Origin of the sequence: Acidovorax sp., assembly GCF_027492855.1 — a bacterium.
Lineage (GTDB): Bacteria > Pseudomonadota > Gammaproteobacteria > Burkholderiales > Burkholderiaceae_C > Acidovorax.
In genome coordinates this window covers 1-41,725 of the sequence record NZ_JAPUDY010000096.1, presented here as the reverse complement: position 1 = coordinate 41,725, position 41,725 = coordinate 1, and the positions used below count along the sequence as shown (strand labels likewise).

Here is a 41,725-nt window from a genome sequence, read left to right as displayed (position 1 = left end):
GGCCGATGGTGGGCTCGTCGAGCACGTAACACACGCCCTGCAGGTTGCTGCCCAGTTGCGCGGCCAGGCGGATGCGCTGCGCCTCGCCCCCGCTGAGCGTGGGTGCACCCCGGTCCAGCGTGAGGTAGCCCAGGCCCACTTCTTCGAGGAATTCAAGGCGGCTCTGGATTTCGGGCACCAGGTCGCGGGCAATGTCCGCCTCGCGCTGGGTCATGCCGCCTTCGATGCGCAGGGTCTCCACCCAGCGGCGCACGTCCGTCACCGACAGCGCTGCAATGTCGGTGATGCCCACGCCTGCAAACCGCACGGCGCGGGCCGTGGCGTTCAGGCGCGTGCCGCTGCAACTCGGGCAGGCGGTGTCGGCCAGGTCTTCCACCTCGGGCTCGGCAAAGGTCTGCTCGCGGCCTTTTTCCTTGTCGTCCTGCACCGAGTCGTCAAACACCTTGCGCTGGTCTTTGGTGAGCTTGACGCCCGTGCCCACGCAGTCGAGGCACCAGCCATGTTTGCTGTTGTACGAGAACAGGCGCGGGTCCAGCTCGGCATAGCTGGTGGCGCACACGGGGCAGGCACGTTTGGTGGAAAACGCCTGCAGCGTGCCGATGTTTGCCGTGGGCTGCCCGCTTTCCATCGCGGCGCGCAGGCTGGCAATGTCGCTCAGCACATGCACCACGCCCTTGCCGTGCGTGAGCGCGTCGGCCAGTGCTGTGCGCAACGCGGCCTCGTTCTCGGGCGACACATCGAGGCTGGCCACGGGCAGCTCGATGGTGTGCTCCTTGAAGCGGTCGATGCGCGGGAAGCCCGTGGTGGGCAAGAAGTTGCCGTCCACACGCAGGTGTGTGTAGCCACGCGGGCGGGCCCAGTCGGCCAGCTCGGTGTAGACGCCCTTGCGGTTCATCACCAGCGGCGCGAGCAGGCCGATGTGCTGGCCCCGGAAGTTCTTCAGCAGTTGCGCTGCGATGCTGTCGGGCGTTTGCGGCCGCACGGCGGCGCCGTCTTTGGTGCAGTGCTGCGTGCCGAGCTTGACGTACAGCAGGCGCAGAAAGTGCCACACCTCGGTGGTTGTGCCCACGGTGGACTTGCGCCCGCCGCGCGACAGGCGCTGCTCGATGGCGACGGTGGGCGGAATGCCATACACCGCATCCACCTCGGGCCGGCCTGCGGGCTGCACGATGGAACGTGCATAGGCGTTGAGCGATTCAAGGTAGCGGCGCTGGCCCTCGTTGAACAAGATGTCGAACGCCAGCGTGGATTTGCCCGAGCCGCTCACGCCCGTCACCACGTTGAATTGGCCACGCGGAATGTCCACGCTCAGGTTTTTTAGGTTGTGCTCCTTGGCGTTGACGATTTCAATGGCGTTTTTGGCCACTGGCGCTCGTCCCTCTTGCCCAAGCAGCTCCTTTTTTCGTAGCGCCGCAGCTTTTTCGTGCACCGAGTGGCCGCCCACGCCCAGCGCCAGCTCGTAGTCGCGCAGCGCTTGGCCGGTGTGCGAGGTGGCATGGGCGCGCACATCCTCGGGCGTGCCTTCGGCCACGATGAGCCCGCCTGCATAGCCGCCTTCGGGGCCCAGGTCGATGAGCCAGTCGCTCGCGCGGATCACGTCCAGGTTGTGCTCGATGACGATGAGCGAGTGCCCCGCATCAATGAGCTTGCGCAGCGCGCGCATGAGCTTGGCGATGTCGTCGAAGTGCAGGCCGGTGGTGGGCTCGTCGAACAAAAACAGCGTGCCCTTGCGCGCCACGGCCTGGCGCGACTTGCTTTGCACGCGCGCGGCCTCGGCCAGGAAGCCCGCGAGCTTGAGGCGCTGCGCCTCGCCGCCGGACAAGGTCGGCACGGGCTGGCCCAGCGCCACGTATTCGAGCCCCACATCCACGATGGGTTGCAGTGCGCGGATCACGTCGCGGTCGCCCGCAAACAGGTCGGCCGCCTCGGCCACCGTGAGAGCCAACACGTCGGCCACGTTGAGGCTGCGGCCGCCGCGTTCGATGGTGATCTCCAGAATCTCGGGCCGGTAGCGCTTGCCATCGCAATCCGGGCAGCGCAGGTACACGTCGCTCAGGAACTGCATCTCCACATGCTCGAAGCCCGAGCCCCCGCAGGTCGGGCAGCGCCCGTCGCCGCTGTTGAAGCTGAACTTGCTGGCGGTGTAGCTGCGCTGCCTGGACAGCGGGGCCACCGCATACAGCTCGCGGATGCTGTCCCACGCGCCCACATAGCTCACGGGGTTGGAACGCGCCGTCTTGCCAATCGGTGACTGGTCCACAAACACCACGTCCGACAGGTGGTCGGCGCCCAGCATGCGGTCGTGCGCGCCCGGCGTGTCGGTGGCCTTGCCGAAGTGGCGCAGCAGCGCGGGCGCCAGCACGTCCTGGATCAGACTCGACTTGCCCGAGCCGCTCACGCCCGTCACGGTGACCAGACGCTGCAGCGGGAACTCGACCGACACGTTCTGCAGGTTGTGCTCGCGCGCGCCTTCGAGGATGAGGCGCGGTGTCGATTCCGTCACCATGCGCTTGAAGCCAAAGCCCACCTGCTTGCGCCCGCCCAGGTAGGCGCCGGTGAGGGTGTCGGCGTTGCGCAAATCCGCCGTGGTGCCGTCGAACACGATCTGCCCGCCCAGGCGCCCCGGGCCGGGGCCCATGTCGATCATGCGGTCGGCCGCGAGCATCACGGCCGGGTCATGCTCGACCACCACCAGCGTGTTGCCCGCATCGCGCAGGCGCAGCATGGCCTCGGTGATGCGGTGCATGTCGCGCGGGTGCAGGCCGATGCTGGGCTCGTCCAGCACGAACAAGGTGTTGACCAGGCTGGTGCCCAGCGCGGTGGTGAGGTTGATGCGCTGCACCTCGCCACCACTCAGCGTGCGGCTTTGGCGGTCTAACGTGAGGTAGCCAATGCCCACGTCGCACAGGTATTTGAGGCGGGTGGTGATTTCTTCGTGCAGCAGCTTGAGCGCCTGGGCGTCGCCGCCCTTGGCATCGTCGCCCACGGGCAGCTGCATGCGGTCGAAGAAACGGCGCAGCCGGTCGATGGGCAGCAGCATCAGGTCGTGCAGGCACAGGCCGGGCAACGCTTCGAGCTGCTCGCGCGACCACAACACGCCCTCGGGCATGAAGCGTTTGCCGGGCTCCAGCACCGCGTCGGCGTCTTCCTTGCGGCCGATGCGCCAAAGCAGGCTTTCAGTCTTGAGGCGTGCGCCCGCGCAGGTGGGGCATGGTGTGTAGCTGCGGTATTTGGACAAGAGCACGCGGATGTGCATCTTGTAGGCTTTGCTTTCGAGGTACTCGAAGAAGCGCTTGATGCCGTACCACTGCTTGCTCCACTGCCCGTCCTTGTAACCTGGTGTGCCCCCGATCACCCATTTTTTCTGGTCGTCGGTGAGCTTGTACCAGGGCGTGTCGCGCGGGATGCCCGCCGTCTCGGCGTGGCGCATGAGGTCGTCCTGCGCCTCCTTCCATGCGGGGGTCTGGATGGTCTTGATGGCGCCAGCGCGCAGCGTGAGCTTGTCGTTGGGGATGACGAGGCCATAGTCCACCCCGATCACGCGGCCAAAGCCCCGGCAGCTCTCGCACGCGCCCACGGCGGAGTTGAACGAGAAAGCCGATGGAACGGGATCGCTGTAGCGCAGGTCGCTGTCGGGGCAATGCAGGCCGGTGGAGAAGCGCCACAGTTCGGGCGCATCCGTCGTTCGCGTTGAGCTTGGCGTGTCCTGAGCTTGTCGAAGGGTCGAAACAGTGTCCCGGCCTTCGACAAGCTCAGGCTGAACGGATGGGAGGACATACACATTGAGTCGCCCCGTGCCGCGCTTGAGCGCGACCTCAATGGCCTCGATCACCCGCGCTTTCTCGGCATTGCCCAGACGGAACCGGTCTGCCACCACATCGAGCACCTTGCGCGGCCCCGTGGGCGTGGCCACTTCACGCTCGGCCTGCACCTTGGTGAAACCGCTGGCGGACAGCCATTGCTCGACCTGTTCAGCCGACGTGTTGGCAGGCAGCTCCACCGGAAAGGTCAGCACGATGCGCGGATCACCGGCTGCGGCACAACGCGCGGCCAGCTCGGCGTAGATGGTTTCGGGCGAGTCGTGCCGCACCGGCTGCGCCGTCTGTTTGTCGAACAATTGGCCCGCGCGCGCGAACAAGAGCTTCAGGTGGTCGTTCAGCTCCGTCATCGTGCCCACGGTGGAACGGCTGGAGCGCACGGGGTTGGTCTGGTCAATGGCAATGGCCGGGGGCACGCCTTCGACCTTGTCCACGGCAGGTTTGTCCATGCGATCGAGGAACTGGCGCGCGTAGGCGCTGAAAGTCTCCACATACCGCCGCTGGCCCTCGGCATACAGGGTGTCGAACACCAGGCTGGATTTTCCCGAGCCGCTGGGGCCCGTGACCACCGTCAATTCACCGGTGCGGATGTCCAGATCCAGGTTCTTGAGGTTGTGCTGGCGTGCGCCGCGGATTCGGATCAGTCCCTGGGTCATGAAAGCGGTCTTTCGGGTGTGAGGCAGAACATTCTAGAGACGCGGAGACCGCCCCGCCCGGCGCTGCCGATTGCCCTTGGAATGCGGTGTGCTGCTTCAAATGAGGCGCAAAGAGTCATCCCTCGGAAAAACCCCTTGGAGTGGCGTGGAAGCATAGGTTTAGACTGCCTCTTTCATAAGACAACGAGGAGACAGCCATGAAACAATGGCAGACACTGTGGGCGGGCGCCGTCCTGGCCCTTTCCCTGGGCACTGCCAGCCATGCCCAGATCCTGATCGGCCAGACGGCGGGGTTCTCCGGCCAGGTGGCGGCGGGGGTGAAGGAAACCACCGACGGCGCGTTGCTGTACATCGACTCCATCAACGCCAAGGGGGGCGTGAACGGCCAGAAAATCGAGCTCACCTCGCTGGACGACAAGTTCGAACCCAAGCTGGCCGCCGAAAACGCACGCAAGCTGATCGAGGAGCAGAACGTGGTCGCCATGTTCCTCACGCGCGGCACGCCCCATACCGAGGCCATGATTCCCTTACTCGAAAAGCATGGGGTGCCGCTGGTGGCGCCCTCCACCGGGGCCATGGTGCTGCACCAGCCGGTACGCAAGCAGATTTTTAATGTGCGGGCCACCTACCAGCGAGAAGCCGAAAAGGCGATCACCCACCTGGCCTCGATGGGCATCACCCGCATCGCGCTGGTGTATGCAGACGACAGCTTTGGCAGGGATGGCGTATTGGGGGCAGAAAAGGGGCTCGCAGGCGCCAAGCTCACCGCAACGGTGTCCGAAAAGTTCAACCGCACCAAGCCTGATTTCGCGCCCATTGCAGAGAAGATCGCCAAGGGCAATGTGCAAGCGGTGTTGATGGTGGCATCTGGCACCGCCGTGGTGGATGGCGGCGATGCGTTCCGCGCGGCGGGCTCGACAGCGCAGATCGTCACGCTGTCCAACAACGCGTCTGGGGGGTTCATCAAGAGCCTGGGCAAAAACGCGCGTGGCGTGATCGTGACCCAGGTCTATCCCAATGAACGCGCCGTGACCTACCCCATGGTCAAAGAAGCCCAGGAGCTGGCCAAGGCCAAGGGCCTGAAAGAGATCAGCCCGGCCATGCTGGAGGGCTTTGCCGCCGCCAAGGTGCTGGTCGAGGGCCTCAGACGGGCTGGCCCCAAGCCCACCCGCAGCAGCATCCAGGCGGCCCTGGAAGGCATTCGCAAGTTCGATCTTGGCGGACTGGAAGTGAGCTACAGCCCGGACGACCACACCGGATTGGATTTTGCGGACCTGTCCATCATTGGCCCGGCTGGCCGCTTCCGGCGCTGAAAGGCGGGCGGCCACACACCAACAAGCCGCCACACGCAAATAAATAAAAAGCCCGGTGCCAACATGGCACCGGGCTTTGTTTTTTTGTTTCTGACTCCGCTGAACGCCGTGTGTGCCGAAACCGGCTTCACGGCGTCATCGCGCCGCCACTCACTGGGCGCTGGCGGCGGATGCGGGGGCCGCTGCAGCGGCAGGGGCGGCAGCTGGCGGGGCACTGGCCGCAGCGGGCTCAGGCGCATGCACGGCATCTGCACCATGCTTTTCACCGCCCATGTCGGCCTTGTCACCCGCCTTGATGATCACGTACATCGACAGGGCTGCGAACAAAACGAAGCCAACAGCAATCTTCCACATAAATATCTCCTTGAATGGGTTTGTTCAATCAAAGGGCCTGGAGCGCGGCGTTATAGGTTGTGCTGTGCGGCACAAGCCCCTTGATGGAACACAGGGCCCGCCCCTCGCGGGTCGGGCCCTGCACACCGGTCAATACCGATCAGTGGTTACGTACTGATCAATCAATCGTTGGCGTAGATGTCCACGTCCTTGGTTTCCTTGATGAACAGGCCACCAATCACCACGGTAGCACCCGCGATGATGATGGGGTACCACAGGCCGTTGTACATATTGCCGGTCTGGGCCACGATGGCGAACGCCGTGGTGGGCAGCAGGCCGCCGAACCAGCCGTTACCGATGTGGTAAGGCAGCGACATCGATGTGTAGCGGATACGGGTGGGGAACATTTCCACCAGCATGGCGGCAATAGGGCCGTACACCATGGTCACCAGCAGCACCAGATAGACCAGGATCGCGATGACCATGACCCTGTCGATACGGGCAGGGTCTGCCTTGGTGGGATAGCCAGCCGCCTTGAGCGTATCAGCCACAGCCTTCTTGAACTCGCCGTCCTTCTTCTTAGCTTCGTCAGCGGGCAGGCCCTTGCTGGAGTACGAGGTGATGACCGTTTCACCGATCTTGATCGATGCGGGCGTACCAGCGGCAGCCACAGCGTTCTCATAGCTCACCGAAGCGCCAGCCAGCACCTGCTTGGCGATGTCGCACGAGCTGGTGAACTTGGTCGTACCCGTGGGGTTGAACTGGAACGAGCATTCCTTGGGGTCGGCCGTGACGATAACCTGGTTCTTGGCTTGGGCTTCGGCCAGGGCGGGGTTGGCCGCCTTGGTCAGCGCGCCGAACACGGGGAAGTACGTCAGCGCGGCCAGCAGGCAGCCTGCCAGGATGATGGGCTTGCGGCCGATCTTGTCGGACAGCGAACCGAACACGATGAAGAACGGCGTACCGATCAGCAGCGAGATGGCCACAAAAATGTTGGCAGTGGCGCCATCGACCTTGAGCGTTTGCGTAAGGAAGAACAGTGCATAGAACTGGCCCGAGTACCACACCACGGCCTGGCCGGCGGTCAAGCCTACCAGCGCCAGGATCACGATCTTGAGGTTCTTCCACTCACCGAAGGATTCCTTCAGCGGGGCCTTGGAGGTCTTGCCCTCGGCCTTCATCTTCTGGAAGGCGGGGGATTCGTTCATCGACAGGCGGATCCAGACCGAGATGGCCAGCAGCAGGATCGACACGATGAACGGAATGCGCCAGCCCCAGTCAGCAAAGGCTTCTTCGCCCAACGTGGTGCGGGTGCCCAGAATCACCATCAGCGACAGGAACAGGCCCAGCGTCGCGGTGGTCTGAATCCAGGCCGTGTAGGCGCCGCGCTTGCCGTGCGGAGCGTGCTCGGCCACGTAGGTGGCGGCACCGCCGTACTCACCGCCCAGTGCCAGGCCTTGCAGCAGGCGCAGCACGATCAGGATGACGGGAGCGGCCACACCAATGGAGGCGTAGGTGGGCAGGATACCCACGATGAAGGTAGACAGGCCCATGATCAGGATGGTGACCAGGAACGTGTATTTGCGTCCGATCATGTCGCCCAGGCGGCCAAAGAAGATGGCGCCGAACGGACGAACAATGAAGCCCGCCGCAAACGCCAGCAGCGCGAAGATGAAGGCAGAGCCCGCATCCAGACCGCTGAAGAACTGCTTGGCGATGATGGCCGCGAGCGAGCCGTACAAGTAAAAATCGTACCACTCGAAAACGGTGCCGAGCGAAGAAGCGAAGATGACCTTTCGCTCCTCGGGCGTCATCGGCCGCGGTGCGGGATGGACTGTTGCCATGGTGTGTGTCTCCTATTGGTTATTCAGACCGCGCAGCGGCGCGGCTGTACGCATTCTTGGAGATGGCACTGACCACGCTCTGACGCGAAACCAACAAGAGCTTGCACCAAACTGACCGCTCTCTGACAACTTAGGGTGAAACCCGCAGAGGCGCTTTCAGCATGCGAGAACAGCTCAGTTTTTGGGTGGCAAGCCCGATGGAACCTGACGCACGGCCTCCCACTCGGGCCCCTCGAACCAGGGGTCGGCATCGAGGTAGGCGCGCAGCATGGGCAGGCCGTCGAGCCCCCAAAACAGCTTGCCATCGACCGCGAACGCGGGCACGCCAAACACCCCCGCTGCCTGCGCAGCTTCGGTGTTGGCGCGCAGCAAGGCCTTGGGGCCCTCGCTGTTCACATCCTGCCCCGGCTTGATCTGGTCGGCCAGCTCCGCCGCCAGCGCGGCCAGGCGCTCAGCGTCCAGCGCATCGTGCCCGCCCTGCCACACATGGCGCAGCACCGCGCCCGCCACAAAGCGGTTGATGAAACCGTCGTCGCTGCAGGCCAGCGCCTGGCGCAGCAGGGGCAGCGGGTTGAACGGGTGGCGCGCAGGCATTGAGAGCGGCGTGCCCTGCGCATGGCCCAGCCAGGTCACATGGCGGTAGGTCCAGTCGCGCTTGGGGGCAATGCCCGCCGGGCCGGGGTTGCCGTGCTGCTGCAGCAAGGCACCCAGCAGCACGGGCTGATAGGCCACGCTGTAGTTCAGCCCCTCCAGCACTTCGGGCAGGCGCTCGAACGCGAGCCAGGCGTAGGGCGACACAAAGTCGAGATAGAAGGTGATGTGCTTCATGGCTGCGTCTCCTGCGCTACCAACGGAATACCCGCGCGCTCCAACAATTGCATCCAGATGCCACGGCGCAGGCTGCCATCGGCACGCGACCAGATCCGGATCTCGTCCAACGTGCGAAAGCAGCCCTCGCAGTGGCTGCGGTCGGGCGACATGCGGCACACCGAGATGCAGGGTGACGGCACAGGCTCTGCACTATTTGCATCAAAATGGCCGTTAGCGCTTGATTGACAAGCGCGAGCAGCTAGCAAATCGATAGCACTCACAAAACCCCCTTCGCGGGCGTATCCGCCGGGCCTTGCACCACGTCCACCACGGGCGCGCCGGTCAGGCGCTGCAAATCGGCCGGGTGCAACGGGAAAACGCCGTGTGGGTGGCCCGCAGCGGCCCACACCACGTCGAACCGCAGCAGGTCCTGGTCGATCAGCGTGACCGGCGGCGTGGCATGGGCCAGTGGCGACACGCCGCCAATCGAAAACCCGGTGCGCGCCTTCACAAACTCGGCATCGGCCCGGCCGATCTTGCCCACCAGCGCCTCCACCTTTTTCTCGTCCACACGCCGGTCGCCCGAGGTGACCACCAGCACCGCCACATCGTCGCTTTTGCGCCGAAAGATGATGCTCTTGGCAATCTGCCCCACGCCAATGCCCAGCGCGTCAGCCGCCTGCTGGGCCGTGCGCGCGGCATCGTCCAGCATCTGGGGCATGTGGGGGTGGTTGAGCGATTGCAGGGCAGCGGCCACGCGCTGCACGCCTTCGGGAAGATTTTTCAGTTCAGCTCCACACACGGTATTCGTCTCCTGCACCGGGCCTTACCCGGCGCGCTTGGTCAGCAGCGCATTGGCTGCACGGGAGTTGGGTTTGCGCCCCAGAAAATCACTGATGTACGCACCCGCATCGATGAGCTTATCAAGGTCGATGCCCGTCTCGATGCCCATGCCCTGCAGCATGTACACCACGTCTTCGGTGGCCACATTGCCCGTGGCGCCCTTGGCGTAGGGGCAGCCGCCCAGCCCGGCCACGGACGACTGGTAGTTCCACACCCCCATCTCCAGCGCGGCCAGCGTGTTGGACAGCGCCTGGCCGTAGGTGTCATGAAAATGGCCCGACACCTCGTCGATGCCGAAGTGCTGCAGCGTGGCCTCGATGGCGCGCTGCACCTTGCGCGGCGTGCCCACGCCGATGGTGTCGGCCACGTCCACGCGCTGCACGCCAATGCCCTTGAGCAAACCCGCGAGATACGCCACGCGCTCGGGGGCGATCTCGCCTTCATATGGGCAGCCCACGGTGCAGCTCATCGCGCCGCGCACGCGGATGCCCGCCGCCAGAGCGGCCTCCACCACGGGCGCAAAGCGTTCGATGCTCTCGGCAATGCTGCAGTTGATGTTGCGCTGGCTGAAGGCTTCGCTGGCCGATCCGAACACCACGATCTCGCCCGGTTGGTCGATGACGGCGGCTTCAAAACCTTTGAGGTTGGGCGTGAGCACCGAGTACGCCACGCCCTGCTGGCGGGCGATACCCTCCATCACTTCGTGGTTGTCGGCCATCTGTGGCACCCACTTGGGGCTGACATAGCTGGTGACCTCGATCTCCTGCAAACCCGCAGCCTGCAGGCGGTGCACCAATTCGATCTTGACGGCGGCGGGCACGGGTGTTTTTTCGTTTTGCAGGCCGTCACGCGGACCTACGTCGATGAGCCGTACGCGGGAGGGGATGGATGAGGTCATGGCGGGTCCTGAAGAAGGAAAAGGCGCGAGGAGGTTCAATACCCGCGCGCCGGATTGACGATGCCCGCCACCGCCTCGCCCCGCTGCAGCGCGGCAATCTTGCGTGCGATCTGGGCAATGCTCTCGTCGCGCAACGTGCGCGCCGAGGTGTGGGGGGTGAGGGTGATGCGCGGGTGGTTCCAGAAAACATGGCCCGCGGGCAAGGGCTCGGTGCGAAACACGTCGAGTGTGGCGCCCGCCACATGGCCGCTGTCGATAAGGGCCAGCAGGTCTTCGTCCACCAAATGCGCGCCGCGCGCCACGTTGATGACGTAGGCGCCGGGCTGCAGTCGGCCCAGCGTGTCCTTGTTCATCACGTTGGCCGTGTCAGGCGTGAGCGGCAGCAGGTTGACCAGCACGCGGCTCGCCGCCAGAAAATCGTTGAACTGCGCTGCACCACTGAAGGCGCGCACGCCATCGATGGCCTTGGGGCTGCGGCTCCAGCCGTTGACGGGAAATTCAAACTGCGCAAGCGCCCGGGCCACACGCTCGCCCAGCACGCCCAGGCCCATCACGCCGATGGGGAAGTCGCTGCGCAGCCGTGGCTTGCGGTAGCCCCAGCGCCCGGCCGCCATGTCGGCCTCGTAGCCGTCGAATTCCCGAAAGTGGCGAATGACCGCGTGGCACACGTACTCAGCCATCTGTACAGCCATGCCTGCATCATCGAGCCGCACCACCAGCGCGTTGGGCGGCAGGCGCAGCTTGAGCAATGCGTCCACGCCCGCGCCGATATTGAACAGGGCTTTGAGGCCCGGTTGATCATCCATGAACTGCTGGGGCGGCGCCCAGACCACGGCGCAGTCGGCCTGCGGAGCGCCAGGTTGCCACGCGGAAATTTCTGCCCCCGGCAGCGCAGTGGCCAGCCCTTGCAGCCAAGGCTCGGCCTTGGTGTCGGTACAGCAAAAGGTGATCTTCATGGCACCCAAGGGTAACGGCATTGCACCCTGCGCGCTGTCACGCGCGGGGTGCCCCCGCAACGCTCATGCCTTCTCGGCAGCCACGAGTTTCAGCAACTCGGCCCCTTCGGTGACCTGGTCGCCGGGCGCGTACAGCAGTTCCTGCACCACGCCGTCGGCCGGGGCGGCAATGGTGTGCTCCATCTTCATGGCCTCCATCACCGCCAACGGCTGGCCCTTGGTCACGGCGTCGCCCGCCTTCACGGCAAACGACACTACCTTGCCTGGCATGGGCGCCGTGAGGCGCCCGCCCTCGGCGGCGGATTCGCCCGAGTGGGCCAGCAAGTCAATGGCGGTGATCTGCGTCGCGCCCGTGGGGGTGAACACATGGTCCACCTCGCCCTGCGCGTACACGGCGGCGCGTGTGCGCTGGCCCGCAAACTGCAGCTCAATGCCTTGTGCCCCCGCGCTGAACACCAGCGGACCCGCCACCTGCGCGGCACCTTCGCCCACAGACAGGTGCAGGCTGCCGCTGCGCTCATAGGTGAGCCAAGCCTTGGCATGCTCGCCGCAAAACTCAAATTCGAAACGGCGCTGCACCACACCGTGCGTGTGAAAGCCGTCGCGGCGGCTGAACGGGTCCACGCCCTCGCTGGCGCGCTCGCGCAGCAGGGTTTGCGCCACGGCAGCAGCAGCGGCCAGCGGCAGACCCACGCTTTCCTGATGGAACAACACGGCCTGCTCACGCGGGATGAGCGCGGTGTCGAGGTTGGCCTTGGCAAACGATTCGGTGCGCGCCACACGGCGCAGAAACTGCACATTGGTCGCCAGGCCCACGATGTGGGTCTGGGCCAGCGCTTCATCCAGCCGGGCCAGCGCTTGTTCGCGCGTGTCGCCATGCACGATGAGCTTGGCCACCATCGAGTCATAGAACGGGCTGATCGCGTCGCCCTGGCGCACGCCGGAATCGACGCGCACGGAGCCCCGTTCAAACGTCACGCACTCGGGCAGGCCATAAACATTGAGCGAGCCTGTGGCAGGCAGAAAGTTGTTGTCGGGGTTTTCGGCGCAGATACGCGCTTCGATGGCGTGGCCGGTGATGCGCAGTTCGTCCTGCTGCAGAGGCAACGGTTCGCCCGAGGCCACACGCAGTTGCCACTCCACCAGGTCCTGGCCGGTAATGGCTTCGGTCACCGGGTGCTCCACCTGCAGGCGGGTGTTCATCTCCATGAAGAAGAAGTTCATGGAACCATCGGCGCGCTGCTCGACGATGAACTCCACCGTGCCCGCGCCCACATAGTTCACCGCCCGCGCGGCAGCCACTGCGGCATTGCCCATCTGCTGGCGCATGGCCTCGGTCATGCCGGGTGCGGGGGCTTCTTCCAGCACCTTCTGGTGGCGGCGTTGCACCGAGCAATCACGCTCGAACAGGTACACGTAATTGCCCAACGTGTCGCCAAACACCTGGATCTCGATGTGGCGCGGGCGCTGCACGTATTTTTCGATCAGCACCGCATCGTCGCCAAAGCTGTTGATGGCCTCGCGTTTGCACGAGTCGAGCGCGGCGGCAAAGTCCTCGGCCTTGTCCACCGCGCGCATGCCTTTGCCACCACCACCGGCGCTGGCCTTGATGAGCACGGGGTAGCCAATGCGGTCGGCTTCGGCCTGCAACAGGGCGCGGTCCTGGTTGGCGCCGTGGTAGCCGGGCACCAGGGGCACACCCGCCTTTTCCATGAGCTGCTTGGACTCGGCCTTGAGCCCCATGTCCTTGATGGCCGAAGGAGGCGGGCCGATGAAAACCAGGCCCGCGTCGGCACAGGCCTGCGCAAACTCTTCGTTCTCGCTCAGGAAACCGTAACCGGGGTGGATGGCTTGTGCGCCCGTGGCCTTGGCTGCCTCGATGATGCGCTCCCAGCGCAGGTAGCTCTCCTTGGGCGCACTGCCGCCGATGTGCACGGCCTCGTCGCACACGGCCACATGTTTGGCACTGGCGTCGGCATCGGAGTACACGGCGACGGTTTTTACACCCAGCCGCTTGGCGGTCGCAGCAACGCGGCAGGCAATCTCGCCACGATTGGCAATCAGGATTTTTGTAAACATTTAAGCCACTCCAGGGGAGCCAGAAAAGAAACGAGACGCACGGCGCAGCACCGCACGCAGGAATTTGAAAAGCACCCAGGTCACCACCCACATGCACACCACGACGATGCACAGCAGCACACCAAAGAGCACCGGGTGCGTGGCGGCCAGCCATACGGCCACAACCACAACGCCATCCTCAAACAGACTCGCCAGGATGTTGCTGAAGGGTTCTGGCGAGGTGTTGATGGCCGCGCGTGTGGTCATCTTGGCGGCCTGGCTGGTGGCGGCCAGGCTACCGCCCAAGAGCGCTGCGGCCAGGCCCATGGTGGCGCTGTCGGCGCCCAGCGCGCCCGCAGCCAACGCCGCGCCTGCGGGAATGCGGATCACGCTTTGCAGCATGTCCCACAACGAATCGAGGCCCGGAATCTTGTCGGCGAAAAACTCGACGAACAGCATGAAACCGCTGGCCGACAACATGGCCGGATGCGCCAGCACCGACAGGCCTGGCGGCAGTGCAATCCAGCCCACCATGCCCGCCAACCCGGTGATGAACACCACGGCATACAACCGAAAGCCACTGGCCCAGCCCAGCGCGGCGGCCAGCGCCAGCAAGCTGGGCATGTCGAGCTGGGCCGTGACATTGGCCGCCGCATCGCCCACGGCGCGCGCGGTGCCGCCATCCACATGCAGCCCCAGCGTGTGGAGCCACTGCACGATGTTGTTCCAGATGGTGTTCATGGCAGATGTCTTTCCGTGCAGGTCGGTCAGCCCACCAGCCAGTTGGGCTTGCGCTTGTTCAGGAAGGATTGCACGCCCTCCTTGCCTTCGTCGCTGGCGCGGATGTCGGCAATGCCCTCCACCGTGGCCGCTATCAGGCCCGCGTTGATCTCACGCTCTGCCACATCAAGCACCAGCTTCTTGCAGGCACGCACGGCGTTGGGGCTGGCGCTGGTCAGGGCCTTGAGCAGTTCATCGACCTTGGCGTCGAGCTGGTCCGCCGCAACCACCTCATGCACGAAGCCGATGCGCAGTGCTTCTGCTGCGCCAAACCGCTCGGCCGTGAGGAAGTAACGGTGCGCAGCGCGCGCGCCCATGGCACGGATCACATAAGGGCTGATGGTGGCGGGGATGAGGCCGAGCTTGACCTCGCTGAGGCAAAAACCCGCTGTGTCCACCGCCACGGCCATGTCGCAGGCCGCCACCAGGCCCATGCCGCCGGCGTACACATCGCCCTGCACACGGGCGATCGTGGGTTTAGGGCATTCATAGATCACGCGCAGCATCTCGGCCAGCTTGCCCGCGTCGGCCAAATTCTCGGCGCGCGTGTAGTCGGCCATGCGGCGCATCCAGTTGAGGTTGGCGCCCGCGCAGAAGGCCGGGCCCTTGGCCGCCAGCACCACGGCGCGCACATCCGCACGCCCTCCCACATCGGTGAAGGCGGCGGTCAGCTCGGCGATGACTTCATCGCTGAAGGCGTTGCGGATCTCGGGCTGGGTGAGCGTGATGTACGCCACGGCGCCGATTTGGGTGATGGAGAGATTGGTGCTCATGGCGTAGTTGCGGCCAGTTCGGCTCGCGGAGATGGAACAAGAGATGGCTCGCGGGCGACCAGCACCCGGCTCCAGAATTCATCGAGCGCGGCCAGTGATTTGGCCCGTGCCTCGGGGTTGCCACCCTGGTGCACGCCCTGAGCCGAGGTGCCGTTGGGCACATCGGTGCGCAGGCGGACGGGGGCCGTGCCGTCAAAGCCGTGGTAGCTGCCCTCATACACCCGCACGGAGACATCGCTGCCGCTCTGCACCTGCAGGCTGCGCGCAAAGTCCACGCACGGCTGAGCAGGGGTCCAGTCATCCAGGGCACCCAACTGCATCAGCAGCGGGGCGGTCTCCAACGCGGCCTGGCGCTTGGCCAGCGGGGCGCAGCCGGGGTAGAACACGGCCGCACCGGCGATGGCGGGCTCGCCCGGCTCGGGATGGATGCGGCGCTGCTCCAGCAAGTTCAAAGTGGTGGTCGCACCGTTGGACCAGCCGAGCACGCCGATGCGCCGTGCATCCACCTGCGGCTGGGCCGCCAGCCAGGCCAGCGCGGCACGCGCATCCAACACCCGCTGGGCCACGTCCACGCTGCGCTCACGATAGCGGGTCTGGCAGATCTCGCGCAGGCCGCGCGAGCCGAAGCTGTCGAGCATCAGCACCGCGTAGCCTGCGGCGTGCAGGCGGTCAGCCGTCTCGCGGTAACGCTCGGCCAGGCCGCCGCCCTTGGCGTACAGCCCGCCGCAGCCATGCAGCGCGAGCACGGCGGGGCTACGCCCTTCGCTCTGCGCAGGCAACCAGTGCGCGCGCAGCACCACGCCGGAGGGCAGCGGTGGCATGTCCACGCGCTGCAAGACAGGCGCAGCGCCAGCGCAAGCAGCGGCCAGCCCGAGGACGGCGGCGGGCAGCAAGCAGCGAAGGAGGACAACAGGCATGGCGGTGCGGTGGAGCAATCGGTGGGTCTACATCCGGAACAGGCCGAACTTCGTGTCCTCAATCGGTGCGTTGCGCGTGGCCGCCAGGCCCAACGCCAGCACGCGGCGCGTGTCGGCGGGGTCGATCACGCCGTCATCCCACAGGCGCGCGGTGGCGTAGTAGGGGTGGCCCTGGTCTTCGTACTGGCGGCGGATGGGGGCCTTGAAGGCTTCTTCTTCCTCCGTGCTCCACTGGCCGCCCTTGGCTTCGATGCCGTCGCGCTTGACAGTGGCGAGCACCCCAGCCGCCTGATCGCCGCCCATGACGCTGATGCGTGCGTTGGGCCACATCCACAAAAAACGGGGACTGTACGCACGGCCACACATGCCGTAGTTGCCCGCGCCAAAGCTGCCACCGATGATGATGGTGAACTTGGGCACACTGGCTGTGGCCACGGCCGTGACCATCTTGGCGCCGTTGCGCGCGATGCCTTCGTTTTCGTACTTGCGGCCGACCATGAAGCCGGTGATGTTCTGCAAAAACACCAGCGGAATCTTGCGCTGGCAGCACAGCTCGATGAAGTGCGCGCCCTTCAAGGCCGACTCGCTGAACAGAATGCCGTTGTTGGCGATGATGCCGACCATCATGCCTTCGATGCGCGCAAAGCCCGTGACCAGCGTGGTGCCGTAGCGTGCCTTGAACTCGTCGAACTCGCTGCCATCCACGATGCGGGCGATGATCTCGCGCACGTCGAAGGGCTTGCGCGTATCCACGGGGATCACGCCATACAGCTCTTCTGCTACAAACTTAGGAGCTATTGGCGCTTGATCAGCGGGCGCTAGAGCCTTGTTTTTATTCAAATTGCGTACTGCGTTGCGTGCCAACTGCAGCGCATGCATGTCGTTTTGCGCCAGGTGGTCGGCCACGCCCGACAGGCGCGTGTGTACATCGCCACCGCCTAGGTCCTCGGCCGTGACGACCTCGCCCGTGGCAGCCTTCACCAGCGGCGGACCGCCCAAAAAGATGGTGCCCTGGTTCTTGACGATGATGGACTCGTCACTCATGGCGGGCACGTAAGCGCCGCCTGCTGTGCACGAGCCCATGACCACGGCGATCTGCGAGATACCCTGGGCACTCATGTTGGCCTGGTTGAAGAAGATGCGGCCGAAGTGGTCGCGGTCGGGGAAAACCTCGTCCTGGTTGGGCAGGTTGGCGCCGCCCGAGTCCACCAAATAGATGCAAGGCAGGTGGTTCTGCTGCGCCACTTCCTGCGCGCGCAGGTGCTTCTTGACGGTGAGCGGGTAGTAGGTGCCGCCCTTCACCGTGGCGTCATTGCACACGACCATGCAGTCCACACCGCTCACACGGCCGATGCCCGCGATGAGCCCGGCGCTGGGCGCATCGTTGTTGTACATGTTGAGCGCGGCCAGGGGCGCAAGCTCCAAGAAGGGCGTTCCGGGGTCCAGCAGCATCTGCACACGCTCGCGCGGCAGCAGCTTGCCACGGGCGGTGTGCTTGGCGCGGGCTGCTTCGCCGCCGCCCTGGGCCACCTTGTCGAGCTGGGCGCGCAGATCATCCACCAGCGTGCGCATGGCGGCCGCATTGGCCAGAAAGTCCGCCGAGCGGGCGTTGAGTTGGGTATCGAGAATGGTCATACGGATTCGTGCTTTCTCAAGCGGTTTTTGCTTCGACCAGGCCCAGCTGGTCCTTCATCTCGTCGCGGATCCTGAACTTCTGGATCTTGCCCGTCACCGTCATCGGAAAGCTGGTGACGAAGCGGATGTAGCGCGGCACCTTGTAGTGCGCGATCTGGCCCTTGCAGAAGGCGCGGATGTCGTCCTCGGTGGGCTTCGTTCCGGGCTTGGCGATGATCCAGGCGCACAGTTCCTCGCCGTATTTCTGGTCGGGCACGCCCACCACCTGCACATCCTGCACCTGGGGATGGCGGTACAAAAACTCTTCGATCTCGCGCGGGTAGATGTTCTCGCCGCCCCGGATCACCATGTCCTTGATGCGGCCCACGATGTTCACGTAGCCCTCGGCATCCATGGTGGCGAGATCGCCGGTGTGCATCCAGCCATCCGCATCGATGGCCTCGCGCGTCTTGGCCTCGTCGCCCCAGTAGCCGTGCATCACCGAATAGCCCTTGGTGCAAAACTCGCCGCGCTGGCCAATGGGCACCACGGCGCCAGTGTCGGGGTCCACGATTTTGACCTCCAGGTGCGGCTGCACCTGGCCCACGGTAGAGACACGCTTGTCCAGCGGGGTGTTGGTGCTGCTTTGGCAGCTCACGGGGCTGGTTTCGGTCATGCCGTAGGCAATGGTGATCTCGCGCAGGTTCATCGCGCCCACCACGCGCTTCATCACCTCGGTGGGGCACGGCGATCCAGCCATGATGCCGGTGCGCAGCGTGCTGAGGTTGAACTCCGCAAAACGCGGGTGGTCCAGCTCGGCGATGAACATCGTGGGCACGCCGTGCAGGCCGGTGCAGCGCTCGTCCTGCACCGCCTGCAGCACCGTGAGCGGGTCGAACCCGTCGTTGGGGTAGACGATGGTGGCGCCATGCGTGAAGCAGGCCAGGTTGCCCAGCACCATGCCAAAGCAGTGGTACAGCGGCACGGGGATGCACAGGCGGTCCTCGGGCGTGAGCTTCATGCATTCGCCGATGAAGAAGCCGTTGTTGAGGATGTTGCGGTGCGTGAGCGTGGCACCCTTGGGGAAACCCGTGGTACCGCTGGTGAACTGGATGTTGATGGGGTCGGTGGCCTTCAAGGTGGCGGCCACCTCAGCCAAGCGCGGGTCGGCCGCGTCGCCGCGCGCGATCAGGTCGGAAAAACGCAGCAGGCCCGGCTCGTTGGCACCCTGTCCGGCCTCGTCGATCCACACCACCGTGTTCAGCAGCGGCAGTTGCTGGGCCTCCAACTGGCCCGGCGTGCCGTGTGCCCACTCGGGCGCCAGCTCGCGCAGCATGCCCAGGTAGTCGCTGGTCTTGAAGCGCGCCATGCTCACCAAGAGCTTGCAGCCCACTTTGTTGAGCGCGTACTCCACCTCGGCAGTGCGGTAGGCGGGGTTGATGTTGACGAGCACCAGGCCGACTTGCGCGGTGGCCAGTTGCATCAGCACCCACTCGGCATTGTTGTGCGACCAGATGCCCACGCGGTCGCCAGGCACCAGGCCCTGGCCCAGCAGCGCACTGGCCAGGCGCTGCGCTTCGGTCTGCAGTTGGGCATAGGTGTAGCGGAGCCCCTGGTGCACGCTCACCAGCGCTTCACGGTCGGGCTGACGGGCCGCCATGTCGGCAAAAAAGGCTCCGATGGTCTGCTCGATCAGGGGAACATCGGTGGCGCCTTGGGCGTAGCTGCCTGTCAGCGGCGCGGGGTTCACGGAAGCTGCACTCGTCATTCGTTGGGTCTCCTGGGTCGCCCGGCCCTGCGCACGGAGGGCCGCGACCCATAAGCATAGAAGCGTGCCCCCCCAATGGGTTGCCACAATGGTTGCAAATCGTGCCACGACTAGGGCACACTCGGGACGGTGAAATCCCTTGCATCCCCACCAGCCGCTACACCCATGGCGTTCGTGCGCGCCATTGCGCTGGCCTACGAACGACGCGGCCTGAACCCCGAGCGCGCCCTGGCCCAGGCACAGATTGCGCCGCAGCTTTTGCAAGACGACGAGGCCCGCATCACGGCCTGGCAGATGGAGCAAGTCTCGGACGCGGCGATGCAGGAGCTGGATGACGAGGCGCTGGGCTGGTTCAGCCGCCGCCTGCCCTGGGGCAGCTACGGCATGCTGGCGCGCGCGTCCATCAGCTCGCCCCACCTGGGCGTGGCGCTGGCGCGGTGGTGCCGCCACCACGGGCTGCTGGCGGACGACATCGCGCTGCACCTGACCACGCAGGACGGTATAGCCACCTTGGCCATCACCGAGGCACGCGACCTGGGTGCCTTGCGCGAATTCTGTCTGGTGTCCATGCTGCGCAACCCGCTGGGCCTGTCATGCTGGATGGTGGATTCGCGCATCCCGCTGCTGTCGGCGCAGTTTGCGTTCGCGGCGCCCGCGCATGCCCAGGCGTATGGCGTGCTGTTTCGCGCACCGGTCACCTTTGGCACAACGCACACCGCCGTCACGTTCGATGCACGCTACCTGGCCCTGCCCCTGCGGCGCGACGAGGCCGCCCTGCGCCAAATGCTGCAGCACGCCCTGCCGCTCACGGTGCTGCAATACCGGCGCGATCGCCTGCTGGTGCAGCGCGTGCGGCAGTTGCTGGGGGCGCCGCAGGCGGGCCACGGCGGGTATGCCGCAGCCGCCCTGCCGTTGCACAGCGCCGACACTCTGGCCCATCTGCTGCATGTGTCGCCCCGCACCTTGCACCGCCAGCTCAAGGAGGAAGGCGCCACACTGCAGGGACTGAAGGATGAGGTGCGCCAGAGCCGTGCCATGGATTTGCTGCACCGCACCGACCGCCCCATCAAACAGGTGGCCGAGGCGGCTGGGTTTGTGAATGAGAAGAGTTTCATTCGCGCGTTTCGCGGTTGGACGGGACAGTCACCCGCCGAATTCCGCCGCAGCGCACGCAACTCGGCCTAACCCGCCCCCTGCGTCCTCACGTTGCGGCCAGACAACACCCGCCGCCGGAGAACCCTGCCCCCGCCCCGCCCGTCCTGGTGGCGGGCAGCGCGCTCCCTTTCATCTCCGATTCGACTTGTGACACAAACCCATCTTGTGCCACCATGGCGCCGCGCATCTTGAATGAAATTACAAATTACTACATATTCGTGCGACCCCCACAGGATGAATCCGCGCTGAGCCGCAGGCCCGCCCTCTTGCAGAACTTGCGTCTGCGGACATGCATCCAAGCTGTGACCTCTGCGCTCCCACATTGATGAAAGCTCCTCTTCGCTCGTATCTCTTGTTGCTGGTGGTTGCGCTGGTCATCCCGCTGATCGGGGCGCTTGGCTTCAACGTGCTGCGCAACGCAGAAAACGCCCTGGACGACGCCCGGGCAGCCCAGCGCTCGCTGTCGGCCAGCATCGCCGCCGATCTTTCGAGCAAGATCGCATCGGCACACGAGATTCTGCGGCTCATCGCCGATCGGCCCCAGGTCCAGGCCATGGACCCTGCGCGGTGCGACGACATGCTGGTGGACCTGAACGCGCTTTTGCCCGAGTTCGCCAACATCGCCTACTCCGACCGCGCGGGCAACATCCTGTGCTCGGCGATACCCCTGCCCGACAACCGGCCGGTGAACGTGGGCGCCACCGACTGGTTTCAGACCACCATGTCCGAGCAGCGCTTCAATGTCGGCGGCCTCCACTTGGGCGCGATCACGGGCAAATGGATCTCGATGCTGAGTGTGCCCGTGCGTGACCTGGACGGAGAGATCGTAGGCGCAGTGCACCTGCCTCTCGATCTGCGGGTATTCCGGCCCCGCCTCGATGCGTGGGAGCTCCCGCCGAACAGCCTCTTCGGTGTCATCGCGACCAACGGCACGCTGATCTGGCACAACAACAACGCCAACCTGCTCATCGGCTCTCGCCCGGACTGGGCCACCGACAGCAAGATCGCAGAGATCCGCACAGGGGATTTCGAACTCACCAGTGCCGACGGCATCGCGCGCCACTACGCATCCGCTGCCGTCCCCGAAACCAACTGGGTCGCTTTTTTTGGCGTACCCAGTGCCGCGGTCACCCGCCACGCACAGCGCGAGGCCATGACAAGTGCCGCCGTGGGCCTGTTCATCGTCCTGGCCCTGGCTCTGTTTGCCTTGGCGCTGGCACGGCGCATCGAACGTCCCCTCGACTCGTTGACGCAGGCGATCTACCGTTTCAGCCAAGGCCAACCGGCCGCTCTGGCCGAGCCCTCCGGCCCCAGGGAGCTGGTCGATCTGGCCACGGGCTTCAACACCATGGTGGAGGATCGCCTGCGGATCGAATCCGAGCTCCACGCGCAGAGCAGCCAACTACAGACCGCCAAGGACCGCCTTGGCCTGGCCATGCAGATTGCGCAGATGGGCATGTGGAGCTGGGACCTGCAGACCCAGATGGTGCAGAGCGACGACATCCTGGCGCAGATATTCGGCCACGCCCCGGAGAAGCTGGCCCGCATGCCAATAGCCACCTGGCGGCTCTGGACCCACCCCGATGACTTGCCGATGCTGGACCGGACCCTGCGCGCCAGCCTGAAGGGCGAGACGGAACAATTCGAGGCCATCCAGCGCATTCGCCACAGCGACGGGCACTGGATCTCGGGCCTGTGGCGCGGCCGCGTGACCCAGCGGGACGCGCAGGGGCAAACCCTGACCATGATGGGCTCGTTCCACGACATCACAGAGCGCATGCAGGCGCACGAAAAACTGCAGCTCGCAGCCAGCGTGTTCACCCATGCGCGCGAAGGCATCATCATCACGGACCCGCGCGGGACCATCATCGACGTGAACGACATGTTCACGCAGATCACCGGCTACACACGCGAGGAAGCGATCGGCAACAACCCCAGCATGCTCCAGTCCGGCCGGCAAGGTCCGGAGTTCTATGCCAACCTCTGGCAGAAGCTCATCGTCCACGGCCATTGGAGCGGCGAGATGTGGAACCGCTGCAAGGATGGGTCGCTGTACGCCGAGATGGTCACTATCAGCGCCGTACATGGCGCCAACGGCGAAGTGCAGCACTACGTGGCGCTGTTCACCGACATCACCCAGCTCAAGGAACACGAGAGCCAGCTGGAGAAGGTGGCCCATTTCGACGCCCTGACCGGCCTGCCCAACCGGGTTCTGCTGGCCGACCGCCTGCAGCAGTCCATGCTGCGCTGCCAGCGTGCAGGCCAGTCGCTGGCGGTGGCCCTTCTCGACCTGGACGGGTTCAAGGCCATCAACGACCACCACGGCCACGAACGCGGCGATGAGTTGCTGGTGGCATTGGCCCACCGCCTGAAAGCGGCCCTGCGTGAGGGCGACACGCTTTCTCGCACTGGCGGCGATGAGTTCGTGGCTGTGCTCGTCGATCTGGAGCATGCGCAGAACTGCGAGCCGGTGCTTGCACAAATGCTGCGCGCGGCGTCCGATCCGATACAGATCAGCGATGCCCTGCTGCAGGTCTCCGCCAGCATCGGCGTGACGCTGTACCCAGCCGACGGCGTTGACCCCGATCTCTTGATTCGCCACGCCGACCAGGCCATGTACCTGGCCAAGCAGGCAGGCAAAAACCGATACCACCTGTTCGACGTAGCCCACGACTCGGCAATAAAGGCCCAGCGCGAGGAGATCGACCGCCTGCGCAAGGCCCTGGCGCGCGGCGAGTTCGTGCTGTACTTCCAGCCCAAGGTGAACATGCGCACCGGCCAGGTCCTCGGGGCCGAGGCGCTGATCCGCTGGAACCACCCCGAACGCGGGCTGCTTCCGCCCGCCGCCTTCCTGCCCGCCATGGCGGGCCATGCCATCAGCATCGAGGTAGGGGAATGGGTTCTCGCCACGGCACTGCGCCAGATGGCGCAATGGCGGAAAGAGGGGATCGAACTGGCAGTGAGCGTGAACATCGACGCACTGCAACTGCAGAGCGAAGGCTTTGTGCCTCGGCTGGCGGAGCTCCTGGCCGCACAGCCCGACGTGCCGCCGAACCACCTGGAGCTTGAAATCCTCGAAACCAGCGCGCTGGAAGACATCGCCCAGGTCGCCGACATCATGCAGCGCTGCCAGACCTTGGGGGTGCGCTTCGCGCTCGACGATTTCGGTACCGGCTACTCCTCGCTCACCTACCTCAAGCGCCTGAATGCAGAAGTCATCAAGATCGACCAAAGCTTCATCCGCGACATGCAGAGCGACCCCGACGACCTGGCCATCGTCAAAGGCGTGATCGGCCTGGCCCAGGCCTTCCACCGCGAGGTCATCGCCGAGGGGGTGGAAACCATCGCCCATGGCGCCCTGCTGCTCCCCCTGGGCTGTGAGCGCGCACAGGGCTACGGCATCGCTCCGCCCATGCCTGCCAGCGAGTTGCCCGGCTGGGTGCTCCACTGGAAGCCCGACAGCACCTGGAAAGCCCACTCAGAAACTCCGCGTTGACCCGTGGCCCCTCCATTCACAGCAGCGCCCCGGCTTGCGTCAACGCTGCATCTTTCCCGCACGCCATGATCCACCTGTACCACTGCGTCAGCGCCCGCTCGTTCCGCCCCTTGTGGATGCTGGAAGAGCTGCAATTGCCCTACACCCTGCATATGCTGCCCTTCCCGCCCCGCGTCCTGGCGCGCAGCTTTCTGGAGCTGAACCCGCTGGGCACAGTGCCGCTGATGGTGCAGGGCGACGTGCGCATGACCGAGTCTGCAGGCATCTGCCAGTACCTGGCCGCTGCGCATCCCGATGCGGGCCTGGACGTGCGCCCAATCGACCCCGCTTTTGGTGCCTACCTCAACTGGCTGCACATGAGCGATGCCACTCTCACCTTCCCGCAAACTCTGGTACTGCGCTACAGCCGCTTCGAGCCCCCCGCACGCCGACAGCCCCAAGTGGTAGAGGACTACAGCCGCTGGTTCCTGGCCCGGCTGCGTGCCGTCGAAGCCGCGCTGGCACATGGTGAGCACCTGTGCGCGGGCCGCTTCACAGCGGCCGATGTGTCGGTGGGGTATGCGCTATTGCTGGCAGAGCACCTGGGGCTGGCTGCGCAGTTTGGCCCAGCCACACAAGGCTATTGGCAGCGCCTGCAAGAGCGCCCCGGCTACCAGCGGGCGATGGCCGCGCAGATCGAGGCAGCCCAGGCGCAGGGTGTGCCCACCACCCCTGCACCCGACACGCAGCCCTGAGCGGCCGCGCAACCCACAGCCCTCAGTCGCTGGCCTGCAGCGACCGTTTGGCTGGCTGCGCGGGCAACAGCGACTGCACCAGCGCCCGAAACTCAGGCGAGTGGCGCAGCACGCTGCCACCCGCCTCGATGAGGTCTGTCACCTCTTCGGGGCTGATCGAGAACGCCGTGGGCACCTGAAGCAGGCGACGGCGCGCAATATCGTCCGGCGCGTCGCGCAGATTCACGGGGATGACATGGATCTCGGCATCGGGCGCAAATACGTCAGCGCTACCAGCAGGGTTAGAAGCCAGCGACTGCCGCCATTGCCGGGTGACGTCGCGCAGAAACTCCTGCGTCTCGCGCGTGGCGCGCGCGCCCGTGCCGAACAGCAGGGCATCCACCACATGCGCCATGTTGGGCACCTTGTCGCTCATGTCGACGTTGACAGAAGGGTCGCGCTCGGCATTCACCGTGATCAGCACCAGCTTGCGGATGGTGCCGGGCGCAATACCCGCGTCGCTGAAGGTCTCCCGTAGCCCCCCGCCTGCAAGAGCCCGGTCAAGCAGCCGCTGCACGCCCAGGTTATCGGCCAAGCCACCATCCAGCAGGTGAATGTATGGTTTGCGCTGCGCATCGGCGTAGCTCAGTTCGTTCGCGCGGAACAGCCGCGCCCGGTAGTCGCCCATGCCTGCCTGCGAACGGATGCCTCCGGGGGCCTGGCGCGCGGGGCACTGGTCGGCGTAGTTTTTGAGTGTCATCGGGCTGAGCAACAGCGGCACCGCCGACGAAGAAGCCACGGCAAACGACAGCGGCACCTTGCGCAGGTCCGAGCAGATCAACGAGAACTGCTCTCTGGTGAACTCAAAACCCGCGCCCAGCGACATGTCGGTGGCCATGATGAGCAACTGCGGGCGCCGCGGACGGTGCTCGATGTCGCCAAAGGTGAGGCCGCCGTACAGTTCGTCAAGCCGCCGCGCCAGCAGGTGGGTGCGCCCCAGCCAGGGTGAGGTCAGGTCCACCAGGTTGGCCGGACGCAGCACCTGCGTGATCAGGCTGTTCTGGAAGTTCTGGCGCAGAAACTCGTGCTCGAAGCGGGGTAGCTCGTCGATACCGTGTGCCGCAAGGTACGCGGCAACGATGCTGCCGCCCGAGACGCCACTGACCACGTCGGTGACGTCAAGCAAGGTGGTGTCATGGCCGTTCCATTCAAAACGCGTGGCCTGCATCTCGGTCAACACGCCAAAACTGAAGGCGGCCGCCCGCGCGCCGCCGCCAGAAAGCGTCACGACGACGAGGATGGAGGGATCGTGCTCGATCTTGCGCTCGGGGACGGCCTGGTCCTCGGGTTGCAGAGGCTCATTGATCCAGGGCCGCACCGACGAGCAGCCCGCCAGCACAGCCAGGGCGGCTACCACCGCAGACCGCCACAACCACTGCTTCGCGCGCTGTATCGGCATCGTGCTCTCCCAAGGTTTTTGGTTTTTCCCCGTGTCAGCAGCCCAGCAGCGCGGGCAGCTCGGCCATGCTGCAAAACAACTGCGATGCGCCTGCACTGCGCAGGGCCTCTCCACCACCCTGCGGTGCATAGCCAAACACCGTGGCGCCCGCGGCAACGCCTGCGCGCACGCCAATGGCCGAATCCTCCACCACGGCGCAGCGTGCCGGGTCAGCCTGCAGCGCGGTAGCGGCGGCCAGATACACGTCTGGTGCAGGTTTGGTCTGGGGCACTTCGTGGCCGCTGAAGATGCGGCCCTCAAAAAAAGGCATCAGCCCGACCTTGGTCAATTGCATCTCCACCTTGAAGCGGTCGGCCCCCGAGGCACAGGCAATGCGCCCGCCCTGGTGGGCATATACGCGCTCAATGGCGGGATGGATGTGCTCGATGGCAACCAGTCGCCTGTCCAGTTCGGCATTGCGCCGCGCATAAAAGCTGGCCATCCACTCGTCGGTGAGCGGCCGGCCCGTCTCGGCCTCGATGCGGGCGGTAGCGCTGCGCACGGTCCGGCCGATGAAATAGTCCATGCACTCTTCGTGCGTGATGGCCCAGCCCGACTCGTTGAGCATGTCGCGCAGCACGCCGTTGGTGATGGGCTCGCTGTCCACCAGAACACCGTCGCAGTCAAACAAAATTGCTTCAAATTTCATAGCATTTAGCGCTTATCAATCAAGCGCTAGAGGTCATTTTCACTCAAATATCAACCACGAAAATCGCCATCCACATAGAACCAGCGTCCGCCTTCACGCACGAAGCGGCTGGTTTCGTGCAGGCGCACGGCGCGGCCGCCCAGGCGGTAACGCGCCACGAACTCCACCTCGGCGCTGTCTGCGCCCGTGGTGCGGTGGCTGCGCACTTCCAGCCCCAGCCACTGGGCGCCCGCGTCGAAGTCCAGCGCGGCAGGTCGGGTGCTGGGGTGCCAGGTGGCTTGCAGGTAGTCGGCCTGCTCGTACACAAAGGCGGTGTAGCGCGAGCGCATGAGGCTTTCGGCATCGGGCGCCGGGGCGCTGCTGCCGCCACTGGTCGAATCGAGATAACGGCCACAGCAGTCGGCATAGCGCAGTGCGGCCGCCGCTTTGCCGGGCTTTCCCCCGGGGGCGCGCCCGCAGGGGCACAGGTCGCTTGCTTTGGGTGCCACGGTGCTCAGCGCAGGGTGCCAAACACCTTCCGGGCGATGGCGCTGCCCGCGCCCGCGGGGTTCTGACGGATACGGCGCTCTTCTTCGCCAATCATGGTGTACAGGCCATCCAGCGTCTTGCCGGTCACGTACTGGGCCAGGTTTGCGTCCTCGGCCTTGAGCAGGCCGAAGCTGGCGGCCTTGCCCGCAACGGCGTTGTACTTTTGTGTCAGGCCCACCTTTTCCGTGGCCTCGTTCACCACGGGCAAAAAGCGCTGACCCAACGGCGTGCGGGTCTTGTCGGCAAAGAAGGCGGTGACCGAGTTGTCGCCCCCGGTGAGGATGTTCTTGGCGTCGGTCACCGACATGCTCTTTACCGCGCCCACCAGCAGGTCCTGCCCCATGGGCACGGCGGCCTCTGCAGCGCGGTTGATGGAGACGATGAGTTCATCAATGCGCCGGCCCTGGCCCAGGGACTTCATCACCTTGGCGGCGTCGTCCAGATAGCCGGGCAGGCCTATGTGCACCTTGGGATTCTTTAGAAAGCCGTCCGGTTGGCCCAGCAGCGACACCGCCGCCTGCGCCCCCTGCGTCAGCGCGGCCTTGAGCCCGCTGGAGGCGTCGGCATTGGTCAGGTCGCCCAGCGACAGGGCCAAAGCCCGCTGGTGCGCAGCCAGCAAAAGGAGCCCGCCCAGAGCGCCTGCGGTGGCATGGTGAAACTGGCGACGCAGCATGAGGTTTCTGTCCTTCCCGGTGTGGTGTGAATACATGTCCTGCGCGGCGGTCCTGATTCCGCTGGCGCAGATGCTGATTTTCACCCACACGCACCGGGCGCAAGCCCTTACGATCTGCAACCCAATGCAACCGGGAGTCGAAATATGTGGACAACAAGCGTGCCGTGGTGGGAGTTTGTGCTGCGCGGCGTGGTGGTGTATGTGTTTTTGCTGATCTTCCTGCGCCTCACGGGCAAGCGGCAGACGGGGCAGTTCGCGCCGTTCGATCTGGTGCTGCTGCTCATCCTGTCGAATGCCGTGCAGAACTCGATGAACGCGGGCGACAACTCGCTGGTGGGCGGCCTGATCTCGGCCGTCACACTCCTCACCTGCCATGTGGCGCTGGCGCAGCTCACGTTTCACTTTTCGAAGCTGGAACGGCTCATCGACGGAACGCCGCAGGTGCTGGTGCGCGATGGGCAGGTGGACACGGCGCTCATGCGCCAGGAGCTGCTCTCGCACGACGACCTGGAGGCCGCGCTGCGCGCCGGGGGCTGCCTGCACCTGCACGAGGTGGAGCGGGCCACTATCGAGACCAACGGGCAGATCACGGTGGTGCTGAGGCGGCGCGGCGACAGCGGCTGATCCTGAGAGCAGCCACGCTTTTCATCTGCGCGTAACCCTTCTTCCGTCGGGTTGCGGCCACCGGGGGCAGCGCAAAAGATCAGGGCCTTTTGTTCTGGCGTTTTTCGCGCCACCACTTCACTGGCCTATGACCACAACCATTACCCGCCACAAAAACCCCTCTCTTTCCAGCACCCGGTTTGGCAGCACCCCATCGCGGCTGCCTGCGATCAGCGCAGCTCTTGTGGCCGCGCTGCTGCTTGCTGGCTGCGAAACCACCAATATGCGCATGGGCAGCGCCGATGCCAAGACAGTGGCCACGGGCAGCGCTGCGGGTGCTGCCACCTCCGGAACCAGCAGCGAACTCGAACGCTGCGAGTCTTCCCTGGGCACCGTGTCGCTCATCGAAAACCAGCAGGCTGGCTGGTACACCATTCTTCGGGACGAATACCGGCTGCCGCCCACTGCCAATCTGCTGCGCTTACTGGTGCAGCAGTCCAACTGCTTCATCGTTGTGGAACGCGGCGCGGCGGGCATGAACGCCATGACCCGCGAGCGCGCGCTCATGCAGTCGGGCGAAATGCGCCAGGGCAGCAACTTTGGCCAGGGGCAAATGGTGGCCTCCGACTACGGGCTGTCGCCCGAGATCATCTTCCAGAACCGCAATGCCGGTGGTGCTTCGGCTTCGCTGGGCGGGCTGGTCGGAGGGCGCGGGGGCGGACTGATCGCGGCCCTGGGGAGCAACATGAACACCAAGGAGGCCAGCACGCTGCTCACCCTCATCGACAACCGCTCGGGCGTGCAGGTGGCGGCATCAGAGGGCAGCGCCTCCAAGACCGACTTCGGAGCCATGGGCCAGTTGCTGGGCGGCTCGGGTGGCGCGCGGCTGGGGGGTTACTCCAACACCGCAGAGGGCAAGGTGATCGTCGCCGCCTTCATGGATGCGTTCAACCAGATGGTGCGTTCACTGCGCAACTACAAGGCGCAGACGGTGCGCGGGCAAGGGCTGGGCGGTGGCGGGCGCCTGGGGGTGGATGGCTCTGCCCCTCCGTCGCAGACGTCTGCACCACGTTCTTCTTCCGCTGGCGGCGCAGCGGGCCTTTCGGTACGTGACGCCCAAGCCAAGCTCAATGAACTGGGGTACAACGCAGGCGCACCCGACGGTGCCATGGGCGGCAAGACGACGGCGGCGCTGCGCGCCTTCCAGAAAGACCGGGGCATCGCGCAATCGGGCAGGCTGGACACCGCCACGATGGCAGAGTTGTCGAAGTAGCCACGGCCGAGGCATTGAAAAAGCCGCCATTGCTTCCAATGGCGGCTTTTTTTGCTTGTTGGGGCGGCAGATCAGCGACGCTGCACCGTGCAATTTCTGGCGGACACCCGCCCGCCAGAAAGCCCCATGCCCATCAGTTTTGCGTGTAGCAGAACTTGTTGGGGATGACGGTGTTGGCGTACGCCTCCACGCTGGCCGCCGTGGGGAACGCGGTGGGCGTCTGGTCTCCCAACAAGCACAGGTGCGCGCCCTTGCGTCCCCAAACGGCCCTGGAGGTAAAGCCCGAGGGCAGAGTCCACAACCCCCAGAACGCCGTAAGCGTTGCGGTGCTTGCATTGCGGTCGAACACCAGGTTGCCCACGTTGGTCATCGGCCCTGCACTGGAGCCCGTACCCGAGCAGTTGGCATTTCCATAGACGGTCACGCCAGTCTCCGCGCTCACCCTGTTGTCTGCCTGCCGCGTGATGCGCCACGTCGAACGGCCCCACTCGCCGGGGCGCACGACCACGCAGAGCTCCTGCTTCCAGTCGCCCTCCGGCAACCCCAGGGCCGCCGCGCCGCAGCTCACCTGGACCGAGCCCACATTGGCAGCAGCCACCGTGCCCGATCCGTTGCTCACCGTGCAGCTCAGGCCCGCAGGCTGGGTCTTGACGGTGACGGCATAGGCGCCGCCGCCCGCCAGGGCCGTCGCAAAGGTGAACCCGCCGTTGCTACCCAGCGACAGATCGTCGCGCCCATTGTTCTGCAGCACCACCGAGCCCCCCGTCAGCCCCGATACCGACCCGCCCACGGTGTAGGTGGCGGCTGCCAGGTTCTCGCACTGCACCTGCACATTGGCCACGTTCGCGGTGGCGTTACCCGTGCCCTGCGACACAGTGCAGCGCTGCCCGGCAGGCTGCGCCTTAACGGTGACGGCATAAGCCGCGCCACTGCTCAGCCGGGTGACAAACACGAAGCTGCCATTGGCGGTCAGGGCCAAGTCGTCTGCCCCGGCGTTCTGCAACGTCAGCGTCTTGCCCGTGCCCAGGCCGCTCACGGAGCCGCCAACCGTAAATGTCCCTGCCGCGGGTGGGGGCGTGGTGCCACCGTCGTCGTCGCCTCCGCCGCAGCCTACCAACAGCACAGCCGCCAGTCCGAGGGGGGCCCAGCGGAATGCGGGGCGTGTGTGGTGCCAGGTGCGCTGTGCGCTTGTCGTGGTCATGAGCGGAAACCTCCTTGGTCGTGAATGAAGGGCGGATTCTGCGCAGCGCAGCGCGCGGCGCGAAACCCTACCCACGTAGGGTTTGCGCGCCACCATTTCCGGGCCACACTTGGCAGAATTTGCCCCTTTCAACCCTGGCTGAACCGGGCCACGGCCCCCCTGAAATGTCCCTCACCCCCTACGCACTCATACTGGACGACCATCCGCTGGTGGCGCACGGCATGGCCGAATTCCTGCGCGCGCGCCTGCCGCAGATGGAGGTCGTGGTGGCTGGTGATGCGAACGATCTTCTCCGCTGGGTGGAGAGGCGGGGCACACCGACCATCACGCTCATCGACTTCTGGCTGGCGGAAGGCGCTGCAGTGGGCCTGATCGCCCGGGTGCGCAGCCACTGCCCCGGCATGCCCATCGCCGTGATCAGCGGCGACGATGACCCAGCAGTGATGGACCAGGCCCGGCAGGCAGGCGCGCAGGGCTTCATCCACAAGCAGGCGGCGCCCGAAACCTTTGGCCTGGCGGTAGAAGCCTTGCTAGCCGGGCTGAAATGGTTTGAGCCGAGCCTGCCGGGCAGCCAGCCGCCGCGCAGTCGCGACCTTCCGGTGACCCCGGCCGAGCTGGGGCTTTCCGCACGCCAGGGCCAGATTCTTGCGCTGGTGCTGCAGGGGCTGCCCAACAAGCGCATCGCGTCGCAACTGGAGATTGCAGAGAGCACCGTGAAGGAGCACGTGACGGGCATCCTGGAGCGGCTGCGCGTGCGCACACGGGTCGAGGCCATCACCCTGTTGCGCGGGCGGCGGCTGGAGCTGTCTTGATACGCCTTTTCCAGTCTGTCCGGTCTGCAGTGCTGGCCGCAGCCCTGTGCGTGATGGGTGCCCTGCCCGCCGTGGCACAAGCACCAAGCAATTCGGACATGGCCGAGCTGAACCGGCTGCAAACCCTGTCGCAGCGCAACAGCGCCGAGGCCGTGCAGGCGCTGCAGGCGGCGGCTCCGCGCTTTGCCAATGCGGCCGATGCCGATGCCCGCCGCACCTACCTGGCAGCGCTGACAGACGCAGCCTTTGAGACCGGGCAGACTGCGGTAGTGACCCAGGGCATTGCGCAACTGAAGGCGCTCGCGGCCGCGCAGAACGATGCCTCATCGCAGGTGCTGGCCGCCTGCTTCGAAGCCCGGCGGCTGGCCGTCGCGGGAAAGACGCGCGCGGGGCTGGATGCACTGGCGCGCGAAGCGGCCTCAGCCGATCAGGTCCCAGACCCCTGGGTGCGTTGGATGTACTACCTGACGCTGGGCGCCTTGCACAGCAGCAACGGCCAGTTCGAGGAGGCGATGACCCACCTGCTGCGCAGTCTGGAGCTCTCGCGCACGCTGCCAGGTCAGGCGGCCACGTCCGAGCTGCGGTCACACACCCACCTGGTGCTGCTTCACTTCGACATGAAGAACCCGGACCGGGCGCTGCAGACCATCCGCGAGACGCTGCCCCTGGCCACAAAGCTGGACGCCCAGCAGGCGCTGGGCTGGCTGCACCTGCACCGCGGCAACGTGGAAAACGTGCGGGGCAACCTCGACACCGCCATGGCCGCGTACCGCCAGTCCCTGCAGATCGCTCGGGCCGGCGGACTCAGCGGGCTCAGGGCCACGGCACTGAACAACCTGGGCGACCTCCTCCTGCAGCGCAAGGCCTATGCCGAGGCCGAACCCGTGATGCGCGAGGCCATGGTCGCCTACCGCGAAGCGCAGGAATTGAATGGGGCGGCACTGGCGCAGGCCAACCTGGGTTTTGCGCTGATGGGCCAGGGCCGCATCGCGGCCGGCGTGCTCGAGGTGGAAGCCGGTATCCGGTTCGTGCACGAGGCAGGATCTCAGCCCATGGAAGAGCTGCTGCTGGGTGAGTTGTCGCGCATGTACGAGCAGGCTGGCCTGTACCGCGAAGCCATCGACACCACCCGCAAGCAGCAGGCACTGACCAAGGTGCTGTTCCACACCGAGCGCGATCAGGCCGTGACCGCGCTGCAGGAGCGCTTTGACAGCGTCGAGCGGCAACGCCAGATCGAGCAGCTTGCGCAGGCCAACCAGGTCCAGGATGCCGAGCTGCGCGTGCGGCGCATGCAGCAGATCGGGCTGGCGGGCACGGTGGCGCTGGCCTTGCTGGCAGCCGGTGCCAGTTTCAGGCGGTACCGGCGCACCCGCACGGCCAACGAAGCCCTGGCCGCAGCCCGGCGCCAGGCCGAGGATGCGCTGGCCGAGAAGAACCTGTTCCTCGCGACCGCCAGCCACGACCTGCGCCAACCTGTGCATGCCATGTCGCTGATGGTCGAGGCGATCAGCCTGCGCAATTCCGACCCCATCCTTCGGCCCCTGGTGGCCGACCTGCGCAACAGCATGCAGGCCATGAACCAGCTTTTCAACGCGCTGCTGGACCTTGCACGGTTGGAATCGGGCCAGCCGCTGGGAGCGAAGAGCACGGTGAACCTGAACACGCTGCTCGCGGACGTGGTGCGCCTGTTCCGTGAGCAAGCCAGCCTCGGCGGCCTGGCGCTGCGGCTGCGGCTGCCGCGTGGTGGCGCCACCGTGTGGGCCGAGCCGATGCTGCTGCGCCAGGCGCTGGCCAACCTGGTGCAGAACGCGATCCGCTACACACCACAGGGCAAGGTGCTGGTGAGCGTGCGGGCGCGCGGCGGCGACTGGCTGGTGGAGGTGCGGGACACGGGCATCGGCATCGCCGTGGCCGACCAAGACCGGGTGTTCAGCCCGTATTACCGGGGCGAACGGGCTGACCACATGGACGACGCCGGGCACGGCCTGGGGCTGGCCGTGGTGGCGCGTTGCGCCGAACAGATAGGCGCCACCTACGGCGTGCAGTCGCGGGCAGGCCGGGGCTCGTGCTTTTGGCTGCGGTTGCCGGCCCAGGCCGCCGCAGCGGCCAGACCACCCGAGCCCACCACCCTGCGCAGCGACGCGACCACAGTCCGCCCGCTGCGGGGTCGCTGCCTGGTGCTGGACGACGACCGGCAGGTGCTCAAGGCCTGGCGCGCCATGTTCGACGCCTGGGGCGTCACAGCAGCCTACGCTTTCACGGGGGCAGAGGCGCATGCTCAGCTCGACGACGGGTTCGAGCCCGACGTCATCTTCTGCGACCAGCGCCTGCGCTCGGGGGAGAACGGCTTTGACATCTTGCAGGCCCTGCTGGCGCGCTGCCCCCAGGCGCGGGGCGCCATGGTGAGTGGCGAGTTCGATGCCCCGCAATTGCATCTTGCCGAAGAGGAGGGCTACCTCGTGCTGAGAAAACCCGTGGACGTGGCCGAGTTGCATGCGCTGCTGAGCCGCTGGCTGGCCCTGGCCGACCACGCATGACACCCTCCACAGCCGACACATCCGGCACGCCCAGCCCCGACGGTTGGCTGCGGTTGCTCGACACCTCTTTCGCACGGCTGCGGCTGGGCATGTCGGTCATGCCCCTCATGGGGCTGCTGTTTGGCCTGCTGCTGGGTTGGCAAGGTGGCCGGGCGGCACCCCTGATCGCCTGGGGGTGCGCGTATGTGCCAGTGCTTCTGTTCGTGCACTGGGGCCACCGGCGATACCTGCGCGATCGCGCGCAGCGCGCCCCCGACGCGCTGCTGGCCATCTGGGGCCGCCGCGTGCGCTGGTTGGCACTGGGCCACGGCATGGGTTTGTCGCTGTCGGTGGTGTTGTCGCTATTGCTGGGCCATGCGCGCTACGAATTCATGCTGCTGCTGCACATCACGCTGGCAGGCATCTTGGCGGTCAACTCGGCGCAGATGACAGCCACGCTGTCGGTGTACTGCGCGTTCTTCGTGGGCGCCACGAGCGGGCTGGTGATGATTCCCTGGACGTTTCCTGAGCAGTGGCCGTTTGTGCTGCCCATGACGCTGGTGATGGCCACCGTGATCTACCGCAGCGCCATCAGCTCCAACCGGTTCTTCGTGCGCCAGGTGGTACTGGAAGAGCGCAGCCGCGACCTGGCCGAGCGCTACCGCGAGGCCAGCCATGCCGCCGAGGCCGCCCTGGCCGAGAAGAACCGCTTTTTGAGCACCGCCGCCCACGACCTGCGCCAGCCGGTGCACGCCATGGCGCTGTTGGCCGAGGCCATTGCGCTTCAGGGGCAAGACCATCCGCGCATCGGGCCGCTGCTGGGCCAGTGGCGGCTGAGCATGCACTCTCTGAGCCAGATGTTCAACGCCTTGCTCGACCTGTCGCGCATCGAGTCGGGCACGGTGGAACTGCGGCCTGCACCCGTGCCGCTGGCTGGTTTGTTCGCCGAACTGCAGAATCAGTTCGGCACCGAGGCCGCCGCGCGTGGCCTGACCTTGCGCATGCGTCCGCCCCCTGCGCACGCCACGGTGCTGGCCGATTCCGCACTGATGCGGCAGTCGGTGGCCAACCTGGTGCAAAACGCCTTGCACTACACGCAGCGCGGTGGCGTGCTGGTGGGTGTACGACGGCGTGGCAGCCACTGGCGGCTGGAGGTGTGGGACACCGGCGAGGGCGTAGCACCTCAAGAGCAAACGGCGATCTACGAGGCCTTCTATCGCCCCCAGCGAACAGGGCACATCCACCGCGAAGGACATGGCCTGGGGCTGGCCGTGGTGGCGCGCTGCGTGGCGCTGATGGGCGCGCGCCAAGGCCTCGCCTCCCGGCCCGGCCAGGGGTCTTGCTTCTGGATCGAGCTGCCCGCCACGGCCCCATCCACACTAGCGGCCGCCGTGCGCGATGCACAGCACACCGCGCCGCACGCCTGGCCGCGCCTGCGAGGCCGATGCCTGGTGCTGGACGATGACCCCCACGTGCTGCGCGCCTGGACGGCGCTGCTGAACGGCTGGGGGGTGGAACTGCGCACGGCCCGCCACCCCGGCGAAGCCCACGCCCATCTGGACAGCGGATTTACCCCCCAGGTCATCCTGTGCGACCAACATCTCGCATCGGGCGACAGCGGCTTTGACGTGCTGCGCGCCCTGCTGGAGCGTTGCCCCACGGCACGCGGCGCCATGGTAAGTGGCGAGTTCGACGCACCTGCGTTGCAGGCTGCCGAAGAGGACGGCTACCTCGTGCTGAGAAAACCCGTGGACGTGGGCGACCTGCACGCACTGCTCAGCCGCTGGCTCGTGGCGCCGGGCGAGGCTGCCGTTGGTGTGGGAGGGCCTCAGCCGTGAAGGTGGTGGCACTGTGGCGGCGGTGGTTCCCCCGCCCGCTGGAAACCGGCGACCTGGCCGAACGCGGCCAGGTGCGCATGCTGGAACTGACCCACCAGCGCCTGGCCCAGGGCATTTTTGCGATGCCGCTGCTGGGAGTTTTGTTCACGATGTGGTTTCAGGGGCTGGGCCGCAACCCCCTGGGCATGCTGGCCTGGACCGTGCTGTACGCGCTGGCGGCGGTGGCCGTGTTTGTGCAATCGCGCCAACTGCGGGCCAGTCGCAACGGCACGGCAACCCCCGACGACGACGACGCCGCCTGGCTGCGGCGCTGGCGGCCCCGGGTGCGCAACACCAGCCTGGGGCAGGCCCTGGGCCTGGCTTCGCTAGGCGCCATCGTGGTGCTGACGCCGGGGCGCTCCAGCTTCGACTTTGTGCTGTTGCTGCATGTGAGCCTGGCGGTGGTGATTGTGGGCACCGCCACCTTTCAGCTCCCCTCGCTGGGCACGTTTCTGCGCTTTTATGGTTTTGGCTGGGGGGTGATCTCCGTGCTGGTGCCACTGTCGCTATCGCAATGGCCCAACCTGTTCGGCAACCCGACCATGCCGGGTGGATCGCCCGCATCGCCCTGGCGCTTCATCATCCCCATGTCGCTGTTGCTGATGGCGGCGCTGTACAGGCATGCCGTAGTGGCGCACAACTTCTTCCTGCAACAGGTGCGGCTTGAAGAGGAAAGCCTGCGACTGGCCCAGGAGGCCCAGCAGGCCCACGCCGAAGCCGAGCAGGCGCTGCGCGCCAAGAACCTCTTCCTCAGCACTGCCAGCCACGACCTGCGCCAGCCCATCCACGCCATGGGGTTCCAGATCGAGGCACTGGCGCGGCGCAACCACGACACGGCCCTGCTTCCCGCGCTGGACGACGTGCGCCGCAGTCTGCGCTCGGTGAGCCTGATGTTCAACGCGCTGCTGGACCTCTCTCGCATCGAGAGTGGCTCCCTTCAGGCACGCCGCCAGCCCGTGGCCCTGCGGCCGCTGCTGCACGACGTGGCCCTGCTGTTCCGCGCCGAAGCGCGCGACCTGGGCCTGGCGCTGCGCGAGCACCTTCCACCGGAGGATGCCACCGTGCTGGCCGACCCCGTGCTGCTGCGCCAGTGCGTGATCAACCTGGTGCACAACGCACTGCGCTACACCCGCCAGGGCGGCGTGCTGCTGGCCGCGCGCCGCCGGGGCGGGCAGTGGCGCATCGCCGTGTGGGACACCGGCGTGGGCGTGGCCGAGCAGGACCGCCACCGCATCTACCAACCCTACGAACGCCTGCAGCGCGGCACCACGCCGATGGATGCAGGCCACGGGCTGGGGCTGGCCGTAGTGGCCCGCTGTGCTGAACTGATGGCAGCCGAACACGACCTGCGCTCGCGGCTGGGGCGGGGATCGTGCTTCTGGCTGCAACTGGCCGCCACGACCGCCGTGTTGCCCCCCGAAGGCAAGACTGCGCCCGCTGGCATGGGCGCAGCCCCACCGCCCTTGCCCCCCGCCCTGCACGGCACTTGCCTCGTGCTGGACGACGACCCGCAGGTACAACAGGCTTGGTGCAACTTGCTGCACAGTTGGGGCCTGAAAGTGCGCTTGGCCGCCAACGCACAAGAGGCGCTGGCGGCAGCAGCCAGCGGCCCGGCCCCCGACGTGGTGCTGTGCGACCAGCGCCTGCGCTCGGGGGAAAGCGGCTTCGACATCCTGCAAGACCTGCTGGCGCGCTACCCCCAGGCGCGTGGCGCCATGGTGAGCGGCGAGTTCGACGCCCCGCAATTGGGCATCGCCGAGGAGGAAGGCTACCTCGTGCTGAAAAAACCCGTGGACGTGGCTGAGCTACACGCGCTGCTGTCGCAATGGATAGCGCAAAAATAGTGATTAAAAGAGGCTCTACCGCCTATTCAACAAGCGCAAACAGCTATCAAATACATAGCAACCTCTACGCTACTCCATCAAGCCAGCGCCCGCTGAATGATGATCTTCTGCACGTCGCTCGTGCCTTCGTAGATTTGGCACACGCGCACGTCGCGGTAGATGCGCTCCACCGGGAAGTCGTTCACCACGCCGTAGCCGCCCAGCGTCTGGATGGCGGCGCTGCACACGCGCTCGGCCATCTCGCTGGCGAACAGCTTGGCCATGGCGGCCTCTTTCAGGCACGGCTTGCCCGCATCGCGCAGCGCGGCGGCATGCCAGATGAGCTGGCGCGCGGCCTCGATCTGGGTGGCGCAGTCGGCCAGGCGAAAGCCCACGGCCTGGTGGTTGAAGATGGCGGTGCCGAAGCTTTCGCGCTCTTTTGAATACGCCAGCGCCGCATCAAACGCGCTGCGCGCCATGCCCACGCTTTGTGCGGCGATGCCGATGCGACCGCCTTCGAGCGCACCGAGGGCGATCTTGTAGCCCTCGCCTTCCGCACCGATCAGGTTCTCGGCCGGGATGCGGCAGTTGTCGAAGTTGATCTGCGCGGTGTCGCTGCTGTGTTGGCCCAGCTTGTCTTCGAGCCGCGCCACCACATAGCCGGGGTTGCTGGTGGGCACCAGGAAGGCGCTCATGCCCTTTTTGCCCGCGCCTTTGTCGGTGACGGCAATGACGATGGCCACGTCGCCATTTTTGCCACTGGTGATGAATTGCTTGACGCCGTTGATGACGTACTCATCGCCCTGTTTGGCGGCCGTGGTGCGCAGTGCCGAGGCGTCAGAGCCCACATGTGGCTCGGTCAGGCAGAAAGCGCCCAGCATCTGGCCCTGGGCCAGTGGGGTGAGCCAGTCGCGCTTTTGCTGCGCATTGCCGTAGCGCATGAGGATGGCGTTGACGGGGCAGTTGGTCACGCTGATGGCCGTGCTGGTGCCGCCGTCACCGGCCGCGATTTCTTCGAGCACCAGCGCAAGCGTGAGGTAGTCAAGGTGGGCACCGCCAAACTCTTCGGGCACGCAGATGCCATAGGCGCCCAGGGCGGCCAGGCCCTGGTGGGCATCTTTGGGGAAGTGGTGTTCCTTGTCCCAGCGCGCGGCGTGGGGCCACAGCTCGGTTTGGGCAAAGTCGCGCACCGCGTCGCGGATCATTTCCTGGTCTTGGGTCAGCAGCATGGGGTGTCTCCGAAAGTCGTTGTTCGTTGAAAAATGAATTACCAATGCGCGGCGCGGCGGCCATCGTGGTGCAGCAGGCGGCCCTTGTCGGCGGGCGTGAGGCCCGCCACCGTGCTGCGCATGCCACGCACGCTCTCTTCCACCGTGAGCGGGGCGCCTTCACCGCCCATGTCGGTCTGCACCCAGCCGGGGTCGATGGTGACGAGCGTGGCGCCGGGGTAGTCGTGCTGCGCCGCCGCCACCGCCATGTTGAGCGCGGCCTTGCTGGTGCGGTAGAGCCAGGAGCTACCGTTTGGCACGCTGCCGATCTGCGCCATGGACGACGAGATGAATACAAACACCCCGCCCGCATCGGCCACCAGCGGCGCTACCTGCGGGATGGTTTGCATCGCGCCCAGCACATTGGTGTGCATGACGGTATCAAAGTCTTGTTGCGTGGGCGGCGTGAGCGCGTTGGGGCGGCGGATCACGCCCGCCACGTACCACGCGGCATCGATCTTCTCGCCATCGAGCTGCCAGGCCAGGCCGCTCACGCTAGCGGGGTTGGCCACATCGACGGTGAGCGCATCGGCACCCAGGGCCTGCACGCGCGCGCGGCCTGCGTCATCGCGCACGGTGGCGATCACGTGGCAGCCCGCCTCGGCGTACTGGCGCACCAACTCCAAGCCAATGCCCCGCGATGCACCCAAAATCAATACCGTGGTCATGAAAAATCCGATGAAATTGGCCAGTAGCGCTTATTGAATAAGCGCGAACAGCTATTAAAACAATAGCAAATCAATCTCAGGCATCGCCCAATTGCTGCTCTTGCGCCAGTTGCGCGCGGTAGCGCTGCAGCATGGCGACCTGCGACTCGGGCTCGGTGGCCAGCCCCATCTGGTCGTGGATCATCTGGCCCAGCGTGGGCAGCATGGCGCGTTCCACCTGCGCATCGGCGCTCCACAGGCGCGAGCGCATCAGGGCCTTGGGGCAGTGCAGGTAGGCCTCAGCCACGCGCACCTCGATGACGAGTTTGGGGCGCTGGCGCTCGGCGGTGAAGAAATCGGTATAGATCGCCTCGTCGCGCAGGCGGGCCGTGCCGTTCACCCGCAGGGTTTCGTCCACGCCCGGAATCAGAAACAGCAAACCGATGCGCGGGTCTTCGAGCAGGTTGGCCAGGGTGTCGAGCCGGTTGTTGCCGCTGGCGTCGGGCAGCAGCAGCGTGTGCACGTCGGGCGACTTCACAAAGCCTGGCGCGCCCCCGCGCGGCGAGGCATCGAGCAAGGCGCCTGCCCCACCGCCACTGGCCAACACGCAGAAAGGCGACAGCGCGATGAAGCGCTGGCAGTGCGCATCAAGCTGCGCCTGCTGTTTGCGCACGGCCCGCTCGCCAGGGGCCGCGTAGAGGGCGCGCAGTTGTTCATGGTTGGTGATCATGGGCGCCCTCCGTGCCGTGTCAGACCAGTTCCAGCGCCACGGCCGTGGCTTCGCCGCCGCCGATGCACAGCGTGGCCAGGCCCTTCTTGAGGCCTCGCGCCTTGAGGGCGTACATCAGCGTGACCATGATGCGCGCGCCGCTGGCGCCAATGGGGTGGCCCAGGGCGCAAGCGCCGCCGTTGACGTTGACCTTGTCGTGGGGCAGATCCAGCTCCTTCATGAGCGCCATGGGCACCACTGCAAAGGCTTCGTTGATCTCCCACAGTTGCACGTCGCCCACGGCCCAGCCTGCCTTGGCCAGCGCCTTCTGCGTGGCGCCCAGGGGCGCGGTGGCGAACCATTCGGGCTCTTGCGCATGCGTGGCGTGGCTCACGATGCGGGCCAGGGGCTTGGCACCGAGCTTCTTTGCGGTGGATTCGCGCATCATCACCAGCGCGGCGGCGCCGTCGTTGATGCTGGAGCTGGAGGCGGCGGTGATGGTGCCGTCTTTCTTGAACGCGGGCTTGAGCGTAGGAATCTTTTCGAGCTTGACCTTGCCGGGGCCTTCGTCCACCGACACCACGGTTTCGCCCGCACGGGTCTTGACGGTGACGGGCACGATCTCGGCCGCGAACGCACCAGACTCGGTGGCGGCCTTGGCGCGCTGCACGCTGGCGGTGGCGAAGGCGTCCTGCTGTTCGCGCGTGAAGCTGTATTTGGCGGCGCAGTCTTCACCAAAGGTGCCCATGCTGCGGCCCGCTTCGTAGGCGTCTTCCAGGCCGTCGAGCATCATGTGGTCGAAGATGCGGTCATGGCCCAGGCGGTAGCCGCCGCGGCCTTTTTGCAGCAGGTAGGGGGCGTTGGTCATGCTCTCCATGCCGCCCGCCACCATCACGTCGTGCG

At 65.9% G+C, this 41,725-nt stretch carries 33 protein-coding genes; 10 read left to right on the top strand and 23 right to left on the bottom strand.

Annotated elements, in window-relative coordinates; all coding sequences use genetic code 11:
- Positions 1-4,474 (bottom strand): excinuclease ABC subunit UvrA (uvrA, locus tag Q0105_RS18245; protein WP_298213707.1); only part of this gene is annotated, 4,474 nt, incomplete at its 3' end.
- A 197-nt stretch (positions 4,475-4,671) separates the two neighbouring features.
- Between uvrA and Q0105_RS18240 the strand changes: the two genes are divergently transcribed.
- Positions 4,672-5,787: an ABC transporter substrate-binding protein gene (locus tag Q0105_RS18240; protein WP_298213705.1), complete on the top strand. Its 1,116-nt coding sequence runs from the start codon at positions 4,672-4,674 to the stop codon at positions 5,785-5,787.
- Between the two features lie 150 nt (positions 5,788-5,937).
- On the opposite strand, the gene Q0105_RS18235 is transcribed toward Q0105_RS18240, so the two are convergent.
- The 13 genes from Q0105_RS18235 to Q0105_RS18175 form a co-directional block, all read right to left on the bottom strand.
- Positions 5,938-6,141 (bottom strand): hypothetical protein, encoded by a 204-nt coding sequence (locus Q0105_RS18235; RefSeq protein ID WP_298213703.1) that lies wholly within the window; start codon positions 6,139-6,141, stop codon positions 5,938-5,940.
- Positions 6,142-6,302: 161 nt separating this feature from the next.
- Positions 6,303-7,964 carry an MFS transporter gene (locus Q0105_RS18230; protein ID WP_298213701.1) on the bottom strand — a complete coding sequence of 554 codons (1,662 nt, stop codon included), beginning with the start codon at positions 7,962-7,964 and terminating at the stop codon, positions 6,303-6,305.
- Positions 7,965-8,138: 174 nt separating this feature from the next.
- Complete coding sequence (locus tag Q0105_RS18225) at positions 8,139-8,792, bottom strand: 2-hydroxychromene-2-carboxylate isomerase (protein WP_298213699.1); 654 nt, start codon at positions 8,790-8,792, stop codon at positions 8,139-8,141.
- The gene (locus tag Q0105_RS18220) at positions 8,789-9,055 is read right to left on the bottom strand and encodes a DUF1289 domain-containing protein (protein WP_298213697.1); all 267 of its coding nucleotides are present in this window, start codon (positions 9,053-9,055) and stop codon (positions 8,789-8,791) included. The genes Q0105_RS18225 and Q0105_RS18220 overlap by 4 nt, the downstream gene beginning before the upstream one ends.
- A complete protein-coding gene (locus tag Q0105_RS18215) occupies positions 9,052-9,576 on the bottom strand; it encodes a YbaK/EbsC family protein (RefSeq protein ID WP_298213695.1) in 525 nt (174 codons plus the stop codon). Before Q0105_RS18215 ends, Q0105_RS18220 begins: the two co-directional genes overlap by 4 nt.
- A 24-nt stretch (positions 9,577-9,600) precedes the next feature.
- Positions 9,601-10,515, bottom strand: coding sequence for a hydroxymethylglutaryl-CoA lyase (locus Q0105_RS18210; RefSeq protein ID WP_298213694.1), 915 nt, complete (start codon positions 10,513-10,515; stop codon positions 9,601-9,603).
- Positions 10,516-10,550: 35 nt separating this feature from the next.
- The gene (locus tag Q0105_RS18205) at positions 10,551-11,471 is read right to left on the bottom strand and encodes a glyoxylate/hydroxypyruvate reductase A (protein ID WP_298213692.1); all 921 of its coding nucleotides are present in this window, start codon (positions 11,469-11,471) and stop codon (positions 10,551-10,553) included.
- Between the two features lie 63 nt (positions 11,472-11,534).
- Positions 11,535-13,550 carry an acetyl/propionyl/methylcrotonyl-CoA carboxylase subunit alpha gene (locus Q0105_RS18200; protein WP_298213690.1) on the bottom strand — a complete coding sequence of 672 codons (2,016 nt, stop codon included), beginning with the start codon at positions 13,548-13,550 and terminating at the stop codon, positions 11,535-11,537.
- Positions 13,551-14,270, bottom strand: coding sequence for a DUF4126 domain-containing protein (locus Q0105_RS18195; protein WP_298213688.1), 720 nt, complete (start codon positions 14,268-14,270; stop codon positions 13,551-13,553).
- Between the two features lie 26 nt (positions 14,271-14,296).
- Entirely contained in the window at positions 14,297-15,082 is a 786-nt protein-coding gene (locus Q0105_RS18190; protein ID WP_298213686.1) for an enoyl-CoA hydratase/isomerase family protein, read from the bottom strand.
- Entirely contained in the window at positions 15,079-15,999 is a 921-nt protein-coding gene (locus tag Q0105_RS18185) for a dienelactone hydrolase family protein (protein WP_298213684.1), read from the bottom strand. The genes Q0105_RS18190 and Q0105_RS18185 overlap by 4 nt, the downstream gene beginning before the upstream one ends.
- Positions 16,000-16,026: 27 nt before the next feature.
- Positions 16,027-17,634 carry a carboxyl transferase domain-containing protein gene (locus Q0105_RS18180; protein WP_298213682.1) on the bottom strand — a complete coding sequence of 536 codons (1,608 nt, stop codon included), beginning with the start codon at positions 17,632-17,634 and terminating at the stop codon, positions 16,027-16,029.
- 16 nt (positions 17,635-17,650) lie between these two features.
- Positions 17,651-19,381, bottom strand: coding sequence for an AMP-binding protein (locus Q0105_RS18175; RefSeq protein ID WP_298213680.1), 1,731 nt, complete (start codon positions 19,379-19,381; stop codon positions 17,651-17,653).
- Positions 19,382-19,546: 165 nt separating this feature from the next.
- Between Q0105_RS18175 and Q0105_RS18170 the strand changes: the two genes are divergently transcribed.
- The 3 genes from Q0105_RS18170 (at position 19,547) to Q0105_RS18160 (ending at position 24,766) form a co-directional block, all read left to right on the top strand.
- Complete coding sequence (locus Q0105_RS18170) at positions 19,547-20,566, top strand: AraC family transcriptional regulator (RefSeq protein WP_298213678.1); 1,020 nt, start codon at positions 19,547-19,549, stop codon at positions 20,564-20,566.
- Between the two features lie 295 nt (positions 20,567-20,861).
- Entirely contained in the window at positions 20,862-24,032 is a 3,171-nt protein-coding gene (locus tag Q0105_RS18165; RefSeq protein ID WP_298213676.1) for an EAL domain-containing protein, read from the top strand.
- 65 nt (positions 24,033-24,097) lie between these two features.
- Positions 24,098-24,766: a glutathione S-transferase family protein gene (locus Q0105_RS18160; RefSeq protein ID WP_298213674.1), complete on the top strand. Its 669-nt coding sequence runs from the start codon at positions 24,098-24,100 to the stop codon at positions 24,764-24,766.
- Positions 24,767-24,788: 22 nt separating this feature from the next.
- On the opposite strand, the gene Q0105_RS18155 is transcribed toward Q0105_RS18160, so the two are convergent.
- The 4 genes from Q0105_RS18155 to Q0105_RS18140 are packed head-to-tail and all read right to left on the bottom strand — an operon-like array spanning position 24,789 to position 28,093.
- Positions 24,789-26,204, bottom strand: a complete 1,416-nt coding sequence (locus Q0105_RS18155; RefSeq protein ID WP_298213672.1) for a patatin-like phospholipase family protein — start codon at positions 26,202-26,204, stop codon at positions 24,789-24,791.
- Between the two features lie 34 nt (positions 26,205-26,238).
- Positions 26,239-26,892, bottom strand: a complete 654-nt coding sequence (locus Q0105_RS18150) for an HAD family phosphatase (protein ID WP_298213670.1) — start codon at positions 26,890-26,892, stop codon at positions 26,239-26,241.
- 50 nt (positions 26,893-26,942) lie between these two features.
- Positions 26,943-27,359, bottom strand: coding sequence for a YchJ family metal-binding protein (locus Q0105_RS18145; RefSeq protein ID WP_298213710.1), 417 nt, complete (start codon positions 27,357-27,359; stop codon positions 26,943-26,945).
- 26 nt (positions 27,360-27,385) lie between these two features.
- Entirely contained in the window at positions 27,386-28,093 is a 708-nt protein-coding gene (locus Q0105_RS18140) for a DUF4197 domain-containing protein (protein WP_298213669.1), read from the bottom strand.
- A gap of 144 nt (positions 28,094-28,237) precedes the next feature.
- Here Q0105_RS18140 and Q0105_RS18135 point away from each other — a divergent pair, with 144 nt between their 5' ends.
- Both Q0105_RS18135 and Q0105_RS18130 read left to right on the top strand, forming a co-directional pair.
- Positions 28,238-28,717, top strand: coding sequence for a YetF domain-containing protein (locus Q0105_RS18135; protein ID WP_298213667.1), 480 nt, complete (start codon positions 28,238-28,240; stop codon positions 28,715-28,717).
- Positions 28,718-28,844: 127 nt separating this feature from the next.
- Positions 28,845-29,969 carry a peptidoglycan-binding domain-containing protein gene (locus Q0105_RS18130; protein WP_298213665.1) on the top strand — a complete coding sequence of 375 codons (1,125 nt, stop codon included), beginning with the start codon at positions 28,845-28,847 and terminating at the stop codon, positions 29,967-29,969.
- Between the two features lie 133 nt (positions 29,970-30,102).
- On the opposite strand, the gene Q0105_RS18125 is transcribed toward Q0105_RS18130, so the two are convergent.
- Positions 30,103-31,170: a hypothetical protein gene (locus Q0105_RS18125; RefSeq protein WP_298213664.1), complete on the bottom strand. Its 1,068-nt coding sequence runs from the start codon at positions 31,168-31,170 to the stop codon at positions 30,103-30,105.
- Positions 31,171-31,334: 164 nt separating this feature from the next.
- Between Q0105_RS18125 and Q0105_RS18120 the strand changes: the two genes are divergently transcribed.
- The 4 genes from Q0105_RS18120 to Q0105_RS18105 are packed head-to-tail and all read left to right on the top strand — an operon-like array spanning position 31,335 to position 38,219.
- Positions 31,335-31,982, top strand: a complete 648-nt coding sequence (locus Q0105_RS18120; protein ID WP_298213662.1) for a response regulator transcription factor — start codon at positions 31,335-31,337, stop codon at positions 31,980-31,982.
- On the top strand, positions 31,979-34,519 hold the full coding sequence (locus Q0105_RS18115) for an ATP-binding protein (protein WP_298213659.1): 2,541 nt from the start codon (positions 31,979-31,981) through the stop codon (positions 34,517-34,519). The genes Q0105_RS18120 and Q0105_RS18115 overlap by 4 nt, the downstream gene beginning before the upstream one ends.
- Entirely contained in the window at positions 34,516-36,336 is a 1,821-nt protein-coding gene (locus Q0105_RS18110) for a hybrid sensor histidine kinase/response regulator (protein WP_298213657.1), read from the top strand. The genes Q0105_RS18115 and Q0105_RS18110 overlap by 4 nt, the downstream gene beginning before the upstream one ends.
- Positions 36,333-38,219, top strand: coding sequence for a hybrid sensor histidine kinase/response regulator (locus tag Q0105_RS18105; protein ID WP_298213654.1), 1,887 nt, complete (start codon positions 36,333-36,335; stop codon positions 38,217-38,219). The genes Q0105_RS18110 and Q0105_RS18105 overlap by 4 nt, the downstream gene beginning before the upstream one ends.
- Positions 38,220-38,296: 77 nt before the next feature.
- Here the strand turns inward: Q0105_RS18105 and Q0105_RS18100 are convergent, their stop codons facing one another.
- The 4 genes from Q0105_RS18100 to Q0105_RS18085 form a co-directional block, all read right to left on the bottom strand.
- Entirely contained in the window at positions 38,297-39,427 is a 1,131-nt protein-coding gene (locus Q0105_RS18100) for an acyl-CoA dehydrogenase family protein (RefSeq protein WP_298213652.1), read from the bottom strand.
- Positions 39,428-39,465: 38 nt separating this feature from the next.
- Positions 39,466-40,134: an SDR family oxidoreductase gene (locus tag Q0105_RS18095; RefSeq protein ID WP_298213650.1), complete on the bottom strand. Its 669-nt coding sequence runs from the start codon at positions 40,132-40,134 to the stop codon at positions 39,466-39,468.
- 76 nt (positions 40,135-40,210) lie between these two features.
- Positions 40,211-40,843 (bottom strand): pyridoxamine 5'-phosphate oxidase family protein, encoded by a 633-nt coding sequence (locus Q0105_RS18090; RefSeq protein ID WP_298213649.1) that lies wholly within the window; start codon positions 40,841-40,843, stop codon positions 40,211-40,213.
- 19 nt (positions 40,844-40,862) lie between these two features.
- On the bottom strand, positions 40,863-41,725 hold an 863-nt coding region (locus Q0105_RS18085), incomplete at its 5' end, for an acetyl-CoA C-acyltransferase (protein WP_298213647.1).

Coding starts and splice junctions, on each gene's coding strand:
- Q0105_RS18240 (WP_298213705.1), top strand. CDS start 4,672: ATGAAACAATGGCAGACACTGTGGGCGGGCGCCGTCCTGGCCCTTTCC.
- Q0105_RS18235 (WP_298213703.1), bottom strand. CDS start 6,141: ATGTGGAAGATTGCTGTTGGCTTCGTTTTGTTCGCAGCCCTGTCGATG.
- Q0105_RS18230 (WP_298213701.1), bottom strand. CDS start 7,964: ATGGCAACAGTCCATCCCGCACCGCGGCCGATGACGCCCGAGGAGCGA.
- Q0105_RS18225 (WP_298213699.1), bottom strand. CDS start 8,792: ATGAAGCACATCACCTTCTATCTCGACTTTGTGTCGCCCTACGCCTGG.
- Q0105_RS18210 (WP_298213694.1), bottom strand. CDS start 10,515: ATGACCTCATCCATCCCCTCCCGCGTACGGCTCATCGACGTAGGTCCG.
- Q0105_RS18205 (WP_298213692.1), bottom strand. CDS start 11,471: ATGAAGATCACCTTTTGCTGTACCGACACCAAGGCCGAGCCTTGGCTG.
- Q0105_RS18200 (WP_298213690.1), bottom strand. CDS start 13,550: ATGTTTACAAAAATCCTGATTGCCAATCGTGGCGAGATTGCCTGCCGC.
- Q0105_RS18195 (WP_298213688.1), bottom strand. CDS start 14,270: ATGAACACCATCTGGAACAACATCGTGCAGTGGCTCCACACGCTGGGG.
- Q0105_RS18190 (WP_298213686.1), bottom strand. CDS start 15,082: ATGAGCACCAATCTCTCCATCACCCAAATCGGCGCCGTGGCGTACATC.
- Q0105_RS18185 (WP_298213684.1), bottom strand. CDS start 15,999: ATGCCTGTTGTCCTCCTTCGCTGCTTGCTGCCCGCCGCCGTCCTCGGG.
- Q0105_RS18180 (WP_298213682.1), bottom strand. CDS start 17,634: ATGACCATTCTCGATACCCAACTCAACGCCCGCTCGGCGGACTTTCTG.
- Q0105_RS18175 (WP_298213680.1), bottom strand. CDS start 19,381: ATGACGAGTGCAGCTTCCGTGAACCCCGCGCCGCTGACAGGCAGCTAC.
- Q0105_RS18170 (WP_298213678.1), top strand. CDS start 19,547: ATGGCGTTCGTGCGCGCCATTGCGCTGGCCTACGAACGACGCGGCCTG.
- Q0105_RS18165 (WP_298213676.1), top strand. CDS start 20,862: ATGAAAGCTCCTCTTCGCTCGTATCTCTTGTTGCTGGTGGTTGCGCTG.
- Q0105_RS18160 (WP_298213674.1), top strand. CDS start 24,098: ATGATCCACCTGTACCACTGCGTCAGCGCCCGCTCGTTCCGCCCCTTG.
- Q0105_RS18155 (WP_298213672.1), bottom strand. CDS start 26,204: ATGCCGATACAGCGCGCGAAGCAGTGGTTGTGGCGGTCTGCGGTGGTA.
- Q0105_RS18150 (WP_298213670.1), bottom strand. CDS start 26,892: ATGAAATTTGAAGCAATTTTGTTTGACTGCGACGGTGTTCTGGTGGAC.
- Q0105_RS18140 (WP_298213669.1), bottom strand. CDS start 28,093: ATGCTGCGTCGCCAGTTTCACCATGCCACCGCAGGCGCTCTGGGCGGG.
- Q0105_RS18135 (WP_298213667.1), top strand. CDS start 28,238: ATGTGGACAACAAGCGTGCCGTGGTGGGAGTTTGTGCTGCGCGGCGTG.
- Q0105_RS18130 (WP_298213665.1), top strand. CDS start 28,845: ATGACCACAACCATTACCCGCCACAAAAACCCCTCTCTTTCCAGCACC.
- Q0105_RS18125 (WP_298213664.1), bottom strand. CDS start 31,170: ATGACCACGACAAGCGCACAGCGCACCTGGCACCACACACGCCCCGCA.
- Q0105_RS18120 (WP_298213662.1), top strand. CDS start 31,335: ATGTCCCTCACCCCCTACGCACTCATACTGGACGACCATCCGCTGGTG.
- Q0105_RS18110 (WP_298213657.1), top strand. CDS start 34,516: ATGACACCCTCCACAGCCGACACATCCGGCACGCCCAGCCCCGACGGT.
- Q0105_RS18100 (WP_298213652.1), bottom strand. CDS start 39,427: ATGCTGCTGACCCAAGACCAGGAAATGATCCGCGACGCGGTGCGCGAC.
- Q0105_RS18095 (WP_298213650.1), bottom strand. CDS start 40,134: ATGACCACGGTATTGATTTTGGGTGCATCGCGGGGCATTGGCTTGGAG.
- Q0105_RS18090 (WP_298213649.1), bottom strand. CDS start 40,843: ATGATCACCAACCATGAACAACTGCGCGCCCTCTACGCGGCCCCTGGC.